The organism is Streptomyces sp. NPDC104367, assembly GCF_055583825.1.
This window is the reverse complement of sequence record NZ_JBVJND010000053.1, coordinates 1-49,686: the sequence shown is the minus strand read 5'-3', so window position 1 is coordinate 49,686 and position 49,686 is coordinate 1. Positions and strand designations below refer to the sequence as shown.

Below are 49,686 nucleotides of genomic sequence, written 5' to 3'. Positions count from 1 at the left end.
CATCGACCTCGGCACCGCACGCGACCAGATCACCACCCGCGCCGACACCCGCTTCACCGACCTCCGCACCCGCGTACTCACCCGCATCCGCGGAGCACAGACGGCCGGAACCAGTCAGGCGGTGTAGCGGATGGCGGCCGGACCCGGTGGTTCCGGGGTGGGGCAGGACGGCGTCGCGGACTGGTTCTGGGAGGTGCTGGACGCGGCGCGGCCCCGGCTGGCGGCGCTGGAGTCCTGGCTGGAGGTCCAGCCGCGCGAGGTCCTGGAGGCGTACGCCTGGTCCTACGAGAACGCCATGGACGCCCTGGCCGACTTCGCGGACGGCGTCCAGGTCGACGGTGTGGGCTGGTCCGAGGACGACACCGAGGATCTGTGCGTGTGGGTGGTCGGCCAGGGGCGGGCGTTCTGGCGGCCGTTGGCGACAGGAGAGCGCCAACTAGACGATGTGGCACGGGACTTCCTTGGCTCCGGGGCGGCGCCCGCCGGTGCGGTCACCCCGTGGGACACCGAGGTCGCGGACGCCGCCCACCGGGGGTACCAGTCCCCCACCGCCCTCGTGCACGGCGTCTACCGGAGCCGGTTCGGCACGAGCCTGGACGAGCGGCTCCACGAACTCGGCGGACCGCCTGCCGCGGGCCCTTACGGCGGGCCCGCGGCGCCGTGAGCCCGCCGTGAGCCCGTCGTGGCCGTGCACGGGACCTGGACAGGGGAACCGGCCGTCCGGCGCGCGACCGTCTCTCTACGCGTCGTCCGATCCGCGGCCGTGTCCACGGCCGTGTCCGTGGCCGGACCCGTCGTCGGAGCCCCGGCCACGGCCATGACCCGCGCCGTCGTCCGACGCGTCGTCCGATCCGTCGTGCCTGCGGTGGCCCGACGTGTCGTCGTCGTCCGCGCTCCGGGCCGTCGGGCTGTCGTCGGTGCCGTGGCGGCCACCGTCGTCGTCGGTGCCGTCGGCGGAGTGGTGGCGGTGGTGGTGGGCGTCGTCGGCGGCGCCTACGGCGGTGATCTCTCCGGAGGCGGTGGCGACCGTCACCTCGTGGCCGGTCCCGTCCGCGCCCGCGATCCCCACCTGCCAGGCGGCCGACCGGCCCCCGGCGTCGTCGACCTCGACGGACGTGGCCGAGCCCGGGACGCGGGCCAGCGCCGTCCGTACCGCCGCGGCCAGACCCGTGCGGGCGGACCGCGCGAGAGCGGCCTCGCCACGGACGTCGTGTCCGTCCGGCCTGCTGCCGGTGACCGTGCCGTCGGCGGCGTTCACCGTCACCTCGTACCGGGCTCCCCCGGCGGCGACGGTCTCCACCTTCCAGACGGTCCGGCCTCGGTGCTCGTCGAGTTCGACGGCGGTGACCGTGCCCGAGCCCGAGCCCGGCAGCGCCGCCGCCCCCGCGTCGGCGGCCCGCGCGAGGGTGATCACCGTGCCCGTGGCGGCGCGGTGGGGGGAGGCGGACGGGGCGTCGTCCGCCCCGCCGTGGTGGCGGGTCCGGGAGGTGTCGTCGGCGACGGCCACCGCCGTGACGGCACCCACGCCGCCGAGCACCGCGGTGGCCGCGAGCACGGCCGCCACGGTGCGCCGACGACCGGTCGAAGAGCCCTGGGAAGCGTTCATGATGCGTGGTCCTTTCCCTCGGTTGAGGCCGGCGCCGTGCCCCGAGGGAGCGCGGCCGGCCCGACGTCGACCACCCTGCGGGAGCGACCCTGAAGCCACGCTGAAGCTTCCTGAAGACCCCTTCAGGAACGGTCTGCGACCCTGTGGGCATGCGCCTGTTGATCGTGGAGGACGAAAGACGCCTCGCCGCCGCCCTCGCCCGCGGTCTGTCCGCGGAGGGGTTCGCCGTGGACGTGGCCCACGACGGGATCGACGGTCTGCACCTGGCGCAGGAACGGAACTACGACCTGATCGTGCTCGACATCATGCTGCCCGGCCTCAACGGGTACCGGATCTGCGCCCGGTTGAGGGCGGCGGGCGACGAGACGCCGATCCTGGTGCTCACCGCGAAGGACGGCGAGTACGACGAGGCGGAGGGCCTGGACACGGGCGCCGACGACTACCTCACCAAGCCCTTCTCCTACGTCGTCCTCCAGGCCCGCATCCGCGCCCTGTTGCGCCGCCGCAACCGCACGGGCGCCGGCCCCGTCCTGCGCTTCGGCGACCTGGCCGTCGACCAGCAGGCCCGCCGCGTCGAGCGGGCGGGCACCGACATCGCCCTGACCGCACGGGAGTTCGCGGTCCTGGAGCATCTCGCCCTGCGCGCCGGACAGGTGGTGCCCAAGGCCGACATCCTCGCCCACGTCTGGGACTTCGCCTACGACGGCGACCCCAATGTCGTCGAGGTCCACGTCAGCGCCCTGCGCCGCAAGCTCGACGCGCCCTTCGGCCGGCGCACCATCACGACGGTACGGGGCGCCGGTTACCGCCTGGAGACCGACGGCGGCCCCGTTGCCTAGGCCGCTCGCCTCCGTCCGCGCCCGCGCCGCGCTCGCCGCGACCCTGGTCGTCTCCGTCGCCCTCGTCGTGACCGGCGTCGCCGTGATCGCCGTACTGCGCCACAACCTCACCGACCGGGCGGCCCTGGAGTCCGAGGTCACCGCCCGTACGGTGGCCGGTGCCCAGGCGGCGCTCACCGGGGACTTCACCGCCCTGGACCTGCCCGACGACCGGGACCGGCTGGTGCAGGTCGTCGACTCCGGCGGCCAGGTGCTCGCCGCCGGCGACGCGCTGCACGGCCGCGCCGCGCTCACGGACTTCGCCCCCGCCCCGACCGGCACACCGAGCGCCACCGCCACCGCCACCGACTCCGCGCTCTCCCCTGCCCCTGCGGCCTCCGGCGCCTCGGCCGACGATGACGACGACAGCGGCGACGATCACGGCGGCGGCCGGCGCGGCGGCCGGGGCAGGGGGCACGGAGGAGGCGAGACGACCGGGAGGAGCGGCGAGGACGACGACAGCGGGAGCGACGACAGCGGCCACAGCGCGCCGCCCCGCGGCAAGGTGGGCACCGACGTGGACCGCGAGACGCTCGCCGTTCGGTTCGGCGGCCGCGTCCACGACTACGGCTTCGCCGCCGTCCAGGGAACGACGTACGACGGCCGCACCTACACCGTCTACGCCGGCACCTCGCTCGCGGACGAACAGGCCACCCTCGACCAGGTCTCCCGCGCCATGCTCGGCGCCCTGCCGTTCCTGCTCCTCGTCGTGGCCGGCGTGACCTGGCTGGTCACCCGGCGCGCCCTGCGCCCGGTGGAGGGCATCCGGGCCGAGATGGCCGCGATCACCGGCAGCGGCGACCTGACCCGACGGGTCCCCGTGCCCCGCTCCCGCGACGAGATCGCCCGTCTCGCCCGCACCACCAACCAGACGCTCGCCGCGCTGGAGGAGTCCGTCGAGCGCCAGCACCGCTTCGTCGCCGACGCCTCCCACGAACTCCGCAGCCCCATCGCCTCGTTGCGCACCCAGATCGAGGTCGCCGACCAGCACCCCGGGCTCCTGGACACCGGGGACCTCCACCACGACGTCGTACGCCTCCAGCACCTGGCCGCCGACCTGTTGCTGCTCGCCCGGCTCGACGCGGGCGAGCAACGCGCCGACGCCCTCCTCGACCTGACCGCGCTGGTACGGGAGGAGGTCGCCCGGCGCGCCCCGTCGGACCGGGTGGCTCCCGGCGTACGGGCCGACGAGGACGTGCCGCGGATCCGGGGCAGCCGTGGCCAACTGGCCCGTGTCCTGGGCAATCTCCTGGACAACGCCCAGCGGCACACCGCCACCGCGATCGCCGTGACCCTGGTCCGCGCGGGCGACGACGTCGTGCTGACCGTCGCCGACGACGGCCACGGCATCGCACCGGCCGACCGTCCCCGGGTCTTCGAACGCTTCGTCCGCCTCGACGAGGCGCGCAGCCGCGACGACGGCGGGGCCGGCCTCGGCCTGGCCATCGCGCGGGACGTCGTGCGCAACCACGGCGGGGAACTCACCGTCTCCGAGGCCCCGTCGGGCGGCGCGGCCTTCCTGGTCACCCTGCCGCGCGCACCGCTCCCCACCGGCGGCGACCACACCTGACCGCACCCCCGTTCCGTGCCCCTGCTCCGCACCCCTGCTCCGTGTTCCGGTCGCGGCCGGGGGCGGCACAAATCGGTCGCGACGGCTTTGGTATCGTCACGGCGTCGGGCCGGCGAGCACCATCACGGTCCGCACGACCGTGGCATTCCCAGCCGGTAACACGGGCCCACGAGCCCTCAGTCCGGCCCCAGTCGCCAGGACCACGCGCGTCCGAGGCGGGGCATGCCCTCTCGTCCAGAGGCAGACCGTCATGCGTAAGTCCCGGGCCGGCTCCCGCCGCGCCACCGTGCCCCTCGCCGCCGTCCTCGCCGCGGCCTCCCTCGCCGCCGCCGGCTGCTCCGGCACCGCCGCGGACGCGGGCACCTCCTCCTCGAAGACCCCGGCGGCGAAGGTGTCCACCCCGCCCGTCCACGCCGGCGTCGACTACCAGCTCGGCGGCGCCTACACCCCGCCGAAGGGCGTCTCGGTGGTCTCCCGCGACCACACGGCCGCACCCGCCCCCGGCCTCTACAACATCTGCTACGTCAACGCGTTCCAGGCCCAGCCCGACGCGGAGGACGAATGGGACGCCGACCTGCTGCTGCGCGACAGCTCCGGGAAGGTCGTCATGGACGAGGACTGGGGCGAGGCGATGCTCGACATCAGCACCCCGGGCAAGCGCGCGCGGATCGCCGAGAAGGTGGACGGCTGGATCGACGCGTGCGCCGACAAGGGATTCGACGCCGTCGAGCCGGACAACTACGACAGCTACACCCGGGCCCCGCACGGCCTGCTGACCGCCGCCGACGCCGAGGCGTTCCAGACCCTGCTCGCCCGCCATGCGCACGCCCGGCACCTCGCCATCGCCCAGAAGAACACCCTCGAACTTGCCGAGGACCGCAAGCGGGTCGGTCTCGACTTCGCGGTGGTCGAGGAGTGCGGGCAGTACGACGAATGCGGTGCGTACGTCGACGCGTTCGGCGACCACGTGATCGTCATAGAGTACACCACGAAGGGCATGAAGAGGGCCTGTGCGGGCTGGGGCGACCGGGTCAGCGTCGTGCGCCGCGACCTCGACGTCACCCCGGCCGGCCACGACGGCTACGTACGCGAGACCTGCGACGGCAACTGACGTCTCTCGTAGGTTAATTCACCCCCCGGGGTCGGTTCATTCACCCACGTCACCCGTATCCCGGTGGTCGTACTCCACGTCAGCCTGTGGGGACACCCCCGACGAAAGGGCTGATGATGGAGAAGGGACTGGGGCGTCTCAGGAGTTGCCTGGCCGTGGCGGCCGCCACGGTGACGTTCCTGGGATTCGCCGACACCGCCGGTGTGGCCCAGGCCGCCGCGACCGCGAGAGGCGACTTCCGCGGCACGCTGACCGCCGACGCGGACCTCGGCACGACGATCGGCTACGCGTCTGCGCTGTCCGCGGACGGCCGCCGGGCCGTGATGGGCGCGCCCGCCGCGAACCACTACCAGGGCGCGGTCTACATCTACGACAAGACGGATCAGGGCTGGGCCGCGCCGACCGTCCTGACCGTTCCCGGGACCACCTACGGGGACGCCGGGTTCTCGGTGGCCATATCGGCCGACGGCCGCACGGTGGTCGCCGGCGCACCGTTCCAGAGCGGTGGCCGGGCGTACGTGTTCACGCTGACGGACGCGGACGGCTGGCAGTTGGGCGCGACGCTCACCGCTCCCGGCCTCAAGGTCGACGACCTCGGCGACTCCGTCACGATCTCCGGTGACGGGTCGACGATCGCCGTGGCCGACCCGTTCCGGAACGATCTGCGCGGCGCGGTCTTCGTCTACACCAAGGACGGCGACGGCTGGTCGGACCCCACCGAGGTCGCCGCCGACGGCTCCAAGGAGCGGGACCTGTTCGGTTCGGCGATCTCACTGTCGTCGGACGGAGCCGCACTGGCCGTCGGGGCCAAGGGCGTGGCCAAGTACGACGGCGCGGTGTACACCTTCGCCCGGCAGGACGGCGCCTGGGCCGAGACCGCCGAACTCACCCGCTCCGACGGGGTGTCGAAGGAGCGGTTCGGCAACAGCATCGCGCTGTCCGGCGACGGGAAGGTGCTCATATCCGGCGCGCCCTACCACGACCACGGCGTCGCCTACACCTACCGGTTGCAGGCCGGTTCGTGGACGGATGCCGGCACGCTCCAGCCCAGCCAGAAGTCCGACTACGCCAGTGACGCGCTGTCGGTGTCGGCGTCGTACGACGGCTCCGAACTGATCGTCGGGCTCCCGGCCCGCAACGAACTGCAAGGTGCGGCCGAGGTCTTCGAACGGTCCGGATCGGGCTTCCGCTCGAAGGCGATGCTGGTGCCCTCCGAGTACGCCGGGTGGATGGTGCTCGCCGGCGCCGGTTCCTCCGTCTCCCTGTCCGCCGACGGCCGTACGGCCCTGCTCGGCGCGCCGTACGTGTCGGACGACTACCCGGCGGGCGCCGGCTACCTCTACGACACGGCCGGTCCGTCCGGCTTCCTCGCCCCCTCCGGCACCCGGACCCCGTCCCGGATCACCAACAGCCGGCACGCGAAGACCGCCCACGGGCCGGTGGACGTCAAGGCCGCCCAGCGGGTGACGGAGACCGGCAAGGGCCATGCCATCGTGGGCACCTCCCACGAAGAGGCGTCGGTCTGCGGCGACAAGGCGACCGGCAAGGTCAGCTGCGACGTGAAGATCCTCACCAACGCGTCCCTGCACCCGCTGACCACGGCCGACTACGAGGACGGGCTGTCACCGGCCCAGTTGCAGGCGGCGTACGGGCTCACGGGCGCGTCGCAGACGACGACCGTCGCCGTCGTGGACGCCTACGCCAACCCTGACGCGGAGGAGTCGCTCAACGCCTACCGGAGCCAGTTCGGCCTCGGGCCCGCCGACTTCACCCAGGTCGGCCAGGACGGCGGATCCGCCCTTCCCTCCGCCAACGCGAACTGGGGCGTGGAGGAGATGCTCGACCTGGAGATGGTCTCCGCCGCCTGCCCGAAGTGCAAGATCCTCTACGTCGGCGCGAACTCGCCGACCTTCGACGACCTGGGGACCGCGGTCAACACGGCGGTCGCCCTCGGTGCGAAGGTCGTCTCCAACTCCTACGGAGGCGACGAGTCCGAGGACGTCCTCTACGCGCAGCGCGCGTACTACACCCACCCCGGTGTCGCGATCACGGTCAGCAGCGGTGACTCGGGCTACGGCATCTCCTACCCGGCGGCCTTCGACAGCGTCGTCGCGGTCGGCGGGACCTCGCTGACCGTGAACGCCGACGGCACCCGGGCCTCGGAGACCGCGTGGGAGGGCGCGGGCAGCGGCTGCGCACGGTTCGTCAGCAAGCCGGCCTGGCAGAGGGACTCCGGCTGCGCGAACCGTACGGTCGCCGACGTCTCGGCGGTCGCTGATCCGGAGACCGGCGTCGCCGTCTACGACTCCTACGGGCTGGGGGGATGGTCGGTCGTCGGCGGCACCAGCGTCTCGGCGCCCCTCATCGCCGGGATCTACGGCCGCACCGGGCACACCGCGGGCAACCCGGCGCGGCACCTCTACAAGGCGCCCAAGGGCTCGCTGTACGACGTGACGCAGGGCGCGGACGGAACCTGCTCGGCCCTCTACCTGTGCGCGGCGGGCCGCGGCTACGACGGCGCGACCGGTCTGGGCGCACCCGCGGGCGTCGACGCGTTCTGACGAAGCCGACAGCTTCCGACGGTTCCCAAGGTGCTGACGGTGCCTACAGCTCCGACAGCTTGCGACGGTTCCGATAGTTCTGACAACTTCGACGGCTTCGGCCGGTCCGAGGACCCCGCGCTCACGAGAGCCCGGGGTTCTCGGGGTCCGGGGTCCGGGGTCCTCAGGCTCTGGATCCTCAGGCTCTGGGTCCTCAGGCCAGGGGTTCTCAGTGTCTGGGTCTCAGGCCCGGGGTCCTCGCCCGCCGTCGGGACGCTCCGGTGTCTCGGCGTCGGGACCGGGACCGGGACCGGGTCCGGAGCCAGGGCCGGAGCCAGGGTCGGAGCCAGGGCCGGGTCCGGCCGGTGTCTTGTCGTCGGCGCGGCTCGGTCTCCTCTCGTCCGGTTCTCGGGGCAGTTCGGTCGCGGCCTGGGCCAGCTCCGCGCGGGTGCTGACGCCGAGCTTGCGCTTGGCCGACTTCACCTGGGAGCGGACGGTGTTGAGCGACTTGAAGAGCGTGGCGGCGATGACCGCGTCGCTGTCGCCGGCCGCGACCCGGCGGATCACCTCGCGCTCGCGCGGCGACAGGTCCGCGCCGTACCCGCGTCTGCCGCCGCGGCCACCCGGGCGCCGTGCCTCGACGCCCGCCGTCCGCAGCAGCCGGACCACCCGGTCGCCGTCGGCGACCGCCCCCAGCCGGCCGTACCCCCGCAGGACCCCGCCCAGCTCCTCGGCCGCGTCGGCCGGCCGCCCGGCGAGCAGGCAGACGGCAGCCGCCTCGCGCGCACGGAGTTCGTAGTGGCGGCGGGGCAGCCGGCGCCACTCCGCGGCGGCCCGCCGGTGGAATCCACGGGCCTGCGCCAGGTCGCCCTCGTCATGGGCCAGCAGCCCGCGGCAGCTCAGCAGCGCCGCCTCGGCAGCGGCGGCGCCGGAGCCCGCCACCCCGGCGGCCATCTCGGCGACCACGGTACGGGCGTCCTCGGTCCGCCCCGCGAGGAGCAGGGCGCGGACCCGGACCGGCACCAGGTCGACGCCCCACAGCCACACCCCGGTCCGCGCGATCGTCGAGAACGGCCCCTCGGTGACGGCGAGGGCGTCGTCCGGCCGGTCCTCCTCGACCGCGATCTCGGCCAGGGCCGCCGACGCCTCCATCACCAGTTCCGGGCCGAGACGGCTGGCGGGATGCCCGAGCAGGGCCCGCAGCCCTCGCGCCGCCCGCGCGTACTCACCGGCCGCGACCAGGAGCCGGGCCCCGACGATCTCGGCCTCCAGCCGCTGGCCCGCCACTCCCCGGTCGGCGGAGGTGAACGTCGCCGTCCGCTCGCGCAGCCCGTGCCAGGAACCCGTCAGGTAGTCGATGTGCAGGTCCATGGCCTCAAGGCCGACGGACAGGTGCGGGTAGTCGTAGGTGCGGGCCAGCTCCAGCGCGGCGGACAGGGTCTCGCGCGCGGTGCCGTCGCGGCCCCACAGCAGCGCGCAGTGGGCGATGTTGGCGAGGCCGCGCGCCACGTTCAGCCGGTCCCGGACGTCGACGTCGCGCAGCGGAATCCGGGCGGCCAGCGCCCACCCGTCGGCGGATCCGAAGCGCAGCAGCACGACGGCGACGTTGGAGACGAGGCGCACCTCGGTCGACGGGTCGCGGCCGTGGAGGAGGCGCGCGGCCCGGCCCAGCCAGTCGGCGCGGGTGGCCGGGGACCATCTCGGCCAGGACAGGTGAACGAGGCTGATCATGGCCTGTCCGACGACCTGCGGTTCGGCCGCCAGGAGCGGGATCGCCGCCTCGTTCTCCTCGGCCGCCTCGCTCATCCGGTCCGCGAAGATCAGGATGCGGGCCAGCTGCCAGCGCAGCCCTCCCCGGTCCAGCGGCGACAGCGAGGGATCGTCCGCGGCGGACCGGAGTACGTCCTCGACGGCACGGTACTGGTCGGCGCTGCGGTACACCGCGAACGGGATCTTCGCCACGATCCGGGCCAGGTCGGCGGGAGGCTGGACCGTGGTGGCCACGAGTTCGAGCAGGACGTCGGCCGCGGTGAGGTCGTCGGCGCGGCCCAGCGCCAGGTCGGCGACGCGTTCCGCGTACCGGGCCCAGCCCGGGGTGTCCCCGGACAGTTTCATATGCCGGGCCAGCCGGACGACCGGCGGGGCCGGTAACGCGCCCAGCGCGGCGGCGGCGCGTGCGTGGAGCCAGGAGCGTTCGCCCGGCGGGATCCCCTGCGCGACCGCGTCGAGGACCAGGACGTGCCGGAAGGCGACGAGTCCGTCGCCCGCCACGGTCAGCAGGTGCTCGGCGACGAGTTCGTCGACGGCGGCGGCGCCGGTGTGACGGCCGAGTCCGGCCACCGCCGCGAGGAGGCCGACGGGAGCGGGCTCGGACAGGACGGCGAGGGCCCGGGCCGTGAGCCGGGCGGCGGGGCCGACGCCGTCGGTGCGTGCCGTGACCGACTCGCGCAGGCCGGCGGGTGGTCCTGCCGAGGCGATGCGCGCCGGGCTCCAGTGGTCCTCGTCCGGGTCGGTCCGTGCCTGGTCGTGCAGGGTCTGGACGAGGTCCTCCAGCAGCAGCGGGACGCCTTGGGAGCGGCGGTGCAGCAGGCCGGCGACGCTCGGGGCGACAGCGGAGCGGGGCAGCATCGACGCGACGAACCTCTCCGTGTCGGCCAGGTCGAGGGGGCCGAGCCGGATCACGCGGCCGGTGCCGCCGGACGCGATGCGGGTGATGCGCGCGGTGAGTCCGGACGGCGGGCGTTCCTCGCTCCGCCAGGTCTCGACGACCCGTACCGGGAACCGGGTCTCGACGGCGGCCAGATGGAGCAGGAACTCGTGTGTGGTCTCGTCCGCCCAGTGCGCGTCGTCGAGGACCACGGTGTGGACGTCGAGTGTGTGCAGCAGTTCATCGAGTGCCCGGTAGAGGCGGTGCCGCTCCATCGCGGCGTTCTCCATCGGCGGCAACGGCCCGGGAAGGTGGTCCGACCACTCGGGGAACAGCGGCCGCAGGGCACCGGCCAGCCGTCCCTGCGGCCTTCCGGCGGGTGACAGGCGTGCGACCGCGTCGACGAGCGTGCCGAGGGGGAACGGCGTGCCGACCGGCGGGCACCGCAGGACCAGAACCCCGGTGTGACCGGGTGGCGGGCCCTGGACGGTCTCCTTGACGAACCGTGACTTGCCGATACCGGCCTCGCCCTCGACGACGACCAGTCTGGTCGCGGGCCGTGCCAACGCCTCCTCCAGAAGGCGTCGTTCGACCGCCCGGCCGACGAACTCGGGTGACCGCAGCGCGATCGCGTCGCCGACGCCGTCCGCCACCGGCGGCACTGGTCCCGGGGCGCTCCGGTGGGGCTGGGACGTAGGAGTCGATTCCATGCCGGGGTCGTACCACGCGGCACACGCGTCGATCCCCGAACCGGCCGGGAAGACCGGCCGGACCGGACGCGGCGCTCTGCGGGTGCTGTCCGGGACGGGGTCTGCCCGCTCCCGGACCGCCCCGGTGCGGGTGTTGCGGGTGTCAGTGTTCCGTGGCCGGGTGGCCGGAGAGCCGGTGCGAGCGGACGACGGCCACCAGGCTTGCGGCGAAGAGGGCGGCGGCCCACGGCGCCAGGTCGCGGGCGTATCCCGGCAGGCCCGCCCCGGCCTCCGTGCCGCGCGGGGGCACCAGTCCCCGGGGGTCGTAGACGACCGCGAGCGCGTCGCCGGGGCGGGTCGTCCGTCCGCAGCCCCGCCAGATCCGGACCTGGAGCGGTATGCCGTCGGCGTCGCGCACCGAGCACAGGTACCGGCCCCGCCCGTTGCGTGCGGTCAGGACGTCGTCCACCGAGGTGACCGTCACGGACTGGAGCTGTCCGCGTTCGGCCAGCACCGCGCCGGCGGCGGCCTGCGGGGCGTGGAGGGCGAGGCCCACGCCGAGCAACGCGACGACGCCGACCAGGGCGCGTCCGGCGCCGACGCAGACCAGGTACAGCGCGAGGGCCGCCGTGCACACCAAGCCGGCCTCGCCGTCGGCGAGCGCGGGGCGGCCGGTCCAGGCGCCGTAGAGCGTCGTACCGACCACGGACACGACGCCGAGGAGCCCGGCGAGGATGCCTTCCGCGACCAGCCACCGGGGCGGCAGGCCGACGAACTCGGCGGGCCCCCACACCGTGCTCCGCAGATGCGCCGTGAGGCCGGGTCCGGCGGAGGGCGGGCGCCGACGCGCCCGGCGCACGAGTGCCATCCGCCGCGCCCTCCCTCCGTCCACCGGCGGCCTCGCCGCACGGCCGGCCGCTCCACGATTCCCGTGCATTATGCAAGAACATCCGGATCCGAAGAAACGACGTCCGACACCACCCGCAGGCCCGGGACACCGGCGCACGTGGCCCGGGGACCCGGCACCCGGGGACCGACGTGCGTGGACCAGCACCCGATGTCCGGCGCCCGAAGACCGGCGTCCAGCGTTCGGGGACCGAAGACCGGCATCCGGCGCCCGGCAGCCGGGGACCAAGGACCGGCGCCCGGGGACCCGGCATCCGGCATCCGGCACCCGGCACCCGGCACCCGGCACCCGGCACCCGGCACCCGAGGATCGACGCCCGGCATCCGGCGTCCCTCGGCCCGCGGCTCGCGGCTCGCGGCCCGCGCGGTGCTACCCGTTGCCGAGGTGGCTTCGGCGGGCCGCTGTTGCGGCCCGGCGGTCGCGGCGGACCAGTATGCCCGTACCGGCCGCCACGATCAGCGCGGCGGCGAGGACGGGGATCAGGAAGGACGTCATGGCCGCTCCTTCCGCCCGGCCGCGTGCCGGGCGTGGGTGTCGTCGGTCGGTCGGTGCGGGTCGGCGGCTCGCGCGATCGCCGTCTCGACGGCCGCGATCCGGTCGGCGAGCAGGCCGAGGGCCGCGACGGCGCGGGTGAGGGCGTCGTCCTCGGGGCCGCCGAGCGCCCGGGCGCGGAGGTACCCGGATCTCACCTCGGCCCAGCGCGCGGTCTGTCCGGCGGTCGGGGTGCCGCGCAGCTCGGCCAGCTTCAGCAGGTTGGCCTCGGCGTCCGTGGTGAGGGTCTGGGCCTCGGCGGTGTAGTGGTCGTCGAGGACGGCGGCGAGTTCGGCCTCGTTCATCACCGGCTGGACGCGCTGGGCGATCTTGTTCATGTTGCGGTAGGAGCCCTGGAGGCGGAAGGGCGGTTCGGTGCGGGTCGCGTCGGACTGCGCCGCCGACGCCATGTACGCGGCGTTCACCGCGAGGACCGTCTCGCGCGCGGTCAGCAGATGGCGCAGGATCCCCAGGATCCGGTCCAGCTCGGCCGGCGCGTAGGGGTGGACGAGCCGGTCGCGGACGGCGGTGGGGTCGCCCTCGGCGAGGCGGACCAGCAGGTCGAGGTCGGCGCGGTCGCGGCCGGCGAGCGGGGCGAGGACCGGGTTCGCGGTCAGCGCGTTCTCGACGAAGCTGGCGGCGAAGGCGTCCTCCTTGCCGGTCAGGACGTCGCCGAGGTTCCACACGTCGGCGCGGTTGGCGAGCATGTCGGGGACCTGGAAGCGGCCGCCGGACTCGGTGTAGGGGTTTCCGGCCATGCAGACGGCGAAGCGCTTGCCCCTGAGGTCGTAGGTGCGCGGTTCGCCGTCGCGTACGCCCTCGATGCGGCGGGTGGCGTCGCACAGCGGGATGAACCGCTGGAGCAGTTCGGGCGAGGTGTGCTGGATGTCGTCCAGGTAGAGGAGGGTGTTGTTGCCCGCCTCCAGCGCGAAGTTGATCTTCTCGACCTCCTGGCGGGCGGTGGCGTTCGGGGCGTCGGCGGGGTCGAGCGAGGTGACCGCGTGTCCCAGCGCCGGGCCGTTGACCTTGACGAGGACCAGGCCGAGGCGGTCGGCGACGTACTCCATGAGCGTCGTCTTGCCGTAGCCGGGCGGGGAGACCAGGAGCAGGAGGCCGCCGGTGTCGGCGCGTCCGCCCGCCCCGGCGGTGCCGAGCTGCTTGGCCAGGCTGTCCCCGACGAGGGGCAGGTAGACCTCGTCGACGAGCCGGTTGCGCACGAACGTCGGCAGCACGCGCGGCCGGTACTCGTCCAGCCGGACGCGGGTGCGCTCAGCCGCCACCAGGGCGCCGCGACGGCGTTGGTAGGCGCGGTGCGCGGGGACGTCGTGGATGCGGAACTCCGTCGTGCGGGCGAGGAGTTCGTCGATGCGGACGGGGAGCGCGCGGCGGCTGACGCGCGGGTGGGTGCCGAGCAGTCCCTCGACGGTCCCGGCCACGGACGCGTCGGACTCGTAGCGGGTCAGTCCGGGGCAGAGCTCGGCCGCCACCGCCTCCGCCAGGTCGCCGGGGGCGAGGTCCGTGCCGGTGGCGGCGGCGTAGGAGGTCAGCCACGCCTCGACCAGCTGCCGGCGGGCGGCCGGTTCGCGGAGGGCGTCGAGATCGTCGTCGTAGGCCGAAGTGCCCACCGTGCGGCGGAACTTGTCGAGGAGGGTGCGGGTGCCGGCGCTGATGACGAAGCCGTCGGGTCCGGTGGTCAGCTCCTCGAAGAGGTACGCGGCGGCGGCCCGCAGCGGCGCGGGACCGGCCGGGGTGCGGTCCGGGTGCGCGGGCGTGGCCTCTCCCGGCGGGCCGGCGGCCGTGCGGGCGGCCATCGCCTGCGCCAGTTCGGCCTGGAGGTCGGCGATCCCGGGCACCGCTCCGAACGTCTCCCGGGCGCGGGCCATGGACGCCGCGCGCCGGGTCCAGGCGTCGCGTTCCCCGGCGGTGGTGCCGTGCGCCCAGAAGGACTGGGCGGCGGCGCGGGCCCCCGGCTCGTGGCGGAGCGGCCCCGCGCCCTCGTACAGGCGCAGCAGCGCGGTGAGGATCAGTACGGTGTCGTGGTCGTGGACGCCGCGCTCGTACCCCTCGTCGTGGGCCTCCTCGGCCGCCCGCCGGACCAGTTCGGGCAGGTCCGCCGCGGCGAGCGCCGCCGGGCCGTGCTCGTCCAGCAGCCGGGCGGCGAGGTGCTCGGCACGGTAGACCCCGGGCGACTCCGAGGGCAGCGGGCGGTCCCAGTAGGGGCGGGTGGCCGCGAAGTCGGGGTCGGTGACCGGGGCGCGGTAGTCGGTGCCGGTGACGGCGAAGGCCAGGCCGTCGCCGTGCGGGACCAGGGTGAGGTCCACGGGCTGGGTGTTGACGGCGAAGCGGTGGCTGCCGAGGCGGATGGTGCGGCCGTCGTCGGAGTAGAGGTCGCCGCGGTCGCGCAGGGCGCGCCGGGCCTCCTGGCGGGCGGCCGTGAGACGGCCGTCCAGTTCCTCCGCCCGTACCTGGTCGCCGAGTCCGCGCAGTTCGCCGGTGATGGCGCGGACCTTGGCGGGCAGCGGGTCGGAGGTGAAGTACGTGGTGACGGCGTCCGCGTCGGGCAGGGCCGCGGCGCGCCGGGCCACCGTCCGCAGCACGCGCAGCGCCGAGTCGGCGAGGCGTTCGGCGCGGCGGGCGCGGGCGTCGGCCAGGGTCTGCTTGCGGGCGGCGAACGCCTCCTGGACCTCGTCCCGCTTGTCGGCGAGTTCGCCGAGGAAGTCGTCGTACTCGGCGAACCGGGACTCCAGGTTCTCCACCTGGACGAGGACCCGGACGAGCTGTTCCTCGCACGCCTCGGGGCTGTCCGCGGCGGCGAGCGCGCCGGTGACGGTCTGGCCGAGCAGGGCGGACTCGGCGGCGAACGCGGCGCGTCCCTCCCGGTCGAGGAGGTCGTGGCGGCGGCCGTCGAGGGTCGCGCGGGCGCGGTTGACCCCGCCGAGCACCTCGGCGATCCGTTCCAGGACGGCGGTGCGGACGGTGGCGTCGGCGATGTCGAGGCCGGCGACGACCTCGGTCACCGTGCGCAGCCCGTCGGTGAGTTCGTCGAGGCGGGCGGCGACGGGCGCGGCCTCGGCGACGGTGCCGATCGCCTCGGCGTCGGCGGTCAGCCGCTCGACGTCGGCCAGGTGTCCGGCGAAGGCGTCCTCGCGGGCGAGGTGGGTGACGGCCCGCTGTCCGAAGGCCGCGAGGTCGGCCTCGGTGGCGGCGGCGAGTTCGTCGATGCGGGCGGTGTCCGCGTGGCGCAGGTCCTTCAGGGTGAGCAGACGGCCCTGGGCGCGGCGGAGTTCGGCCAGGCCGGTGGCCCAGGCGGCGGCGCCGCGCGGGACCTCGCCGCGCAGCCGGCGCGCGACCGCGGCGACCTGGGCCTCGGCCTCGGTGAGCGCGTCGGCGGCCTGCCGGGTCAGGGCCCGGACGGTCTCGAACTCGGACAGCACCTGCTCGGCGGTGACGCGCACCCGCTCCAGCGGCTCGCGCAGTCCGCCGAGGCCGGGCTCCCCCAGCCAGTGGTGGGTGTGCGCCGCGCGGGCGCACGCGGCGGCCAGCGCCTCGTACATCTCACTCGTGGGCGTCGTCCGGGCCGCGGCACGGGCGATGGACAGGCAGTCGGAGACGGCGCGCACCAGGTCCGCGTTGCCGACCCGGGCGAGCGGGCCGGAGCCGGCCGGCCGGGCGGCGGCGTGGGTGTCCGAGACGTACGGGGAGTTCCACAGCTGGAGCGGATGCACCCGCTGCGGTTCGTCGCCCTCGGCGCGCAGGACCGTCAGCGTGCCGTCGTCGAAGAGCGCCCAGCCCTGGCAGGGCAGCGGGGCGGCGACCTCCTTGCGGATCGTGTTGTACGGCAGCAGCAGGCTGCGGCCGGCGGCGGGGGCGTGGAAGGCGTACAGCACGTCCTCGCCGTTCGGGGAGCGCAGTTCCCGTTCGAACTCCAGCCCGGCGATGTCGAGGTCGTAGGTCCGGTGGGTGCCGGTGGCCAGGCAGTAGCCGCCGGGGAAGACGATGCCCTGGTCCTCGGGCAGCCGCCGGCAGGCCGGGCCGATGCCGTCCAGGCGGACGACGGTCCTGGTCAGGGTGTTGAACACCAGGTGCCGGTCGGTGTCCTCCTTGTAGGGACGGATCCGCAGCAGGATCAGCGCGCCCACCCGCGCGTACGCGATGTCCGCGTCGGCGAGGGACTGGAGCGGCTCGGCGACGGGCTCGGAGTGGATGCCCTCGCCGGTCTCGGTGTCGTCGTCGGTCTTGACCGTCAGTGTCCCGCCGAGCGTCGCGACGAAGACCTCGCCCTGGACGGAGACGTGCGGGTGGCGGCCCAGGACGTGGTCCGCGCGGGTCGTCGGGGTCCACTCGAAGTCGTGGGAGGGGGGCAGGACATGGTCCCGGTCGCCGCGGGCGTCGAGGAAGCGCGCCGGTCCGTCGTCGGTCAGCGTCCAGCGCAGGACGCGGATGTCGTCCGCCTTCTCGCCGGTCTGGAAGACGGCGAGCAGTCTTCCGTCGCGGCGGCGGAGCCGGAGCAGGTGCGCCTGGCGGTAGTAGCGGTGCAGGGCGGCGAACTCGCGGACGAAGGACGGGTCGTCGAGCAGACCGGGGACGGCGTTGTCGGGCAGCCGGTTCCACTCGCGGTCGTAGAGGGCCAGGACGTCGCCGACGTCCGTCCCGGCCGTGGTGCCGGGAACCGGGCTGTGGCCGAGCAGCAGGGTGTCGCCGACGGCGACGACGTCCCGGGCGACGCCGGCCTGTCGGGTGCGCAGCCGTCCGGTGCCGGCCAGTTCGAGCCGTGTGGAGCCGAACTCCTCGGCTCGGCGGGTGTTCAACTCCTCCGCACGGCGGGCGAGTTCGGCGGCCTGCGCGGTGAGTCGGTCGCGCAGGACCTCGTAGGCGCCGGTGTCCGGCGACCGGTCGGTGGCCGCGCCCGGCGCCTCGGCCGTGCCGGTGTCCTGGCCGGTGGTCATGGGTGGTCCCTCCCGGGAGGTCGAAGGAGATGCGTGGTCCGGAGCCGCCGTCCCCTGTGCGGCGGCTCCGGACCACGGGCCGGTCAGCCTCGGGAACTGCCGTCGAGTGCGGCGAGGGAGGTGTCGGCGAGGCCCAGTTCGCCTGCCCTGTCGAGGAGTTGCTGGAGCTGTCCGGTGTTCGCGGCGCCCGAGGTCATGAGCTTGGTCAGCAGCGCGGACACGGTCAGGTTGCGTACGTCGGCCGTGGAGACGGAGCCCAGGATCCGGCCCAGGTCGTCGCTCAGGCTCGCGCTGCCGTCCAGCCAGGGTCCGGCGAGGGCCTGGGCGGTCTCGGAGTTCTTGACGAACCCGTCGACGCTCTTGCCGAGCGAGACGGCCGACATCAGCCGGTCGAAGAAGACGGACTCCCCGCCGACGATGTCGATGTCGGCGTTCTCCAGGCCGGTGGCGAGCACGGTGGCCTGTGCCTCGGCGATCTGCCGCTGCGCTTCCAGTCCGGCGAGCCGGATGTCCTTCTCGGCGGCCAGCCGCAGCCGGTACTCCTCGTGGCCGCGGGACGCGTCGTCGAGGGCGGCCATCGCCGCCGCCTTCTCGGTGAGACCGGCGGCCTCCGCCTTGAGCTTCTCCCCGATGCCCTCGGCCTCGGCGAGCGCCTTCGCCCGGCTGCCCTCGGCGTCGGCCCGCAGCCGCGCCTCGGCCGCGGCGGCCTCCGCCCGTCCGGCCTTCTCGATGACCTCGGCCTCCTTGTCGCGGACCGCGACGGCGGCCAGGCCCTCGGCGGCGGACTCGGCCCGGATGCCCTCGGCGAGGCGCAGCTTGGCCTGCGCGTCGAGGTCGGCGGTCTTCAACCGGGCCTCGGCGAGGGTCAGTTCCTGCGCGGCGCGGTGCACGGCGGCCTGTTCGGCGGCCTCGGCGGCCTTGATGTCCTTGACCAGCTTCTCCTGGGCCTCGGCCTCGGCGGCGATGACGACCGCCTGCCGCTCCCGCTCGGCCTCCTCCACGGCCCGCAGCCGCTTGATGGCCTCCTCCTGCTCGGCGACCGTGCGGTCCACCGCGACCCGTTCCCGGACGACCTCGGCGATCTCCCGCCGTTCGGCCTCGACCTCCTTGTCGGCCGCGATCCGGGTCAGCTGGGTCTCCCGCTCCCGGGCGATGACCTCCAGGAGGCGCTCCTTCTCCACCCGCTCGCCCTCGACGGCGATGACCCGCTCGCGGTTCTTCGCGGCGACGGCGATCTCCCGGGCCTGGTTCTCGCGCTGCACACCGAGGAGTTCCTCGGTCTTCAGGAACGCCCCCTGCGCGCGCAGCCGTTCCTCCTCCACCACCCGCGCGGTCTCCGCCTCCTCGCGTGCCCGTACGGTCTCGATCTCGCGCTTCTGCTTGATCTCCGCGTCCACCTGGCGGCGCTCCAGTTCCAGGATCGCCTCGCGCGCGTCGACGTTCTGCCGGGTGATCTCCTTCTCCTCGGTGCGCTGCGCCTCGTTGGTGCGCACGTGCTCCACGGCCGTCAGTTCGGTGATCTTCCGGATGCCCTGGGCGTCGAGGACGTTCGCCGGGTCGAGCTGGGACAGCGGCGTCTGCTCCAGGTAGTCGATCGCCGCGTCCTCCAGGTGGTAGCCGTTGAGGTCGACACCGATCAACTCGATGATCTTGTAACGGAGTTCCTCGCGCTTGGTGTAGAGGTCGGTGAAGTCCAGCTGCTTGCCGACGGTCTTGAGCGCCTCGGAGAACTTCGCGTGGAACAGTTCCTGGAGCGTCTTCTGGTCGCTGGCTCTCGCGGTGCCGACGGCCTGGGCGACCTTGATGACGTCCTGGACGGTCTTGTTGACCTTCACGAAGAACGAGATCCGGATGTCCGCGCGGATGTTGTCCCGGCAGATCAGCCCGTCCCGGCCGGCTCTGGTGATCTCGATCGTCTTCACCGAGATGTCCATCACCTCCGCCTTGTGCAGCACCGGCAGCACGACCTGGCCGGTGAAGGTCACGTCGACCCGGCGCAGCTTGGAGACGATCAGCGCCTTGCCCTGCTCCACCTTGCGGAACAGCAGCGAGACGAGGAGGGAGGCGAACAGGCAGACGGCGACGAGCACGCCGATGCCGATGGACATGGCATTCATGGCATACGTCCTTGAGGCGTAAGAGAGTTCTGGCGCGTGCGGGAGAGCGACCGCGGGCGGGGCCCGGCGGCGGGGCTCAGGCGGCGTGGACCCGCGAGGGGGCCACGGCCGCCCGGGGTTCGTCCGGGCAGAGCCGGTGCAGCGGGCGCACGACCACAGGTGTGAGGGCGCGCACCGGCGGCAGCGCCGTGGCCGGGAGGCCGAGGGACCGGGCGGGCACCGTCAGCGGCGGGCGCGCGAGCGCCGCGGCGAGGGCCGTGGCCGTCAGGACGGCGGGCGGGCAGGTGGCGGCTTCCAGAGACGTCCGCATGTTCCCCCCTTCCGGCGCCGATCGTGTCGACGGGTGCGTGGCTCGGATGCCGGGTACCTGCCGGTGTCCGGCATCCGAGCCGTCCGTCGTGCTCCCCGCGACTCATACTCCCTGATCAAAGAGGGTCCCCGCATTGCCAGTCACCGGCAGTGTTCACTAGGGTCTGGGTGCCGGTGACCGTCAGGAAACCGTCAACGGCGCGTCAGGACTACGGGGGGACGGCGTGACGGACGGGCAGATACCCGAGCAGTATCTGGAGGGGTACGAGCGCATCCTGGCCGAGGTCTCGGCCACCGGCCGGCGCCTGACCCGGGACGAGATCGCCTCCCGGCACGCCCTCGGGGAACAGGCCGCGGAGGCGGGCCACGGCCTGCGCTCCCTGGTCAGCGCGCACCTCACGGCCGCCCGCACGGCCTGGCCCGCCACAGCGGGTTCCGCCGGTGAGGCCCTGGCCGCCGTCCAGCAGGTGGTGGACGCCTTCGCCGAGGGCTTCGAGCGCGCCCAGCTGCTCGCCGTACGCCAGGAGGAGGCGGCCCGCCGGGAGTTCATCGACGACCTGCTCTACGGCCGCAGCAACCTCGGGCGGCTCGCCGAACGCGCCGAACGCTTCGGCCTGCGGCTGTCCAACGCGCACGCGGTGGCGGTCGCGCAGGGGCTGGTCCCCTACGACGAGGGCGACCCGGTGCCGCGGCAGGTGGAGCGGGCCGTCATCGCGCGGTTCGGCGACCGCAACGTGCTGCTCACCACCAAGGACGGCCGGCTGCTGTGCGTCGCCCCCGGCCAGCAGACCGAGGTGCTGACCCACTTCGCCAAGCAGGCGCACGCCGCGACGGACGGCGGCCGGGTCGCCATCGGACGGCCCCAGCCCGGCCCCGGCGGCGTCGTCCAGTCCTACGAGGAGGCGCTCAACGCCCTCGAACTGGCCGAGCGGCTCGACCTCGACGACCCGGTGCTGCGCGCCGCCGACCTGCTGGTCTACCCCGTCCTCACCCGCGACCGGCAGGCCATGGCCGACCTCGTGCTGGACGCCCTGGGCCCGCTCACCGAGGCCCGCGGCGGCGCCCAGCCGCTGCTCGACACGCTCACCGCCTACTTCGACACGGGCTGTGTGACCACCGACACCGCCCGCCGTCTGTCACTGAGCGTGCGGGCCGTCACCTACCGCCTGGAACGCATCCACAAACTCACCGGCGCCGACCCGTCCGACCCCGCCCACCGCTACATGCTCCAGACCGCGGTCATCGGCGCACGGCTGCTGGACTGGCCCGCCACGGACCTGTGACGGGCCCGGGTCACACCAGGTCGTCGAGGGTCTTGCGGAGTTCGTCGGCGCGCGGTGAGCCGAGCGCCGTGTAGAGGCCGAGCGCCTCGCGCAGATGGCCGGCGGCCCGGTCCGCCTGCGGGCCGTCCCGCAGTACGGCGGCCGTCCCGACGTGGGCGCGGGCCTGCTCCTCCTGTTCGTCGATCTCGCGTGCCACCTCCAGTGCCTCGGCGTGGGCCGCCAGGGCCTCGGCGGTCCGCCCGAGCCCGTACAGGGCCTCGCCCAGTCCGTTGAGGGCACCGGCCTCGCCGTAGCGTTCGCCGGTCCGGCGGAACAGTTCCAGGGCCTCGCGCTGGCGGCCGGCCGCCTCCTCGTGCCGTCCCAGACCGCTGAGCGCGTTGCCCAGGTTGGACAGGGCGTGCGCGGCGCCGGAGACGTGGGCCAGCCGCCGGAAGAGCGCGAGCGCCCGCTCGAAGTGCCGGGCCGCCGCCGCGTGGTCGCCCAGTCGTGCCACCAGGATGCCCAGGTTGCCGAGGGCACTGGCCTCCCCGAAGGGGTGGTGCACGGTGCGGTACAACTCCAGCGCCCGTTCGTAGCGTTCGACCGACGCCTCGAAGTCCTCCAGCAACTCCAGCACGATGCCCAGGTTGTTGAGAACGTCCGCCTCGCCGAGGACGTCGCCGACCGAGCGGAACAGGGTCACCGCCCGCTCGTGCTGCTCGGCCGCCTCCCGGTAGCGTCCGCGCAGTTCGAGCAGGACGCCCACGTTCGTCAGGTGCCGGGCCTCGCCCGCCGGGTAGCCGATCCGGCGGCACAGTTCGAGCGCGGTGTCGTGCAGCGCGCGTGCGCTGTCGTAGTCGCCGAGCCGCCGGTGGACGGCGCCGAGGCAGACGAGGACGTCGGCCTCACCACGGGTGTCCCCCACCGAGCGCGCCGCCTGCAGCGCGTAGGTGTAGACGGTGAGGGCGTCCGTGTAGTGCCCGGCGCGCTCGTAGTGGCGGTGCAGCGTGGTGACGATGCGCACGGTGTGCCCGGACGGGCCGGGTTCCTCGGTGCGCGAGCACAGCGCCACCAGGGTGGGCTGGGCGGCGGTCAGCCAGGCGCGGGCCTCCTCGGCGGTGCGCAGCGGCGGCAGCCCGGTGCCGGGCCGCTCCACGGCGGGGCGCAGATGGCGTTCGGCCGGGTAGAGGACGTCCATGGCCGCGGCGGCCGCCGCCAGGCTGTGGTCGAGCAGCCGGGTGAGGGCGGCCTCGTGGCCGGGCTCCGGGTCGTGCCGGGCGGCCAGCTCCGCCGCGTACACCCGCAGCAGGTCGTGCATGCCGTACCGGCCGCCGGCGATGCGGTCGAGCAGGTGCGCGCGGGCCAGCACGTCGAGCGCCCGCCGTACGACGTCCACGGACTCGCCGGCCAGGGCCGCGGCGGAGTGCACGTCCGTGTCGGGGCCGGGGTGCAGACCGAGCAGCCGGAAGAGCCGGGCGGGCAGTTCGGCGAGGCGGGCGTAGGACCAGGAGAAGACGGCGCGTACGGCGGCCCGGGGGTCGTCGCCGGAGTCCAGCAGGTCCAGCCGCCGCTGGTGGTCGTGGAGTTCGGCCACCAGCAGGGCGAGCGGCTCCGCGGGCCGGGACAGCACCAGTTCGGCCGCGACCCGCAGGGCCAGCGGCAGCCGGGCGCACTGTTCGGCCAGGTCGGCGGCGACGGAGGGCTCGGTGTCGACCCGGTCGCCGACCAGCGCCCGCAGCAGGGCGAGGGAGTCGGCGGCGGGCAGCGCGTCGAGGACGACGCGGTGCGCGCCGTGCACCGAGACCAGCGCGCCCAGCGAGTCCCGGCTGGTGATCAGCGCCCGGCAGTCCGGGCTGCCCGGCAGCAGGTGCCTGACCTGGGCGGCGGAGGCGGCGTTGTCCAGGACCACCAGCAGCCGCCGGCCGTCCAGCGCGGTCCGGTAGCGGGCCGCCCGGTCCTCCAGGCGCAGCGGGATCTCCTGCCGGGGCACCCCGAGGGCGGTGAGGAAGCCGGTCAGGGCCTGGCCCGTGGAGACCGGCTGCTGCGGGTCGTAGCCCCTGAGGTCGACGTACAGCTGGCCGTCGGGGAAGGCGCCTCGGGAGCGGTGCGCCCAGTGCACCGCGAGCGCGGTCTTGCCGACGCCGGCGGTGCCGGAGACGGCGGCCACGACGGCCGCGGTGGCCGCCTGGCCGCCGTCGCGGACCAGGGCGCGGGTCAGGGCGTCGAGTTGTTCGTGGCGTCCGGTGAACGGTCTGATGTCCATCGGGAGTTGCGCGGGTACGGGCGCGGCGGCGGGCCGCGGGCCGGGCGGCTGCCGTACGGCGGCGGTTCCGCTCGACAACTCCTCGTGCACCGCGCGCAGTTCGGGACCGGGGGGCACGCCCAGTTCGTCGGCCAGCTGGTCCCGGATGCCGGTGTAGACGCGGAGCGCGTCGGCGGTCGAGCCGACGGCCGCGAGCGAGCGCATCAGGAGCGCGGCGAGCTGCTCGGACAGGGGGTGGTCGGCGAGCAGCGGCCGCAGCAGCCCGGGGACCGTCTCCGGGGCGCCCTGCCTCAGCAGGACCGGCGCCCACAGGAGCGCCGCCTCGATCCGCTCCTGGTTCCAGGCGGTGCGCATCCGTTCGGCCCAGGCCCCGGGCATCCCCGGCAGCGGCGCACCGCGCCACAGCCGCAGCGCCTCCTCCAGGAGGGCGGCGCGCTCGCTGTCGGAGCCCAGCGGCTCCCGTCCGCGGGCGACGAGCGAGCGGAACCGGACCAGGTCGAGGGCGTCGCCGTCCGCCTCCAGCACGTAGCCGCCGGAGACCTTGCCCAGGCGTACGGCGGGTCGCGCCGGTTCAGCGCCGTGTTCGCGGGCCGCGGCGTCGTCGAGGAGCCGGCGCAGGCGGCTGATGTGGGAGTAGACGACGGAGCGGGCGCCGTCCGGCGGGGTTCCGTCCCAGAGCCGGTCGACGAGCGTCTCCACCGCGACGGGCCGCCCGGCATCGGCCGCCAGCGCGGCGAGCACCGCCCGCCTGCGCGGTTGTCCCAGGTCCAGTCCGACGTCCATGGCACGCAGTTCCAGCGGACCGAGCAGTAGGAGCTTCAACGACCCTCCGTCACAAGATTTTCGCAAGGCCGATCCTAGATCCTCACTTCAGTGGACGTCAGGCGGACCTTGAGACCAACTGACATACGCCGCAGTGACGTTGGTGAGGAGACGGTCACCGGGTGCCCCCGAGGGGCGCGGACGGCGGCAGCACGGACGGGCAGGGCGTGGGCGAGGCGCACGGGGGTCGCGTCGACCACGCCCTGCCGCCGTCGCCGGCGGGGCGTCCGCCGGGTGATCCGGTCGCCGTCCGGCGGAACCCGAACTGTGATCTTTCCGTCTTCCTTCGGCCAGGGACTCGACAGGAAGCTCACAGTGAGAGAGAAAGTAAAGCCGACCGGAAGGTGACACGCAGGCGAACCACCTCCGACCGGCAACCGACAACCGACAACTAACAAAACGGCCGAAATTGCGACTTATACCTTCCTTGTGGCGTCGACCGCGGGCGAGACTCTGGGCCGCGACGGGTGCCGTGGCCCTCGTGTTCCTCGTCGCGCTGGAGTGCGTCGCACGCCACTACCGTCTGCCGGGGCCGATCACCGTCCAGGTCCGTGAGCTGGTGTTCCCGCCGAAGTCGGGCTTCCTGCTGTACGCCGGGCTCGCGCTGACGATGGTGGTGCTCACCCGGAGGGAGCGGTTCCTCGCGGCCGGTGCCGCGATCGGCATCGATGTCGTCCTCCTGGCGGTCCGCTGGGCGTCCGGCGCCCGGCCGGGCCCCGGCCATCCCTTCGGCAACGGCGCGCTGTGGGTGGTCATCGGCTGTGCGGTCGTCGCCCTCACCCGACGCCGCGGCCGGGAGCGCGTGCTGCTGCTGAAGGGCGCGGGGCTGGGGCTGCTGCTGGTGGTCAGCCGCAAGACCGGCGACACCTGGCTGCTCATCACCTCGAAGACCCGCCCGACGGTGCTCGACCCGTACGTGGCGACCGCCGACCACGCGCTCGGCAACCCGTCCTGGCTGATGGGCCGGCTGGTCACCGCAAGCGGACCGGTCGGCTTCAACCTGCTCGACGTCGTCTACAGCCAGCTCGCCGTGGCCGCGGTCGTCGTCACGCTGTACCAGCTGCGGAATGTGGCGGCCGAACGCCGCTTCCCGCGCCACCACCTGGTGCGCACCTTCCTGGCGATCGGCCTGCTCGGGCCCGTCGTCTACATGCTGTTCCCGGTGGTCGGGCCGGTCTTCGCCTACGGCACCGGGGCCGACCACTGGGCGTCGCTCAGCCTCTGGCCGGACCGGCCGCCGGGCGGCGGGCACTGGCCCGTGCCCGACCTGTGGCCGAGGACGCTGCCGACGGTCGGCGTGCCGCACCACATCCGGTACGACGCGACGACCCCGCGCAACTGCATGCCGAGCCTGCACACGGCCTGGGCCACGGCGATCTTCATCCACTCCCGCCGCGGCCCCCGGCTCCTGCGGTTCGCGGGCACGTTCTGGCTGGCCGCCACGCTCACCGCGACCCTCGGTTTCGGCTACCACTACGGCGCGGACCTCGTCGCCGGTGTGGTGTTCACCCTCACCATCGAGACGGCGCTGCGCGCGTACGGCCACGGCTGGGACCCGGCGGGGCTCCGGCTGGCCGGGTACGGCGCGGCGGTCTTCGTCGCCCTCCTGCTGTCCTACCGCTTCCTGCCGCTGCCCATGGCCCACCGCCCGTGGCTCTCCGGCCCGCTGCTCGTGCTGGCCATGGTCTCGATGATCTACGGCTACGTCAGGACCACGGCCCGCTGGGAACCGGGCCCCGCCCCGGTCCCGGCGACCCACCCGAAACCGCACCCCGAACTGATCTGAGGCGGCACGGGGGCACCACGGCACCGGTGCCCCCCTGGCCCGCCCCGCCCCCGCCCCCTGCCCCTCGGGCCTCGCGCCTCGGTCCTCCAGCCGGGGCGGGCGGCGCCGGACGGCGGGTCGGCGAGGGGGTGTGCGTCGGCGCCGCTCCCCCGGCCCCGGGGCGTCAGATGCGGTCGCGCAGCCGCCTTTCCCGGCCGTAGAGGCCGACGACGAGCAGGATCAGGCCGCCGGTGATCATGTCCTGGGACGCCGAGGAGAGCTGGTTGGCGCTGAGCAGCAGGGCGACCACCGAGAGGATCAGCGCGCCGAGCACCGTGCGCCAGTAGTCGCCGCGGCCGCCGAACATGGTGCCGCCGACGATGACCGCCGCCAGGGACTGGAAGAGGTAGGGGTCGCCGATGGTGACGTTGCCCGAGCCCGAGTAGCCCGCCAGCAGGATGCCCACGCAGGTGGCCAGCACCGCGCTGGCGACGTACGCGTAGATCCAGGTCCGGTTGACCCGCACCAGGGCGAGCCGGGCGGCGCTCTGGTTGACGCCGGTCAGGTAGAGGTTGCGTCCGGCGCGGGTCCGGGTGAGCACCAGGCCGATGACGACCGCCACCACCGCCCAGATGACGACCACCGGCGGGACGCCGATGCCGAACGTGGTGCCGTTGGCGGCCGTCAGCCTGCCCAGCCACGCCGGGGCGACCCCGGTGGCGGAGCCGTTGATCCACTTGAGCACCAGGCCGGAGAGCAGCGCGCTCACCCCCAGCGTCACGATCAGCGGCTCGACCTTGAAGCGGTACGACAGCACCCCGTTGAGGAGTCCGCCCACCACCCCGACGGCCAGCGCGACCGCCACCGCGGCCCCGGTGGACCAGTGTTCGGTGCCGCACAGTTCGGCGATGATGACGTTGCCGGCCGAGATGAACGCCGCGATGGAGAAGTCGATGCCGCCCACCAGGACGACGATGGTCTGCCCGGCGCCCGCGAGCCCCAGCAGCGAGGCGTTGACGAGGACGGCGTAGAGCACCCGCTGCGAGCCGAAGCCCTCGATGGTGCTCAGACCGTAGCCGTACAGCGCGGCCAGGGCGAGCAGTTGGAACAGCGGGAACCGGCGCTGCCACTCGGTGAGCGTGTGCAGCAGGGGGACCCCGTCCGCTCCCGTCGCCGGGTCCGCGACCGCGGTGTCTGTGGTCATGCGACGGCCCTCCTGCGGGCGTTGGTCAACACGGCGCCCACGACCACGGCGAAGAGCAGCATCGCGCCGTAGATCGCGGTGGACCACAGGGTGGACACCTTCACCACGTTGAGCAGGTTGTTGATCAGGTAGATGCTCGCCGCGCCGAGCAGCGAGCCCTGGAGGGAGCCCCGGCCGCCCGCCAGCGAGGTGCCGCCGAGGGCCACCGCGGCGATGGCGAGCAGGGTGTACTGCGCCGACATGCTGGCCGCGCCCTCGCTGATGAGGGACATCAGGGCGATTCCGGCGATGCCCGCGTAGAGCCCGCCGAGGGAGTACGCGGCGATCCGGACCTTCGGCACGTTCACCCCGGCGGAGAAGGCGGTGGCGTCGTCGCCGCCGACCGCGTACAGCGCCTTGACGAACGGGGTCCGGGACAGGCCCCACCAGATGAGCAGCGGGGCGCCGATGGTCAGCAGCGCGCCGGGGACCGGGCCGAAGGAACCGGCCAGGTCCTTGGTCCACGCGGTGCTGCCGGAGGGGACGGTGTCGCCCTGCACCTGGGTGGCCAGACCGCCGATGACGATGTTGGCGCAGAGCGTGGCCACGACCGGCTGGAAGCGCAGCACGGCCACGAGGACGCCGTTGACCGCGCCGATCGCCGCACCGATCGCCAGGCAGACCGGGATCACCACGAAGGGCGAAGTGAGGCCGTTGGGCAGCAGGTTGGCCACGATGACGATGTCGATCAGGGTCAGCAGCGGGCCGATCGAGATGTCGATGCCGCCGCCGCCCGAGAGGATCGCCGGGGTGCTGGCCATCGCCGCGACGGCCAGCGGCGCGAAGGACGCCAGGACCGCCGCCCAGTTGTCGTAGGCCAGGAAGGCCGGCTGGAGTGCGGTGTTGACCACCAGCAGGACCAGCGCGAGCAGCCCCGCGAACGCGTACGGGCGCTTGCCGAGCAGGCCCCGCAGGAAATCGAGGGCATTCATGCGTCACCATCCGGGGAGGCGGCGCCGGTGACCGACGGGGTGACCGTGCGGCCGAAGAACGCGGCGACCAGGGACTGTCGGGTCAGCGACGGGCGGTCGAGGGTCGTGGAGTGCGAGCCCTCGCGGAAGACGAGGACGCGGTCCATGAGTTCGATGTGCTCGTCGACCTCCGTCGAGAGCATGACGACCGCGACCCCGCGCGCCGTCAGCTCGTCGAGCAGCGCGTAGATGTCGCGCTTGGCGCCGATGTCCACGCCCCGGGTGGGGTCGTTGAGCAGGAGCACGTCCGGGCGGCGGGCGAGCCAGCGGGCGATGACGACCTTCTGCTGGTTGCCGCCGGACAGGGTGGTGACGGGGTCGGACTCGCGGCCCATCCGGACCTTGAGGCCGGACCGGTACTCCGTGAAGCGGCCGAGCGCGGACGCCCGTGACAGCAGCCCGAAGCGGGTGTCCCTGTGCTGGGTCGCGGCGGAGAAGTTCTCCCGGACGGAGAGCGTCCCGAACAGGGCCTCGCCGCGCCGGTCACGCGGTACGTAGCCGATGCCGGCCGCCGCCGCCCGCTGCTCCGAGCGGATCTCGCTCTCGCCGCCCACCTCGACGCGTACGACGGACCCCGCGCCCGCGGGACCGTGCCACAGCGCCTTGATGAAGGCGTCCTGGCCGTGGCCCTCCAGGCCGGCCAGGCCGACCGTCTCCCCGGCCCGCAGCTCGAAGTCGACCGGGTCGGCGTCCGGCCGGAGCCTGAGCCCGCGGACCCGCAGCAGCACCGGCGCGTCGGCGGCGGGGCCGCTGCGGTGGGCGAGCGTGCCGCCCTCGGGGATGTCGGTGAGGTGTTCGGCGCCGGTCATCAGGCGCACCAGCTCGGCCGTGGTGGCGTCGTCGGCGTCCAGGGTGGCCACCGACTCGCCGGAGCGCAGCACGGACACCCGGTCGGAGATGGCGTCGACCTCGTCCATACGGTGGGAGACGAACAGCACCGCCATACCGGCCGCCTTGCGCCGGGCGATGGCCTCGAAGAGCCGGTCCCGGGTGGCCACGTCGAGCGCGCTGGTGGCCTCGTCCAGGATCAGCACCCGGGGCTCGCGGACCAGCGCGCGGGCGATGCCGCAGGCCTGCCGGTCGCTCAGCGAGAGCTGTTCGACCGGAGTGTCCAGGTCGGGCGCCGCACCGAGCAGTTCGCCCAGTACGGCGGCGGCCCTGGCCCGCTTGTCGGCCTCGGGGACGCGCCGCCGGAAGACCCCGTCGGCGCCGAGCCAGACGTTCTCCAGCACGGAGCGCGGGCCGACCACCAGGACCTCCTGGTAGACGGCCATCACCCCGGCCGCGATCGCCGCCGCGGGGCCGCCGGGACGGACCGCGCGGCCGGCGACCTGGTAGCCGCCGGAGTCCGGGGCGTGCACCCCGGTGAGAATCTTGACCAGGGTGCTCTTCCCCGACCCGTTCTCGCCCATCAGGGCATGGACCTCGCCGGCCAGAAGCCGGAGCGAACAGGACCGCAAGGCCCTGGTCGCCCCGAACGACTTGGCGAGACCGGTGACTTCGAGGGCCACCTGGCTCTGCTCGCTCAACGTACTGCTCCCTATGAGCCGAAGAAGCCGTCGATGTAGCTCGTCTCGGCGAATGTCTGGCCGACATCGCCCACCGTGATGGTGGAGGCGTCACCGGTCTTGAAACTCGACTTCGAGAACTTCGACAGGTTGTCGCTCGTCACGAGCGGCGGGTTGATGACGATGTCCGAGGCCTTGACCCCGTCACCGTCGAGCATGTGCTTGGCCACCTGGACGACGGCCTTGGCCAGTCCGTCGGCCGGGTTGAACAGGCCGACGCCCTTGTAGCTGCTCTCGTTGGCCGCCCAGTAGGCCACTCCGCCCTTGGTCAGGCCGTTGTCGGCGACCGGCGGCACGGTGACGCCGGACTTCTGGAAGGCGGAGATGATGCCGGTGGTCATCGGGCCGCCCTCCAGGACGCCGCCGATGGTCTTGGTCGGGTTCGCGGCCAGGTACTGCTGGACCTTGGTCTGCGCGGTGGTGGGCGAGAAGTCGGTGTAGATCGAGTCGTCCAGGGTGATGCCGGAGCACTTCGCCAGCGCGGCCTTGGCGCCGTTGAAGGTGTCGGTGTCGATCGGCACGCCCTTGATGCCGTGCACGCCGAGGATCGTGCCCTTGCCGCCCATCGACTTCGCCAGGGCGGCGCCCTGCGCCTCGCCCGCCGCGAAGGCGTTCGGCACGACGTTGACGGTGTTGGCGTCGGTCACATTGTTCAGCACCGAGATGGACGGGATGCCGGCCTTGGCGGCCTTGTCGACGACCGACTCGAAACCGGCGGCCAGCGGCTGGTAGATGATCAGGTCGACCTTGTCGGTGATCAGCTGGTTGAACTGGGATATCTGGTTGGTGACCTCGTTGGTGGACACGAGGTCGATGACCTTGTACCCCTGTGCCTTGAGGTACTTCTGCAGCGCGGTGTTGATCAGCGTCTGGTAGGGGTTCACCAGCTGGGACTCGGAGATGCCGACGGTGATCGTCCCGGACTTCTTGCCCTCCCAGTTCTCCCACGCGCTCTTCTGCACGGTGCCCGAGTAACCGCTGTAGGCCGCCGAGTAGTCCGCGCCCAGGGCCTTGATCAGGCCTGCCTTGTCGTTGAAGTCCGCCGCCGGGACGGTTCCGCAGGACGACGACGAGGACGAGGAGCCGGAGTCGGCGCTCGTGCCGTCGGCGCTCTTCTTGCTGCACCCCGCCGCGGTGACGGTGAGCAGGGCCGCGGCACAGAGAGCGCCCGAGACCCGTACGGTGCGGTTGCGGTGTGTCGTGGCGGTGGCCGCGGTCACTGGTCTTGCGGTCATCGTGGGGACTCTCCTTTGAGCCTGTGCGAGTCGGCGCCGGGTCACGGAGCGAAACGGCCCGACTAAATTGCACGGCAGCGTAAGAAGTGCCCGAAACGACGTACAAGGTCCCCAGTCATCGAGCCTGGGGATGGGAGGTATACCGGCCCGGTCCGGCACGGGCTGTGGCGCGGAGGATGCGCCGGTCGCCGCGGCGCCGCGATCGGGAGATTCCGCATGCTCCGCCGACGGCGGACACAGCCCTCCGCTCATCAGTCGAATCAATGTCATGTATGGCAAATCATGAGTTCTGTCCATGGTCGGCGTTGCCGAGAATGGACGCACACCACTGATCCAGGAGCACAGACATGACGCAATTGACCGGGAAGGTCGCCCTCGTCAGCGGCACGGGCGGCGGGATGGGCCGGGCCGCGGCGCTGGAGTTCGCCGCGCGCGGCGCGTTCGTCGTGGGCTGCGACCTCGACGCGCAGGCCGCGGAGGAGACCGTCGCCCTGGTACGGGAGAAGGGTGGCCGGATGCGCTCGGTGCAGCCGGTCGATCTGGCCACCGAGGAGGGCGCGGCCCGCTGGGTGCGGGACACCGCCGACGAGTACGGCAAGGTCGACGTCCTCTACAACAACGCCTCGGTCGCCCGGGTCGGCCCCTGGGACGAACTCACCTACGAGCAGTGGAAGTTCTCCCTCACCTACGAACTCGACATCGTCTACCTGTCGACCAGGGCGGCCTGGCCCCTGCTGAAGGCGGCCGGCGGCGGTGTGGTCATCAACGTCGCCAGCGTGGCGGCGCACCGCGGCGCCCGGTTCGTGCACCAGCACGCGCACGGTGCCGCGAAGGGCGGTGTCCTCGCCTTCACCAAGCACCTGGTGGTCTCGGGCGCGCCGCACCGGATACGCGCCGTCACCATCAGCCCCGGCCTCATCGTCACCCCCGCGACCGAACCGGTCATCGCCGCGCTGGGCGCGGAGGGCGAGGCCGGCATGGTCGGCCGCATCCCCTCGGGGCGGCTCGGCCGGGCGGAGGACGTCGCCCACCTGGCCGCGTTCCTGGCGTCGGACTCCGCGTCGTACATCAACGGTTCCGACATCGCCGTCGACGGCGGGATCATGGCCACGGACTGACGGACCCGAGCACCGCGAAGGGGGCGTCGCCGTACCGGCGACGCCCCCTTCGGCCTGTTCCGGGTCAGTCCCGGTGCGTGACGGTGAGCACCAGGTGTCCCCGGTGGCTGCCGGGTGCGTCGAGGGGGGTCTCGACGCCGTCCACGGTCAGCACCGGCCGGGTGCCGTCGGCCGCCGTGACCACGGCGTCCTCGCCCAGGGTCAGGCCGGTCAGATGGGAGGTACCGGTGACCGTCCAGGTGGAGCGGGTCAGCGAGACGATCACACCGTTGTTGACCGGGGCGCCCGGGGTGTTGCGCACCTCGCCGAGCAGACGGTGGTCGTCGCCGGTGATGGTGTCCTTGTCGTGCCGGGCGGTGGCCGCCGAGATCACTCCGGTCAGGCGGGAGTCGGTGACGTCGAGGACCAGGTTCTTCCCGGTCGGCTCGGGGCGCGGCGCCAGACCTCCCGCGCCGATCTTGTCGGTGCCGGTGCCGTCCCGGAAGCCGTTGTAGAAGTCGCCGGCCACGGTGGCGTGGCTGAGGGTGACGATGACGTCGTCCTCGTGGCGGGCGGTGACGTCGAACTCCTCGACGCGCAGCGGCTCCTCGGCGGGCTCGTGGTAGACGCCCTGGTTGAGCAGGGCGCCGTCGACGAAGACCGGGCCCGGGTCGTCGGAGTCCATGAGCTGTACGACGACGCCGTTGCCCGGGCGGAGCCGGGCTCCGCCGGAGCCGTCCACCTCGATGCGGGCCGCGACGCCCTTGACGAGGAAGACGGTCTTCCCGGTGTCGAGGACCGTGTCGTCCTGGACCCGTACGCTCGCCGGGCGGTCGTCGACGGCGGCGCTCGCGTGGAGCATGACGCCGAACCGGCCGGACCTGACGGTGGTCGGCCGCCGCGGCAGCGCCTTCAGCTCGTCGTCGGTCAGGCCGAGGCCGAGTTCGTCGTTGAGCCGGGCGACCTCCTCCGGTGAACTGGCCCCGAGGGTCACCCGGTTGGCGCCGGCGTCGATGATGACGGCGTAGTCGGGGACGTCGACGGCCGTACCGAGGATGCGGGTGGTGGCGGCTCCCAGCGAGTAGGCGCCGTACCCGCTCTCCCCGGTGACGGCGACGGTGCTGTTGATCGTGGTCAGCCGGGCGTTGCCGCCCATGTCGTTGGAGAGGGCGCCCCAGCCCTCCGCCGTGACGGTGGAGTCCACGAACGTGGCCGTGGTGTCGACACCGACCAGGTTGACCGCCCGGCAGGTGCCGCTCAGCCCGAGCATCCAGGGCACGGCCATCATCGTGCCCGGGTCCACGTTGGGCACGTAGTCGTCGGGCAGTTCGCCGTCGCGTGCCTCGATCTCGCTGTGCTTGACGACGAGGCTGCTGCCCTTGTCGGCCACCAGCCCGGCGCGGATGAGGCCGAAGGTGCGGATCCGGGCGTCCTCCAGGACCAGCCTGGTGCCGTCGCCCGCCGAGGTGATCCCGGCGCCCCAGCCGACGAAGTCGTCGCCGCCGTCGCCCTCGAAGTCCACGACCGGCCGGTGCAGGGTGTAGGTGCCGCCGGCGACGTAGACGCCGTTGAAGCGGTCGCCGGCGGAGACCAGTTCGACCCCGGTGAGGTGCTGTCCGTCCAGGGTGGCCCCGGGGGCCGCGGCCGTCACGGACTTGGACGGCACGATCCCGGTGGAGTCGAGGTACAGCGCCTGGCGCAGCTCGTGGACGAGGTTGAAGGGGCCGAAGTCGAACGGGACCACGTTCTCCTCGGTGACGGTGAGGGTCACGTCGCCGGTGTGGCGGCCCGGCCCGATGTTCCGCTCGACGCCGTCGACGGTGAGGGTGAGCAGGTGTCCGGCCGGTGCGGTGACGGTGGCGCCCTCGGCTATCTCCAACTGCCTTGTGCGTATGGTCTGTTCGATGGTCAGCGTCTGGCCGGCGCCGAGGGTGAGGTCGTCGCCGTACTCCAGCGTGGCGGTCATCTCTGGTCCTTTCGGTGGTGCGTGGTACTGCGCGGGGGTGGCGGGGTGCGGTCGGGTCTCAGTCGCTGAACCACACCTCCGTGGCCCGGGGACTGAAGGGATAGGGCTGGGAGTTGGCGGTGCCGGTCGGGATGTTGTGGAGCTTCGTCCCGGCGGCGTCCACGGTCGGCACGATGCCGACGGGCACCGCCCAGACCAGCTCGTCCAGGCGCCGGGTGACCTTCTGCATCCGGGTGTCCTCCTGCGCGCCGGTCGGCGCGGTGGCGGCTTGGGTGAGCAGCCGGTCCAGCTCCGGGTCGCCGAGGCCGAACGCGTTGCCCAGGGAGCCGGGGCCGAGGTAGAGCCGGTGCAGGGAGAAGACGTCGTTCACCGGCAGCGCGGTGACGACGGCCTCGTACTTCTTGGAGTAGACCTTCTCCAGGAACTGCGTGTAGCCGCCGCTCTCCACCGTGAGCGCGACGCTGACGCCGACCTTCGCCAGCTGGGCGGAGAAGGCCTGTGCCAGCACGCTGCTGGGGTCCGTGGGCGCGAAGTCCAGCACGCTCATGGTGAAGCCCTGGGCGTAGCCGGCCGCCTTGAGCAGGTCCCGGGCCCTGTCGGGGTCGTGGGCGTACGGGTCGGTGGCGCCGGCGAGGTAGCCGGCCATGCCCTTGACGCCCAGGGAGCTCTGTACGGTGCCGACGCCGGAGTAGACCGCCTTCATGACCGACTCCCGGTCGATCGCGTAGGCGAGGGCCTGCCGTACGCGCACGTCGGCGAGCGGACCGCTCTTGCGGTCCTCCAGCAGCAGTGCGGAGAAGGTACCGCCGTGCTCGGACACGGTCAGTCCGGCCGACTTCGCCGTGCCGATCCGGTCGGGTCCCAGGTCGAAGGCGTAGTCGAGCTGGCCGGTGCGGACGGCGTTGAACCGCGCGGCCGTCTCGGCCATCACCTGGATGACGATCCTGTCGTACTTGATCGCCCGTTTGTCGATGCCCTCGAAACGCTCGTGGCTCTCGTACCCGGGATGCGGGCCATCGTTGTTCCCTTCGCTCCGTCGCGGTGGGGGGACGTGGTGGTGGGGACGTGGTGGGGCCGTTCAGAACGGGGGTGCGGGGGCGGGCGGGATCAGCGGCGGCCGGTGAGGACGATCGCCCCGCTGTGGGTGCTGCCGGGCGTCAGCTCCGCGGGCACGCCGTCGACGGTGGCGGACCCGGCCGTGACGGCGGCGTCGGCGGCGATCTCCAGACGGGTGAGGTGGCAGGTGCCGCGCACCGTCCAGTGCGCGCCGTCGGCCAGCCGCACGAGCACGCCGTTGTTGACCGCAGGCGCCACGGTGTTGTCGACCTCGCCGATCTCGCGGTAGTCCTCGATGCGGATGGGGTCGACGCGGTGGCGGGCCGTGGCCGCGGAGATCACGCCGTCCACGCGGGAGCGCTCGAAGGTGAGCACGAGGTTCCGGTTGCCCCGCCCGGCGTTGTAGAAGTCGCCGGCCAGCTCGATGTCGCGGAAGCCGGCCACGGCGTCCTCGTCGTGGGCGGTGGTGACGCTCCAGCCGGCGTCCCGGGCCGGGGCCCCGGTGGGGTCGCGATGGACGGCGCCCGCCAGATCGGAGAAGTCACCGGAGACCAGGACCGGGTCGTCGCTCTCCATCAGCTGGAACAGCACACCGTTGCCGGCGGTCAGCCGGGCGCCCTCGGATCCGTCCACGGAGATGGCCGACGGCACCGACTCGTTCAGGAACAGGGTCCTGGCGGAGCTGATCCGCGTGGCACCGCCGACGGTCAGCGAACCGTTCGGGAACTGGTGGAACATGACACCGAACCGCCGGGAGTCGATCTCCGTGGGCCGTGCGGCGAGGGCGGCGAGCTCGTCCTCGGTCAGCCGCAGGTCGAACTCGGCGTTCAGTTCGGCCACCGCCTCGGGGGTGCTGTCCCCGAGGGTGAGGGAGCCGCCGCCGACGACGGCACCGATGGTGACGTTCGAGAAGCGGGTGCCGAGGACGCGGTTGACGGCGTTGCAGTCCGTGAAGACGCGGTAGCCGTCCTCGCCCCTGATGGTGGCGTCGCAGTCGACGACGACCAGGTGCTCCTTGCGGCCGGGGTCGCTGGACATGACGGCGTCGGTGGAGATGACGCCCCAGTTGGTGGAGGACAGTGTGCAGCCGAGGTAGGCGGCCCTGGTGTGGTCGCCGGTGTTGTTCACGGCGCGGACGTTGCCCCACAGGCCCATGGCCCAGGGCACGGTGAGCATGTCGGGCCCGAGGGTGTGCACGAAGCCCTCGGGGAGGTCGCCGTCCTCGGTCTCGACGACCGAGTTCTTGGCGATCAGCCGGGCCCCGCCGGTGGCGATGATCCCGGACCGCATGGTGCCGCGGTTGCGGATCACCGCGTCCTCGACCACCAGCCGGGTCCCCGGACCGGTCGCCACGATGCCGACGCCCTGGCAGGCGAAGTCGCTGCGGCCGTTGCCGGTGGCGGTGATCCTCGGCCGCCGGACGGTGTACTCGCCGTCGGTCACGTAGAAGCCGTTGAAGCCCTCGCCCTCGGAGACCAGGACGACGTCCTCGGCCAGCCCCGCGGAGAGCCTGCCCCCGATCACGGCCGCCGGCACCGACCGTTCGGGAACGGTCCGGCCGCCGGCGACGCACAGAGCGTGCCTCAGGTGGTAGGGCACGCCCATGGCGGACTCCTGGTGGTCCTCCACGACGGTGATCACGACGTCGCCGCGATGGGAACCGGGCGCGATCACGGTGGTCGTGCTGTGCGGGGCGGAGAAGACGGAGCCCTTCTCCACGCCGTCCACGGTCAGCACCAGGCTGTGGCCCTCGGGGGCGGCGAGCGTGCCGCCCCGGGCGATCTCCAGGAACCGGGTGCGGGTCGTCCTTTCGACGGTGAACGTCTCGCCGGCCGCGACCGTCATCGCGTCCGACCGGTCGACAGGGGCTTCGGTCATCGGTGTCCTCAAGGGTCTCGGGCGGTCCGGGCGGACCGGTGTGGCGGATGAGGTGCGGCCGGGGAGAACCACCGGGCACGGGGTCACGGGGTCACGGAGGCACGGAGGCACGGAGGCACGGCGGCACGGAGGCACGGAGGCACGGCGGCACGGAAGCACGACGGCTCGGAGGCACGACGGCACGGAGGCACGGGGAGGTCCGGCGGGGAGGCCGCCCCGCGCCCACGGGTCCGGGGCGGGCTACCCGGTGAACCAGACCTCCTCGGCCTGCGGATCGAACGGGTAGGCCTGGATGTTGACGCCGCTCGCGGGGACGTTGCGCACCCCGGCGGCGACGAAGTCGATGCCGCCGGGGACCTTGCCGATGGGCACGGCCCAGACGAGTTCGTCGAGGCGGCCGGTCACCTTGCGCATCCGCTCCCGCTCCCCGGCGAGGTCCGGGGCGGTGGCGGCGGACCGCAGCAGCCCGTCGAGCGTCGCGTCGGTGAGCTTGAAGACGTTCCCGGTCTCGCCGGGGGCGAGGAAGGAGCGGTGCAGCGAGTAGGGGTCGGTCGCGAAGGCGGCGGAGACCGTCGCCTGGTAGGCGCCGGAGTTGAGCTTCCTCAGCCACTCGGCGAGCGGGACGGCAGCGACGTCGAGCTTCAGCGTGACGCCCACCTTGCCGAACTGGTCCGCCAGTGCCTGGGCCAGCAGGCCGCCCGGGGCGATGGTGCTGTCGCCCAGCACCTTGAGGGTGAACCCGTCGGCGTACCCGGTCTCCTTGAGGAGCTTGCGGGCCTTGGCAGGGTCGTACGGGTGCGGGTCCGCGGCGGCGGCGTCGTAGCCGGCCTGGCCCTTGACACCGAGGGTGCTCTGGGCGGTGCCGATGCCGGCGTAGACCGCCTCGATGACGGCCTTCCGGTCGACGGACATCGCCATGGCCCGCCGGACCCGCCCGTCGGCGAGCGGTCCGCTGCGCCGGTCCTGGAGGAACAGCATGGGCAGCTGGCCGCCGTGCTCCGAGACGGTCAGACCGGCCGACCGCGCGGTCCGCACCGAGCCGGTGTCCATGTTGGTGGCGACGTCGATCTGCCCGGTGCGGACGGCGTTCAGGCGTGCCGAGGCGCTCTCCATCACCTGGACGACGACCTTGTCGTACTTGATCGCCTTCTGGTTGAAGTACCGCTTGTTCGGGACGAAGACCGAGCTGGTGCCGGTGGACTGCGCGGAGTCGAGGACGTAGGGGCCGATGCCGTCGGACTCCTTGGTGAGGGACGACGGGTCGGAGGTGCCCTTCTCGCCGATGACCAGGCCGAAGCTCTGGTCCTGGGTGAGCGAGCGCAGCGCGAAGGCCTGGGGCACCGGTTCGGAGTAGTGGATGCGTACCGTGTCGTCGCCGACGGCCTCCACCTTCTCGACCGGGCCCGCGTTGGCCACCATGGGGCCCTTGGCCCTGGTGAAGTAGGTCAGCGACGCGGCGACCGCCTTCGCGGTGAGCGGCGAGCCGTCGGAGAACCTCGCGCCGGTGCGCAGTCTCACCTCGAAGACCTTGTGGTCGTCACCGACGAAGCGCCAGGACAGCGCGAGGTCGGGCCGGTGGTCCCCGTCCTTCGTCTCGTGGACGAGCGGGTCGTACGCCGGGTAGGCGACGACCGGCGGGGCCGCCACCGCCGGGTCGATGGACGACCGGGCGATCACGGCGATCCGCAGCGTGCCCTGGCGGGGCGCGCTCCTCGCCTTCCTGGCCGAGTCGGCGTTCGCGGTCCCCTCGCCGGCGTGGTCCTGCCCGCCGCCTCCGCACGCGGCGACCCCGAGCAGGGCGACGGCGCTGCCCAGCAGGACGCGCCTGGATGTCACGGCGCCAGTCATGTCCGTTCTCCTTCGTCGTGGTGCGTGGGCGCTCCCGCGGACGGCGGGCACGCCGTCCCCCGCGCGGCGGGGGTTGGTGGGCCGGTCTCCGTACGGGGCCGGCTCCGGTCGGTGGACGTCTCGGGCCGGTGGTCTTCGGCGGCGGGCGGCGGTCACGGCGCCGTGTTCCGCGCTGCGGCGGCCGGGTGGCGGGCGTGGCAGGCGACGGAGGTGTCCTCGCCCGCCGGTAGCAGGTCCGGCATCCGCGCGCGGCAGGCGTCCAGCGCCTCGGGGCAGCGCGCGGTGAACGGGCAGCCCTCCTCGACGGCGGCGACCGGGCGTCCGGGGCGGACGGGTGCGCGGGCCTGTGCGGCGGCGGGGTCGAGCACGGGGGTCGCCGCCACCAGCGTCCGGGTGTAGGGGCTGCGCGGGCGGTTCACCACCTCGTCCGACGGCCCCTCCTCCAGGACCCGGCCGCGGTACAGCACCATGACGCGGGCGGACATGTACCGCACGACGTCGAGGTCGTGGCTGATGAAGAGGTAGCTGAGGGAGAGTTCGTCCTGGAGTTCGCGGAGCAGGTTGAGGACCTGGGCCTGGACCGAGACGTCCAGCGCGCTGACCGCCTCGTCGCAGATCACCAGCCTGGGCGAGGTCATCAGGGCGCGGGCGATGGCGAGGCGCTGGCGCTGGCCGCCGGAGAACCGTGACGGGTACTGCCCGGCCGCGTCCGCCGTGAGGCCGACCCGCTCCAGCAGGGACGCCATGCGCAGCCGGGCCTCGTGCTTCGGGGTGCCGTGGGCCAGCAGGGACTCCAGCAGGCTCGTCGACACCTTGAGGGAGGGGTTGAAGGAGCTGTAGGGGTCCTGGAACACCGCCTGGAGCTGGGTGGCGAAGGACCGGTGTTCGCGCGCGGACGCGTGGGTGATGTTCCGGCCGCCGAAGGTGATCGTGCCCCGGGCGGGCACCAGGCCGAGGACGGCGCGGCCGATCGTCGTCTTGCCGGAGCCGGACTCGCCGACCAGCCCGAGGGTCTCGCCGGGCCGGATGTCGAAGCCGACGCCGCGCACGGCGCGCACCGCCCGGCGGCCGCGGCGGAAGTCGACCTCCAGGTTCCTGACCGACAGCAGGGGCTGCTCAGCGGACGGCATGGGGGGCCTCCTCCAGGACGTCCCGGGCGAGCAGGCAGCGGCTCTCGCGCTCCGGGGCGACGGTGTCGAGCGTGACGGGGCCCTCGGTGCAGACGGGGCGTACGCGGGGGCAGCGGTCGGCGAACCGGCAGGCCGCCGGCCAGGCGGCCGGGTCCGGGACGGTGCCGGGGATGGTCGTCAGCCGGGCGCCGACCGGGGTGTCGCGGCGCGGCCGGCAGTCGAGGAGCAGCTTGGTGTAGGGGTGGGCGGGCGCCGCCAGCAGCTCGGTGAGCGGGCCGTGTTCGACGATCTGGCCGGCGTACATGACGACGGCGCGCCGGCACAGCTGGGCGACGACTCCCCAGTCGTGGCTGACCACGAGGAGCGCCAGGCCGGTCTCCTCCTGGAGCGTGCGCAGCAGGGTGAGGATCTCCGACTGGACGGTGACGTCGAGCGCGGTGGTGGGTTCGTCGGCGATGAGCAGTCCGGGGTCGCCGGCGAGCGCGCGGGCGATGGACACCCGCTGCGCCATGCCGCCGGAGAGTTCGTGCGGGTACAGCTCGGCGACCTGTTCCGGGTCGGGCAGCCTGACCATCTCCAGCAGTTCGAGCACCCGGGCGCGGGCCTCGGCGGGGCCGGTGCCGGAGTGCGCCCGTACGGCCTCGGCGAGCAGTGTGCCGACCCGGTAGGTCGGGTCGAGGGCGGTCATCGGCTCCTGCGGGACGTAGCCGACCGAGCCGCCCCGGTAGCGGCGCAGCTCGCCCGGCGGCAGGGCGAGCACGTCGCGGCCCTCGAAGAGGACGGTGCCCCGGGTGATGCGGCCGCCGCCGCGCAGCAGTCGCAGCAGGGCGCGGGCGACCGAGGTCTTGCCGCAGCCGGACTCGCCGACGAGTCCGACGACGTCGCCGGGCCCGATGTCGAAGCCGACGCCGCTGACGACGGTGACCTCGCCGTCGGCGCGGTCGACGGCCACCGACAGTCCGCGCACCGAGAGCAGGGCGTGCGGGTCGGCCGGGGCGGTGGGCGCGGAGGGCTCGGCCGGCCGCGCCGGGAGGGCGGCCGTACGGCGGTCCCGGCGCGGGCGGGGCTGTGTCCAGCTGCCGACGGTCGCGTCCCGGGCGATGTCCCCGAGCAGGCCCAGGCACAGGACGAGGACGCCCATGACGATGCCCGAGACCGCCAGCAGCCAGCCGTCGCGGTCCGCGATCTGGGCGCCCTCGGCGATCATCGACCCCCAGCTGGGAGAGGGGGCCTGTACGCCGAAGCCCATGTAGGCGAGGCCCACGGTGAACAGCAGGGCCATGCAGCCGATCAGGGTGGCCTGTACCAGCACCGGGCCGAGCACCCGGGGCAGGACGTGGCGGGCGACGATGCGCCGGCGCGACAGCCCGGCCACCCGGGCGGCGTCGACGAAGAGTTCCTGGCGCACCGCGACGACCGGGCCGCGTACGTTGCGGACCGTGGGCGGGGTCATGAGCAGGCCCAGCCCGGTCAGCGCGACGGCGAAGTCGTCGCGGAACACGGTGAGGATCACCAGGGTCACGACGACGGTGGGGATCGCCATGCCGATCTCGACGGCCGTCTGGACCAGCCGGTCGACCCAGCCGCCGACGAAGCCGGAGACCAGGCCCACTGACACGCCCACGACCACGGAGACGGACATGACCTCCAGGGAGTAGAGCAGCGAGGACCGGCCGCCGTAGAGCAGTCTGCTGAGGATGTCGCGGCCGAGTTCGTCGGTGCCCAGCGGATGGGCGGCGCCGGGTCCGGCGAGGATGTCGCCGAGGTCGCCCTCGATCGGCCCGTACGGGGCGATGAGCGGTGCCGCGAAGCAGGCGACGGTCATCAGCACGACGACGGTGAGGGCGACGACGGTGACCGGCCGTGGGCGCCGGCGTCCGGCGGGCCGGGAGGGCGGCGCCGAAGTGGCCGCCCGTACGGGCGAGTCGGGTGCGGTTTCGGTCATGAGGTGACCCGTGCCTTCGGGTTGAGCCAGCCGTACGCGAGGTCGACCAGCAGGTTGGCGGCCACCACGAGGAGGCAGAAGAGGAGGGCGACGGCCTGGACCATGGGCAGGTCGCCGTCGTTGGTGGAGGAGACGGCGAGGCTGCCGAGCCCCGGTATCGCGAAGACGTTCTCGACGAGCACCGAGCCGCCGAGCAGCGCGACGAAGAACACCCCGGTGAGCGTGGCGATCGGGATCGCGGCGTTCTTGAGGACGTGCCGCAGGACGATCCGCCGCTCGGGGATGCCGTCGGCGCGCAGGGCGTCGACGTAGTCGCGGCTCAGCTCGGTCAGCACCGCGTCCCGGGTCTGTTTGGCGAGGCCGGTGACGCCGCCCGTCGCCAGGGTGACGACCGGCAGGATCAGCGACTCGAACCAGCCGCCGGGCGACTCGGTGAACGGCACGTAGCCGGTCGCGGGCAGCAGGCGCAGGGTGACGGCGAAGACGTAGACCAGGATGAGACCGAGCCAGAAGTTCGGGATGGCGGTGCCGAGCATGGCGAGCGTGTCCGTCGCACGGCCGAGGGAACCGCCGCGGACGGCGCTGAAGGTGCCGAGGCCGACGCCGGCGACCAGGGACAGCAGGGTCGCGCCGATCACCAGGGACATGGTCACGGGCAGCCGGGCCGACAGCTCCGACCCGACCGTCCGCGACGAGATGAGCGAGCTGCCGAGGTCTCCGTGCAGCGCGTCGGTGAGCCAGGTCCAGTACTGCGTCCAGACCGGCTCGTTCAGACCCATCTCCGTGCGCAGCCGGGCGATCTGGGCGGGGGTGGCGTACGCGCCGAGCACGGTCGCGGCCGGGTCACCGGGGGCGATCGCCAGGAGGACGTACGTCAGGACCGAGACGGTCAGGACGAGCGGGATCGCGAGCAGGAGGCGCCGGGCGATGAGGCGGGGCATGTCCGCTCACTCCGTCCCGCGGGCGCGGACCGCCCTGCGCGTGCCGAGGAACATTGCGGAGGTCCTTTCGGAGGGTGTGCCCGTCGTTGCGACGGCGGTGCGGTGCGGTGCGGACGGACGGCCGGTGTGCCGGTCGGCGCCGCTGCGGCTCGGGCCCGGAGGGCGGGGAGATGCTCCAAGAGCGCCGAGTGATGCACAGACCGTAGGCCTTGGCCCACCGCCCGAGAACCACCGGGGAGATCGCCGTTCGCCATGCCATGCATAGGCGTGCTCGATGGCGATACGGGGTGTTCCATGCGGTCGCATTATGGTCGGGGCAACACCGGAAACAGCCCGCGTTTCTCGCACAACACCCTTGTGAACTGCGGTTATTGCCTTCGAGTCGGCTCAGGAGGGGGCGTCGGCCCCGGCCCGACACCATCGCGGTGATGCCACGGATCGGCGCTCGTGATGGCCGCCGGGGTTGCCGTCCGGCACCCGGCTCCGGCTGACTGGCACGTGACACACAGTGAGGGGAGACGGGAACTCATGTCCACGAGCGACCGCGAGAAACTCAGGAGTCTGGCCGACCTGCTGCTGGAGTCGATGGCCCGGCGCGACGCCTCGGTCCTGCCGCTGGCGAAGCGCTACGCCATGACGAAGAACAACGGACCCTCGTCGCCGGGGATGGCCGATCTCTGGCGCACCGTGACCGGCTACCGGCCGCCGGCCGACTTCCAGTACGTCATCGACACCCCCGCGCAACAGGTGTTCGTGGTCGCCGAACTCGACGAGTCGGGGGTGCCCAGCCTCTTCTGGGGGCGGCTGAGGGCCGCCGACGGCCTGATCACCGAGCTGGAGCTGTACGTGTGCCGCTCCAACGGCGACTCGGGGTTCATGTTCGACCCCACCGGGCTGACGAACATGCCGAAGGAGTGGACGGAGTCCGTGCCCGCCGCGCGGAAGGCGTCGAGGGAGCGGCTCACCGAGGTCGCCAGGTGCGTCTTCGACCCGGCGTCCGGCACCCCGGAGACCTCCCAGGAGGCCTACCTGGTCGAGAACGGCGAGCGGGTCATGGGCGACATCACCGTGGCGAAGATGCGGGAGCTGCTGCCCTGGGCGACCGAGGAGATGTTCGCCCGGGTCGAGCGCGAGCACGCGCTGCCCAAGGAGTACGGCAGGCCGGGCTACCGCAGTCTGGTCGGGGACGAGTCGAGGTACCCCGAACTGATCGGCCTGGGCTGCGACCTGATGGCCGACCGCCCGGCCGACGAGAACGCCCGCGTCCTGGTCGACGAGGTCCAGGGCACCGTCGTCGGCTTCGGCATGGTGCCCGGCCACGTGTACCCGAGCTTCTACTGGTGGTACCCGGGCCTCGAAACGGCCTACGTCCCCGAATCCATGGAGCTGGACAACCGCTCGCGCCGCGAACAGGCGCACAGCAACGCGGAGTTCAACCCCAACGTCGGCCGGGACCCGGCCCTGCCGTACGTACCGCTCAGCAGGCCGGTCCCCGGGGTCCTGAGCACGGTCGAGGTGTACCGGTTCTACGACGGCCGGATCCAGGGCGAGCACCGGCTGATGCAGATCCAGCCCGCCGGCAGCACCTCTCCCTGGACCGTCGACGCCTGATCACCGCCGGTCCGCCGGCACGGCAACCACGCACGAAGGAGCAGCGCAGCATGAAGCAGTACGTCGACCTTGTCCTCAAGTCGATGGTCGAACAGGACCCGGGCATCCTGCCCCTGGCGGACCGCTACCGCGCGACGGAGAACTCCGTCCCCGGCGCGCTCGGCATGCTCACCGCATGGCGGCTCGCCGCCAAGGTGAACGCCCTCGGCCCGGTCGTCGCCGACGAGGGGCTCGGCACCGTCGTGGCCGTCGCCAACCTGGAGCTGGGGGGCGCGCCGGCCACCTGCTGGTTCCGGATCGCCGTCGTGGACGGAAGGATCACCGAACTGGAGCTCTACCACGCCAAGTCACGGGGCGAGGGCGGCTATGTGCTGCTCGCCGAGGAGATCGGCGACGAACCCGAGGTGTGGCGGACCGCCGTGCCGGACGGCGGTCGCGCCACCCGCGACGAGCTGCTCGCGCTCGGCCGGGCCGTCTTCGTCGACACCTCGGCGCCGACGCCCCCGGAGGGGCCCGACTGCGTCGTGATGGAACAGGGCGGTGTCGTGAAGGAGTTCGCCGAGTTCCACGATCTGCTCATGGGTGTCGACACCGGTCCGCACGCGCCGGACGACACCGTCGTCATGCCGTACGGCCTCGGGCCCTTCCGGCCGTCGGACCCTAAGGCGCGGGTCGTCGCGGCCGATGCGGAACAGGGACTGGTCGTCACGATCGGCATGGTGCCCGGCTACATCATGCCGACGGTGACGAGGGCCGCGAACATCTCCGCCTTCGTCCCGGCGTCGATGCGGGAGATGCACGCGCGCAGCGTGCTGCCCGAGTGGCTCGAAGGCCGCAGTGTCATCGACGAGATCGCGGTCATGTGCTCCTCGACGCACATCCTGCGGATGTTCGACGGCACGCTGCAGGCGTCGCAGATGTTCAACAGCCTCACCGGTGCGGGCGCGCGGTCGGTGTGGACCGTGTGACCACCGCCCGGACCGCCGCCGTCCGCCGCGGGATTCCGGACGGGGTCAGAAGACGCCCTGGCCCGGGACGAGGATGCCACTGGGGTCGTACCTGTGCCTCGCCGCCGCCAGGCGGGGCCAGGCCGGCCCGAAGTGGGTGTGCCAGTCCGCCTCGGTGAAGGGGATGCTGCCGACCGGGTACTGCGTCCCGCCCGCCGCCGCGGCGGCCTCGTAGGCGGCGCGGTTGGCGGCGAGGAGCCTGCCGACGGCGGCGGTGTCGTCCGGCGGCGTGGCCCGCAGCACGGCGAACAGGTAGGGCACGGCGTCGTCGGGGGCGCGCAGCAGCGGCGTGGTGAGGCGCTCGCGCAGCAGCGGGTAGACGAGGACGACGCCGGGGCCCAGGTCGCCCGGGGTGAGGGCGTCCAGCATCCCGGCGGTGAGGGCGGCCGCGGCCCTGCCGGGCAGCAGCAGGTTGAGCCAGGGGTGCGCGTACCCCCACAGGCCCGCCTCCTTGAGGGCGGCGACGGCGGGGGCGATCCGGTCGAGGAAGTCGTAGTAGGGGAGGTCGGAGATCCGGACGCCGGACGGGTCGTGGCGCAGGCCGCGCAGCAGGGCGGTGTCGTCGGGTGCGGGACCCGCGGGCGGGCCGTAGGCGACGGCCTCCAGGGTGTGGACCCGGAAGGCCCCGGTGGCGTCGGCCGAGACCTGCCCCTCGACGTAGTCGAAGCGGCCCTCGCGGACGAGGGTGCGCTGGTCGTCGAGGAAGGTCCGCAGGTCGTCGTAGGGCAGCAGGTAGTGCCGTACCGTCCCGGGCGCGCGCACCAGGCGGAGCGTGGCGCCGACGACGACCGCGCACTGGCCGAGACCGGCCAGGACGGCGTGGAAGAGGTCGCGGTGGCGGGTCGCGGAGCAGCGCACCTCCTCGCCCGCCCCGGTGACGACGTGGAGTTCGGTGACGTTGTCGACCTGGGCGCCGTGCCGGTGGGTCTGCCCGCCGAGGCCGCCCACGGACAGGGTGCCGCCGACGGAGAGTTCGAGGTAGTCGGTGAAGACGGGCGGGGTGCGGCCGTGGAGCAGGGTGGCCCTGGCCACCTCGCTCCACCGGGCTCCGGCGCCGACGGTGACGGTGGTGCCGTCCGCGCCGATCGGGCCGATCTCCGCGAGGGTCGCGGTCTCGACGACGAGACCGCCCCCGGCCTGGGCCTGGCCGTCGGTGCCGTGTCCCTGGCCGCGGGGTGCGACCGGCACCCGGTGCTCGGCGCAGAAGCGGACCATGGCGACGACGTCACGGACCGAGCCCGGGCGCAGGACGGCGAGCGGACGACGGTGCACGACGTGGCCGTAGTCGTCGGAGGCGGCCGTGAGCGACGCGTCGTCGGTGACCAGCGTCCCGTCCAGCGGCGGGACGTCCGCCAGTGCGTTCCCCGGGCCGTGGCCGGACTCCGCCCCGGTCACGGCCCAGGCGCGGGCGGCGGGATCGAAGCCGGTCACCGTCGCGCCGACGGCCGCGAGCCCCCTGAGGACACCACGCCGTGACGGTCCGTGCAGCATGAGCACCACCACCCTCATCCATGATCGAGAAGATCCGACTCGCGCACCCGCACCCACATGTTCCCCGGAATTAACGCAGGACCCCCTTGGCCGGCTCCTTCTACGCGCGTAACTTGGGCGGACCTCCCACAGGACCCAGGACCCCCTCAAACGCCGTCACCAGACGGCACGTTGACGCACACACGAGGTACGAGGAGACCGCCAGCGTGTCCAGATCCGAAGGGCGCAGACCCGGCGCCCGCCGCACCGTCCAGTCACTCGTCGCCGTCGGCGCGACCGGCGCGTTCGTGTTCGCCGCGCTGCCGGCCGCGTTCGCCACGCCGTCGGCCTCGGCGGTGATCACCGAGGTGTACGGCGGCGGGGGCAACTCGGGGGCGACCCTGACCCGGGACTTCGTCGAACTCGGCAACGCCGGTTCCACCGCCTACGACCTGTCGGGCTACAGCGTGCAGTACCTGCCCGGAACCCCGTCCTCGGGGTCCCAGTGGCAGGTCACCACGCTCACCGGCGCGATCGCGCCCGGCGCCCGCTACCTGGTCGGCGAGGGCACGGGCAGCGGCGGTACGACGGAACTGCCGACGCCCGACGCCGGCGGCTCCATCGCCATGAGCGCCACCTCCGGCACGCTCGCCCTGGTCTCCGGTACCACCGCGCTGACCTGCAAGACCGCCGCGGACTGCGCGGCCGACGGCCGGATCGTCGACCTCGTGGGCTACGGCACCGCGGTGGTCCGCGAGGGCAGCGGCCCGGTCACCGGCGCCTCCAACACCGCCTCGGTGTCCCGGGCGGACTCCCTCGCCGACACCGACGACAACGCGGCCGACCTCACCGCCGGCACCCCCTCGCCGGTCAACTCGGCCGGTCAGACGCCCGGTTCGGGCGACGGCGGCGGCGACGGCGGTTCACCGACCGACCCCGGCACGGTGCGCGTCCACGACATCCAGGGCACCACCCGGCTCTCCCCGCTCGCCGGTCAGACCGTCACCCGGGTGCCGGGCGTCGTCACCGGCGTGCGCACCAGCGGCTCGCTCGGCTACTGGATCCAGGACCCGCAGCCCGACGCCGACCCGCGCACCAGCGAGGGCGTCTTCGTCTACACCGGCTCCACCGTGCCCACCGTCGCGGTCGGCGACTCGGTGCTGGTCACCGGCAAGGTCAGCGAGTACTACCCGAGCAGCACCAGCCAGTCGAACACCGAGATCACCGGCCCGGCCACGACCGTCCTCAGCAGCGGCAACACGCTCCCCGAGGCGGCCACCCTGGACGCCTCCTCGGTCCCCGACGCCTACATCCCGACCGCGTCCGGCGGCAGCGTCGAGTCGCTCGCCCTCGAACCCGCCGTCTACGCACAGGACTTCTACGAGTCCCTGGAGGGCATGCGGGTCACCTTCGCGGACGCCCGGGTGGTCGGCGCGAGCGACTCCTACGGCGAACTGTGGGTGACCGTGAAGCCCGGCGAGAACGCGACCCCGCGCGGCGGCGCCCTGTACTCCTCCTACGACCGGCCCAACACGGGCCGTCTGGAGGTGATGTCCCTGGACGGCTCGGCCGCGTTCCCGGCGGCGAACGTCGGCGACGAGCTCTCCGGCACCACCACCGGCCCGCTGGACTACTCCACGTACGGCGGCTACAACGTGCAGGCCACCCAGCTGGGCACGCTGGTCGACAAGGGGCTGGAGCGGGAGGTGACGCGCCGCCAGAAGGGCGACGAGCTGGCCGTCGCCACGTACAACGTGGAGAACCTGGACGCGCTCGACGACCAGGAGAAGTTCGACCGGCTCGCCGAGGGCGTCGCGGTCAACCTCAGCTCCCCCGACGTCGTGGCCCTGGAGGAGATCCAGGACGACAACGGCGCCACGGACGACGGCACGGTCACCTCCGAGGCCACCCTCGAGCGGTTCACCGACGCGATCCGCGCGGCGGGCGGCCCGCGCTACAGCTGGCGCTACATCGCGCCGGAGAACGACAAGGACGGCGGCGAGCCCGGCGGCAACATCCGGCAGGTGTTCCTCTTCAACCCGAAGCGGGTCTCCTTCACCGACCGCGCGGGCGGCGACGCCACGACCGGCACGAGCGTGGTGAAGACGCGCAAGGGCGCGCGGCTGACCTACTCGCCCGGCCGGATCGACCCGACCAGCGACGCGTGGGACAGCAGCCGCAAGCCGCTGGTGGGCGAGTTCACCTTCCACGGCCGGCAGGTCTTCGTGATCGCCAACCACTTCAACTCCAAGGGCGGCGACCAGTCGCTGCACGGCCGCTACCAGCCGCCGGCCCGCAGTTCGGAGACGCAGCGGGCGGCCCAGGCGGCCGAGGTGAACACCTTCGTCAAGTCCCTGCTGGCCGCTGACCCCGACGCCGACGCCGTGGTGCTGGGCGACCTCAACGACTACGAGTTCTCCAGGACCGTGAGCACGCTGACGGACGGCGGTGTGCTGACCCCGCTCATCACCACCCTCCCGGCGGCCGAGCGCTACACCTACGTCTACGACGGCAACTCCCAGACGCTGGACCACATCCTGACCAGCCCGGCCGTCACGTCCGTCGACTACGACGTCGTGCACATCAACGCGGAGTTCGCCGACCAGGCGAGCGACCACGACCCGCAGATCGTCCGGATCGACGTCTCCAAGTGCCGTAAGCACTAGGTGTTCTGTCCGGGGAGGTTGTGGACAGTGATGCAGGTCTCGGCTGACCGATCTTGAAATGGGTGAGGGCCTTCTGGCCTGGTGTGGATTG

Annotated in this window: 30 protein-coding genes and 1 pseudogene; 11 read left to right on the top strand and 20 right to left on the bottom strand. The window is 73.2% G+C overall.

Going from position 1 to position 49,686, the window contains the following annotated elements; genetic code table 11:
- Positions 1 to 130 precede the first annotated feature (130 nt).
- Positions 131 to 664, top strand: a complete 534-nt coding sequence (locus ACZ619_RS43335; protein ID WP_469611469.1) for a hypothetical protein — start codon at positions 131 to 133, stop codon at positions 662 to 664.
- Between the two features lie 75 nt (positions 665 to 739).
- Here ACZ619_RS43335 and ACZ619_RS43330 read toward each other — a convergent pair whose 3' ends face one another.
- Complete coding sequence (locus ACZ619_RS43330; RefSeq protein WP_469611467.1) at positions 740 to 1,606, bottom strand: PepSY domain-containing protein; 867 nt, start codon at positions 1,604 to 1,606, stop codon at positions 740 to 742.
- A 149-nt stretch (positions 1,607 to 1,755) separates the two neighbouring features.
- Here ACZ619_RS43330 and ACZ619_RS43325 point away from each other — a divergent pair, with 149 nt between their 5' ends.
- From ACZ619_RS43325 to ACZ619_RS43310, 4 genes are all read left to right on the top strand, one after another.
- Positions 1,756 to 2,445: a response regulator transcription factor gene (locus ACZ619_RS43325; protein ID WP_469611465.1), complete on the top strand. Its 690-nt coding sequence runs from the start codon at positions 1,756 to 1,758 to the stop codon at positions 2,443 to 2,445.
- A 67-nt stretch (positions 2,446 to 2,512) separates the two neighbouring features.
- A complete protein-coding gene (locus tag ACZ619_RS43320) occupies positions 2,513 to 4,054 on the top strand; it encodes a sensor histidine kinase (RefSeq protein WP_469611472.1) in 1,542 nt (513 codons plus the stop codon).
- 250 nt (positions 4,055 to 4,304) lie between these two features.
- Positions 4,305 to 5,165, top strand: coding sequence for an endo alpha-1,4 polygalactosaminidase (locus ACZ619_RS43315; protein ID WP_469611463.1), 861 nt, complete (start codon positions 4,305 to 4,307; stop codon positions 5,163 to 5,165).
- Positions 5,166 to 5,320: 155 nt separating this feature from the next.
- Positions 5,321 to 7,726 (top strand): hypothetical protein, encoded by a 2,406-nt coding sequence (locus ACZ619_RS43310; protein WP_469611461.1) that lies wholly within the window; start codon positions 5,321 to 5,323, stop codon positions 7,724 to 7,726.
- 222 nt (positions 7,727 to 7,948) lie between these two features.
- Here ACZ619_RS43310 and ACZ619_RS43305 read toward each other — a convergent pair whose 3' ends face one another.
- The 6 genes from ACZ619_RS43305 to ACZ619_RS43280 form a co-directional block, all read right to left on the bottom strand.
- The gene (locus ACZ619_RS43305; protein WP_469611459.1) at positions 7,949 to 11,062 is read right to left on the bottom strand and encodes an ATP-binding protein; all 3,114 of its coding nucleotides are present in this window, start codon (positions 11,060 to 11,062) and stop codon (positions 7,949 to 7,951) included.
- 142 nt (positions 11,063 to 11,204) lie between these two features.
- The gene (locus ACZ619_RS43300; RefSeq protein WP_469611458.1) at positions 11,205 to 11,909 is read right to left on the bottom strand and encodes a hypothetical protein; all 705 of its coding nucleotides are present in this window, start codon (positions 11,907 to 11,909) and stop codon (positions 11,205 to 11,207) included.
- Between the two features lie 408 nt (positions 11,910 to 12,317).
- Complete coding sequence (locus ACZ619_RS43295; RefSeq protein WP_469611456.1) at positions 12,318 to 12,443, bottom strand: hypothetical protein; 126 nt, start codon at positions 12,441 to 12,443, stop codon at positions 12,318 to 12,320.
- Positions 12,440 to 17,425, bottom strand: a complete 4,986-nt coding sequence (locus tag ACZ619_RS43290; RefSeq protein ID WP_469611454.1) for a DNA repair ATPase — start codon at positions 17,423 to 17,425, stop codon at positions 12,440 to 12,442. The genes ACZ619_RS43295 and ACZ619_RS43290 overlap by 4 nt, the downstream gene beginning before the upstream one ends.
- An 83-nt stretch (positions 17,426 to 17,508) precedes the next feature.
- Positions 17,509 to 19,542 carry a flotillin family protein gene (locus ACZ619_RS43285; protein ID WP_469611452.1) on the bottom strand — a complete coding sequence of 678 codons (2,034 nt, stop codon included), beginning with the start codon at positions 19,540 to 19,542 and terminating at the stop codon, positions 17,509 to 17,511.
- 76 nt (positions 19,543 to 19,618) lie between these two features.
- The gene (locus ACZ619_RS43280; protein WP_469611450.1) at positions 19,619 to 19,852 is read right to left on the bottom strand and encodes a hypothetical protein; all 234 of its coding nucleotides are present in this window, start codon (positions 19,850 to 19,852) and stop codon (positions 19,619 to 19,621) included.
- A gap of 223 nt (positions 19,853 to 20,075) precedes the next feature.
- Here ACZ619_RS43280 and ACZ619_RS43275 point away from each other — a divergent pair, with 223 nt between their 5' ends.
- Positions 20,076 to 21,134 (top strand): PucR family transcriptional regulator, encoded by a 1,059-nt coding sequence (locus ACZ619_RS43275; protein ID WP_469611448.1) that lies wholly within the window; start codon positions 20,076 to 20,078, stop codon positions 21,132 to 21,134.
- Between the two features lie 10 nt (positions 21,135 to 21,144).
- Here the strand turns inward: ACZ619_RS43275 and ACZ619_RS43270 are convergent, their stop codons facing one another.
- The gene (locus ACZ619_RS43270; protein WP_469611446.1) at positions 21,145 to 24,198 is read right to left on the bottom strand and encodes an AfsR/SARP family transcriptional regulator; all 3,054 of its coding nucleotides are present in this window, start codon (positions 24,196 to 24,198) and stop codon (positions 21,145 to 21,147) included.
- 427 nt (positions 24,199 to 24,625) lie between these two features.
- Here ACZ619_RS43270 and ACZ619_RS43265 point away from each other — a divergent pair, with 427 nt between their 5' ends.
- The gene (locus tag ACZ619_RS43265) at positions 24,626 to 25,984 is read left to right on the top strand and encodes a phosphatase PAP2 family protein (protein ID WP_469611444.1); all 1,359 of its coding nucleotides are present in this window, start codon (positions 24,626 to 24,628) and stop codon (positions 25,982 to 25,984) included.
- 163 nt (positions 25,985 to 26,147) lie between these two features.
- Here the strand turns inward: ACZ619_RS43265 and ACZ619_RS43260 are convergent, their stop codons facing one another.
- The 4 genes and pseudogenes from ACZ619_RS43260 to ACZ619_RS43245 form a co-directional block, all read right to left on the bottom strand.
- Positions 26,148 to 27,167: an ABC transporter permease gene (locus ACZ619_RS43260; protein WP_469611442.1), complete on the bottom strand. Its 1,020-nt coding sequence runs from the start codon at positions 27,165 to 27,167 to the stop codon at positions 26,148 to 26,150.
- Positions 27,164 to 28,138, bottom strand: coding sequence for an ABC transporter permease (locus ACZ619_RS43255; RefSeq protein WP_469611440.1), 975 nt, complete (start codon positions 28,136 to 28,138; stop codon positions 27,164 to 27,166). Before ACZ619_RS43255 ends, ACZ619_RS43260 begins: the two co-directional genes overlap by 4 nt.
- Positions 28,139 to 28,410: 272 nt before the next feature.
- A pseudogene (locus ACZ619_RS43250) lies at positions 28,411 to 29,706 on the bottom strand (ATP-binding cassette domain-containing protein); the annotation flags it as partial.
- A gap of 11 nt (positions 29,707 to 29,717) precedes the next feature.
- On the bottom strand, positions 29,718 to 30,980 hold the full coding sequence (locus ACZ619_RS43245) for a substrate-binding domain-containing protein (RefSeq protein WP_469611438.1): 1,263 nt from the start codon (positions 30,978 to 30,980) through the stop codon (positions 29,718 to 29,720).
- Positions 30,981 to 31,327: 347 nt separating this feature from the next.
- On the opposite strand from ACZ619_RS43245, the gene ACZ619_RS43240 reads away from it, so the two are divergent.
- Positions 31,328 to 32,098, top strand: coding sequence for an SDR family NAD(P)-dependent oxidoreductase (locus tag ACZ619_RS43240; RefSeq protein ID WP_469611437.1), 771 nt, complete (start codon positions 31,328 to 31,330; stop codon positions 32,096 to 32,098).
- A gap of 64 nt (positions 32,099 to 32,162) precedes the next feature.
- Here ACZ619_RS43240 and ACZ619_RS43235 read toward each other — a convergent pair whose 3' ends face one another.
- The 7 genes from ACZ619_RS43235 to ACZ619_RS43205 form a co-directional block, all read right to left on the bottom strand.
- Positions 32,163 to 34,043, bottom strand: a complete 1,881-nt coding sequence (locus tag ACZ619_RS43235; RefSeq protein ID WP_469611435.1) for a hypothetical protein — start codon at positions 34,041 to 34,043, stop codon at positions 32,163 to 32,165.
- Between the two features lie 58 nt (positions 34,044 to 34,101).
- The gene (locus ACZ619_RS43230) at positions 34,102 to 35,001 is read right to left on the bottom strand and encodes an ABC transporter substrate-binding protein (protein WP_469611471.1); all 900 of its coding nucleotides are present in this window, start codon (positions 34,999 to 35,001) and stop codon (positions 34,102 to 34,104) included.
- A gap of 149 nt (positions 35,002 to 35,150) precedes the next feature.
- Positions 35,151 to 36,977, bottom strand: coding sequence for a hypothetical protein (locus ACZ619_RS43225; RefSeq protein WP_469611433.1), 1,827 nt, complete (start codon positions 36,975 to 36,977; stop codon positions 35,151 to 35,153).
- A gap of 240 nt (positions 36,978 to 37,217) precedes the next feature.
- Complete coding sequence (locus ACZ619_RS43220) at positions 37,218 to 38,825, bottom strand: ABC transporter substrate-binding protein (protein ID WP_469611431.1); 1,608 nt, start codon at positions 38,823 to 38,825, stop codon at positions 37,218 to 37,220.
- A gap of 152 nt (positions 38,826 to 38,977) precedes the next feature.
- Positions 38,978 to 39,955 (bottom strand): oligopeptide/dipeptide ABC transporter ATP-binding protein, encoded by a 978-nt coding sequence (locus ACZ619_RS43215; RefSeq protein ID WP_469611429.1) that lies wholly within the window; start codon positions 39,953 to 39,955, stop codon positions 38,978 to 38,980.
- A complete protein-coding gene (locus ACZ619_RS43210) occupies positions 39,942 to 41,900 on the bottom strand; it encodes a dipeptide/oligopeptide/nickel ABC transporter permease/ATP-binding protein (protein ID WP_469611427.1) in 1,959 nt (652 codons plus the stop codon). Before ACZ619_RS43210 ends, ACZ619_RS43215 begins: the two co-directional genes overlap by 14 nt.
- The gene (locus ACZ619_RS43205) at positions 41,897 to 42,841 is read right to left on the bottom strand and encodes an ABC transporter permease (protein WP_469611425.1); all 945 of its coding nucleotides are present in this window, start codon (positions 42,839 to 42,841) and stop codon (positions 41,897 to 41,899) included. The genes ACZ619_RS43210 and ACZ619_RS43205 overlap by 4 nt, the downstream gene beginning before the upstream one ends.
- A gap of 528 nt (positions 42,842 to 43,369) precedes the next feature.
- Between ACZ619_RS43205 and ACZ619_RS43200 the strand changes: the two genes are divergently transcribed.
- The gene (locus ACZ619_RS43200; RefSeq protein WP_469611424.1) at positions 43,370 to 44,452 is read left to right on the top strand and encodes a hypothetical protein; all 1,083 of its coding nucleotides are present in this window, start codon (positions 43,370 to 43,372) and stop codon (positions 44,450 to 44,452) included.
- Between the two features lie 50 nt (positions 44,453 to 44,502).
- Positions 44,503 to 45,420, top strand: a complete 918-nt coding sequence (locus ACZ619_RS43195) for a hypothetical protein (RefSeq protein WP_469611422.1) — start codon at positions 44,503 to 44,505, stop codon at positions 45,418 to 45,420.
- A gap of 45 nt (positions 45,421 to 45,465) precedes the next feature.
- Here the strand turns inward: ACZ619_RS43195 and ACZ619_RS43190 are convergent, their stop codons facing one another.
- Complete coding sequence (locus tag ACZ619_RS43190; protein WP_469611420.1) at positions 45,466 to 46,950, bottom strand: FAD-binding protein; 1,485 nt, start codon at positions 46,948 to 46,950, stop codon at positions 45,466 to 45,468.
- Between the two features lie 287 nt (positions 46,951 to 47,237).
- Here ACZ619_RS43190 and ACZ619_RS43185 point away from each other — a divergent pair, with 287 nt between their 5' ends.
- Complete coding sequence (locus ACZ619_RS43185) at positions 47,238 to 49,595, top strand: endonuclease/exonuclease/phosphatase family protein (protein WP_469611470.1); 2,358 nt, start codon at positions 47,238 to 47,240, stop codon at positions 49,593 to 49,595.
- Positions 49,596 to 49,686: the final 91 nt, after the last annotated feature.

Excerpts from the sequence above, each read along its gene's own strand:
- ACZ619_RS43225 (WP_469611433.1), bottom strand. The coding sequence starts at position 36,977 with ATGACCGAAGCCCCTGTCGACCGGTCGGACGCGATGACGGTCGCGGCC.
- ACZ619_RS43300 (WP_469611458.1), bottom strand. The coding sequence starts at position 11,909 with ATGGCACTCGTGCGCCGGGCGCGTCGGCGCCCGCCCTCCGCCGGACCC.
- ACZ619_RS43235 (WP_469611435.1), bottom strand. The coding sequence starts at position 34,043 with ATGACCGCCACGCTGGAGTACGGCGACGACCTCACCCTCGGCGCCGGC.
- ACZ619_RS43335 (WP_469611469.1), top strand. The coding sequence starts at position 131 with ATGGCGGCCGGACCCGGTGGTTCCGGGGTGGGGCAGGACGGCGTCGCG.
- ACZ619_RS43220 (WP_469611431.1), bottom strand. The coding sequence starts at position 38,825 with ATGACTGGCGCCGTGACATCCAGGCGCGTCCTGCTGGGCAGCGCCGTC.
- ACZ619_RS43200 (WP_469611424.1), top strand. The coding sequence starts at position 43,370 with ATGTCCACGAGCGACCGCGAGAAACTCAGGAGTCTGGCCGACCTGCTG.
- ACZ619_RS43280 (WP_469611450.1), bottom strand. The coding sequence starts at position 19,852 with ATGCGGACGTCTCTGGAAGCCGCCACCTGCCCGCCCGCCGTCCTGACG.
- ACZ619_RS43330 (WP_469611467.1), bottom strand. The coding sequence starts at position 1,606 with ATGAACGCTTCCCAGGGCTCTTCGACCGGTCGTCGGCGCACCGTGGCG.
- ACZ619_RS43210 (WP_469611427.1), bottom strand. The coding sequence starts at position 41,900 with ATGACCGAAACCGCACCCGACTCGCCCGTACGGGCGGCCACTTCGGCG.
- ACZ619_RS43255 (WP_469611440.1), bottom strand. The coding sequence starts at position 28,138 with ATGAATGCCCTCGATTTCCTGCGGGGCCTGCTCGGCAAGCGCCCGTAC.
- ACZ619_RS43290 (WP_469611454.1), bottom strand. The coding sequence starts at position 17,425 with ATGACCACCGGCCAGGACACCGGCACGGCCGAGGCGCCGGGCGCGGCC.
- ACZ619_RS43315 (WP_469611463.1), top strand. The coding sequence starts at position 4,305 with ATGCGTAAGTCCCGGGCCGGCTCCCGCCGCGCCACCGTGCCCCTCGCC.
- ACZ619_RS43195 (WP_469611422.1), top strand. The coding sequence starts at position 44,503 with ATGAAGCAGTACGTCGACCTTGTCCTCAAGTCGATGGTCGAACAGGAC.
- ACZ619_RS43285 (WP_469611452.1), bottom strand. The coding sequence starts at position 19,542 with ATGAATGCCATGTCCATCGGCATCGGCGTGCTCGTCGCCGTCTGCCTG.
- ACZ619_RS43205 (WP_469611425.1), bottom strand. The coding sequence starts at position 42,841 with ATGCCCCGCCTCATCGCCCGGCGCCTCCTGCTCGCGATCCCGCTCGTC.
- ACZ619_RS43260 (WP_469611442.1), bottom strand. The coding sequence starts at position 27,167 with ATGACCACAGACACCGCGGTCGCGGACCCGGCGACGGGAGCGGACGGG.
- ACZ619_RS43190 (WP_469611420.1), bottom strand. The coding sequence starts at position 46,950 with ATGCTGCACGGACCGTCACGGCGTGGTGTCCTCAGGGGGCTCGCGGCC.
- ACZ619_RS43215 (WP_469611429.1), bottom strand. The coding sequence starts at position 39,955 with ATGCCGTCCGCTGAGCAGCCCCTGCTGTCGGTCAGGAACCTGGAGGTC.
- ACZ619_RS43240 (WP_469611437.1), top strand. The coding sequence starts at position 31,328 with ATGACGCAATTGACCGGGAAGGTCGCCCTCGTCAGCGGCACGGGCGGC.
- ACZ619_RS43295 (WP_469611456.1), bottom strand. The coding sequence starts at position 12,443 with ATGACGTCCTTCCTGATCCCCGTCCTCGCCGCCGCGCTGATCGTGGCG.
- ACZ619_RS43305 (WP_469611459.1), bottom strand. The coding sequence starts at position 11,062 with ATGGAATCGACTCCTACGTCCCAGCCCCACCGGAGCGCCCCGGGACCA.
- ACZ619_RS43245 (WP_469611438.1), bottom strand. The coding sequence starts at position 30,980 with ATGACCGCAAGACCAGTGACCGCGGCCACCGCCACGACACACCGCAAC.
- ACZ619_RS43325 (WP_469611465.1), top strand. The coding sequence starts at position 1,756 with ATGCGCCTGTTGATCGTGGAGGACGAAAGACGCCTCGCCGCCGCCCTC.